This is a genomic window from Sphingobium sp. TCM1 (genome assembly GCF_001650725.1).
In the GTDB taxonomy this organism is placed as follows: Bacteria; Pseudomonadota; Alphaproteobacteria; order Sphingomonadales; family Sphingomonadaceae; genus Sphingobium.
The window spans coordinates 1-54,914 of sequence record NZ_LXVX01000003.1 but is presented as its reverse complement, the minus strand read 5'-3'; the positions used below and the strand labels follow the sequence as shown (position 1 = coordinate 54,914).

Annotated in this window: 59 protein-coding genes (1 of these 59 running past the window's edge); 39 read left to right on the top strand and 20 right to left on the bottom strand. The window is 61.9% G+C overall.

Annotated features, from left to right (window positions below):
- Positions 1 to 3,128: the 5' portion of a strawberry notch family protein gene (locus A7Q26_RS03060; RefSeq protein WP_066856453.1), read on the bottom strand. The gene continues 1,153 nt to the left of window position 1, outside the view; 3,128 of the gene's 4,281 nt are visible here — the first part of the coding sequence; its start codon is at positions 3,126 to 3,128; its stop codon lies off the left edge, out of view.
- A 219-nt stretch (positions 3,129 to 3,347) separates the two neighbouring features.
- On the opposite strand from A7Q26_RS03060, the gene A7Q26_RS03055 reads away from it, so the two are divergent.
- The 3 genes from A7Q26_RS03055 to A7Q26_RS03045 all read left to right on the top strand — a co-directional run bounded on the left by A7Q26_RS03055 (position 3,348) and on the right by A7Q26_RS03045 (position 4,583).
- Positions 3,348 to 3,716 carry a type II toxin-antitoxin system RelE/ParE family toxin gene (locus A7Q26_RS03055; RefSeq protein WP_066856450.1) on the top strand — a complete coding sequence of 123 codons (369 nt, stop codon included), beginning with the start codon at positions 3,348 to 3,350 and terminating at the stop codon, positions 3,714 to 3,716.
- Positions 3,713 to 4,093: an XRE family transcriptional regulator gene (locus A7Q26_RS03050; protein WP_066856446.1), complete on the top strand. Its 381-nt coding sequence runs from the start codon at positions 3,713 to 3,715 to the stop codon at positions 4,091 to 4,093. The genes A7Q26_RS03055 and A7Q26_RS03050 overlap by 4 nt, the downstream gene beginning before the upstream one ends.
- A gap of 154 nt (positions 4,094 to 4,247) precedes the next feature.
- A complete protein-coding gene (locus tag A7Q26_RS03045) occupies positions 4,248 to 4,583 on the top strand; it encodes a hypothetical protein (protein WP_066856443.1) in 336 nt (111 codons plus the stop codon).
- 197 nt (positions 4,584 to 4,780) lie between these two features.
- On the opposite strand, the gene A7Q26_RS03040 is transcribed toward A7Q26_RS03045, so the two are convergent.
- From A7Q26_RS03040 to A7Q26_RS26290, 3 genes are all read right to left on the bottom strand, one after another.
- Entirely contained in the window at positions 4,781 to 6,823 is a 2,043-nt protein-coding gene (locus A7Q26_RS03040; protein WP_066856722.1) for a ParB/RepB/Spo0J family partition protein, read from the bottom strand.
- Positions 6,824 to 6,994: 171 nt separating this feature from the next.
- Positions 6,995 to 7,924 (bottom strand): DUF7146 domain-containing protein, encoded by a 930-nt coding sequence (locus tag A7Q26_RS03035; protein ID WP_084438962.1) that lies wholly within the window; start codon positions 7,922 to 7,924, stop codon positions 6,995 to 6,997.
- 130 nt (positions 7,925 to 8,054) lie between these two features.
- Positions 8,055 to 8,279 (bottom strand): sigma factor-like helix-turn-helix DNA-binding protein, encoded by a 225-nt coding sequence (locus A7Q26_RS26290; RefSeq protein WP_443018150.1) that lies wholly within the window; start codon positions 8,277 to 8,279, stop codon positions 8,055 to 8,057.
- Positions 8,280 to 8,567: 288 nt separating this feature from the next.
- On the opposite strand from A7Q26_RS26290, the gene A7Q26_RS03030 reads away from it, so the two are divergent.
- The 5 genes from A7Q26_RS03030 to A7Q26_RS03010 all read left to right on the top strand — a co-directional run bounded on the left by A7Q26_RS03030 (position 8,568) and on the right by A7Q26_RS03010 (position 11,710).
- Positions 8,568 to 9,323, top strand: a complete 756-nt coding sequence (locus A7Q26_RS03030) for a helix-turn-helix transcriptional regulator (protein ID WP_066856440.1) — start codon at positions 8,568 to 8,570, stop codon at positions 9,321 to 9,323.
- Between the two features lie 78 nt (positions 9,324 to 9,401).
- The gene (locus A7Q26_RS03025) at positions 9,402 to 10,028 is read left to right on the top strand and encodes an acyl-homoserine-lactone synthase (protein ID WP_066856437.1); all 627 of its coding nucleotides are present in this window, start codon (positions 9,402 to 9,404) and stop codon (positions 10,026 to 10,028) included.
- 12 nt (positions 10,029 to 10,040) lie between these two features.
- Entirely contained in the window at positions 10,041 to 10,955 is a 915-nt protein-coding gene (locus A7Q26_RS03020) for a phytanoyl-CoA dioxygenase family protein (protein ID WP_066856434.1), read from the top strand.
- Between the two features lie 6 nt (positions 10,956 to 10,961).
- Complete coding sequence (locus A7Q26_RS03015) at positions 10,962 to 11,303, top strand: MarR family transcriptional regulator (RefSeq protein WP_066856432.1); 342 nt, start codon at positions 10,962 to 10,964, stop codon at positions 11,301 to 11,303.
- Between the two features lie 173 nt (positions 11,304 to 11,476).
- The gene (locus A7Q26_RS03010) at positions 11,477 to 11,710 is read left to right on the top strand and encodes a DUF6429 family protein (protein WP_066856430.1); all 234 of its coding nucleotides are present in this window, start codon (positions 11,477 to 11,479) and stop codon (positions 11,708 to 11,710) included.
- A gap of 214 nt (positions 11,711 to 11,924) precedes the next feature.
- Here the strand turns inward: A7Q26_RS03010 and A7Q26_RS03005 are convergent, their stop codons facing one another.
- Entirely contained in the window at positions 11,925 to 12,767 is an 843-nt protein-coding gene (locus A7Q26_RS03005) for an antitoxin (RefSeq protein ID WP_232313653.1), read from the bottom strand.
- Between the two features lie 65 nt (positions 12,768 to 12,832).
- Positions 12,833 to 13,921: a type IV toxin-antitoxin system AbiEi family antitoxin gene (locus tag A7Q26_RS03000; RefSeq protein ID WP_066856424.1), complete on the bottom strand. Its 1,089-nt coding sequence runs from the start codon at positions 13,919 to 13,921 to the stop codon at positions 12,833 to 12,835.
- Positions 13,922 to 14,483: 562 nt separating this feature from the next.
- Here A7Q26_RS03000 and A7Q26_RS02995 point away from each other — a divergent pair.
- The 4 genes from A7Q26_RS02995 to A7Q26_RS02980 all read left to right on the top strand — a co-directional run bounded on the left by A7Q26_RS02995 (position 14,484) and on the right by A7Q26_RS02980 (position 20,735).
- Complete coding sequence (locus A7Q26_RS02995; RefSeq protein WP_066856421.1) at positions 14,484 to 15,029, top strand: RNA polymerase sigma factor; 546 nt, start codon at positions 14,484 to 14,486, stop codon at positions 15,027 to 15,029.
- Positions 15,026 to 16,054 carry a FecR family protein gene (locus tag A7Q26_RS02990; protein ID WP_066856418.1) on the top strand — a complete coding sequence of 343 codons (1,029 nt, stop codon included), beginning with the start codon at positions 15,026 to 15,028 and terminating at the stop codon, positions 16,052 to 16,054. The genes A7Q26_RS02995 and A7Q26_RS02990 overlap by 4 nt, the downstream gene beginning before the upstream one ends.
- Before the next feature lie 89 nt (positions 16,055 to 16,143).
- Positions 16,144 to 18,660: a TonB-dependent receptor gene (locus A7Q26_RS02985; protein ID WP_066856415.1), complete on the top strand. Its 2,517-nt coding sequence runs from the start codon at positions 16,144 to 16,146 to the stop codon at positions 18,658 to 18,660.
- Positions 18,661 to 18,671: 11 nt separating this feature from the next.
- Positions 18,672 to 20,735 (top strand): Atxe2 family lasso peptide isopeptidase, encoded by a 2,064-nt coding sequence (locus A7Q26_RS02980; protein WP_084438959.1) that lies wholly within the window; start codon positions 18,672 to 18,674, stop codon positions 20,733 to 20,735.
- Positions 20,736 to 20,750: 15 nt separating this feature from the next.
- On the opposite strand, the gene A7Q26_RS02975 is transcribed toward A7Q26_RS02980, so the two are convergent.
- The 6 genes from A7Q26_RS02975 to A7Q26_RS02955 all read right to left on the bottom strand — a co-directional run bounded on the left by A7Q26_RS02975 (position 20,751) and on the right by A7Q26_RS02955 (position 25,079).
- A complete protein-coding gene (locus A7Q26_RS02975) occupies positions 20,751 to 22,436 on the bottom strand; it encodes an asparagine synthase-related protein (RefSeq protein ID WP_084438958.1) in 1,686 nt (561 codons plus the stop codon).
- Positions 22,433 to 23,104, bottom strand: coding sequence for a lasso peptide biosynthesis B2 protein (locus A7Q26_RS24425; protein ID WP_084438957.1), 672 nt, complete (start codon positions 23,102 to 23,104; stop codon positions 22,433 to 22,435). The genes A7Q26_RS02975 and A7Q26_RS24425 overlap by 4 nt, the downstream gene beginning before the upstream one ends.
- A gap of 60 nt (positions 23,105 to 23,164) precedes the next feature.
- Entirely contained in the window at positions 23,165 to 23,299 is a 135-nt protein-coding gene (locus tag A7Q26_RS25000; RefSeq protein ID WP_198162816.1) for a benenodin family lasso peptide, read from the bottom strand.
- A gap of 159 nt (positions 23,300 to 23,458) precedes the next feature.
- Positions 23,459 to 24,085, bottom strand: coding sequence for a GntR family transcriptional regulator (locus A7Q26_RS02965; RefSeq protein WP_066856406.1), 627 nt, complete (start codon positions 24,083 to 24,085; stop codon positions 23,459 to 23,461).
- A 6-nt stretch (positions 24,086 to 24,091) separates the two neighbouring features.
- Positions 24,092 to 24,514: a transcriptional regulator gene (locus A7Q26_RS02960; RefSeq protein WP_066856403.1), complete on the bottom strand. Its 423-nt coding sequence runs from the start codon at positions 24,512 to 24,514 to the stop codon at positions 24,092 to 24,094.
- Between the two features lie 157 nt (positions 24,515 to 24,671).
- A complete protein-coding gene (locus A7Q26_RS02955) occupies positions 24,672 to 25,079 on the bottom strand; it encodes a hypothetical protein (protein ID WP_066856400.1) in 408 nt (135 codons plus the stop codon).
- Between the two features lie 518 nt (positions 25,080 to 25,597).
- On the opposite strand from A7Q26_RS02955, the gene A7Q26_RS02950 reads away from it, so the two are divergent.
- The 12 genes from A7Q26_RS02950 to A7Q26_RS02895 all read left to right on the top strand — a co-directional run bounded on the left by A7Q26_RS02950 (position 25,598) and on the right by A7Q26_RS02895 (position 34,778).
- Positions 25,598 to 26,290, top strand: coding sequence for a DsbC family protein (locus tag A7Q26_RS02950; RefSeq protein WP_157102431.1), 693 nt, complete (start codon positions 25,598 to 25,600; stop codon positions 26,288 to 26,290).
- 196 nt (positions 26,291 to 26,486) lie between these two features.
- Complete coding sequence (locus tag A7Q26_RS02945) at positions 26,487 to 26,801, top strand: hypothetical protein (RefSeq protein ID WP_037511001.1); 315 nt, start codon at positions 26,487 to 26,489, stop codon at positions 26,799 to 26,801.
- Positions 26,802 to 26,932: 131 nt separating this feature from the next.
- Positions 26,933 to 27,199, top strand: a complete 267-nt coding sequence (locus A7Q26_RS02940; RefSeq protein ID WP_014076300.1) for a type IV conjugative transfer system protein TraL — start codon at positions 26,933 to 26,935, stop codon at positions 27,197 to 27,199.
- A 5-nt stretch (positions 27,200 to 27,204) separates the two neighbouring features.
- On the top strand, positions 27,205 to 27,840 hold the full coding sequence (locus A7Q26_RS02935) for a TraE/TraK family type IV conjugative transfer system protein (protein WP_066856397.1): 636 nt from the start codon (positions 27,205 to 27,207) through the stop codon (positions 27,838 to 27,840).
- 112 nt (positions 27,841 to 27,952) lie between these two features.
- On the top strand, positions 27,953 to 28,660 hold the full coding sequence (locus tag A7Q26_RS02930; protein ID WP_066856394.1) for a type-F conjugative transfer system secretin TraK: 708 nt from the start codon (positions 27,953 to 27,955) through the stop codon (positions 28,658 to 28,660).
- A complete protein-coding gene (locus A7Q26_RS02925; RefSeq protein ID WP_066856391.1) occupies positions 28,657 to 30,012 on the top strand; it encodes a TraB/VirB10 family protein in 1,356 nt (451 codons plus the stop codon). The genes A7Q26_RS02930 and A7Q26_RS02925 overlap by 4 nt, the downstream gene beginning before the upstream one ends.
- A gap of 23 nt (positions 30,013 to 30,035) precedes the next feature.
- The gene (locus A7Q26_RS02920) at positions 30,036 to 30,680 is read left to right on the top strand and encodes a TraV family lipoprotein (protein ID WP_066856709.1); all 645 of its coding nucleotides are present in this window, start codon (positions 30,036 to 30,038) and stop codon (positions 30,678 to 30,680) included.
- Positions 30,677 to 33,196 carry a TraC family protein gene (locus tag A7Q26_RS02915; RefSeq protein WP_066856388.1) on the top strand — a complete coding sequence of 840 codons (2,520 nt, stop codon included), beginning with the start codon at positions 30,677 to 30,679 and terminating at the stop codon, positions 33,194 to 33,196. The genes A7Q26_RS02920 and A7Q26_RS02915 overlap by 4 nt, the downstream gene beginning before the upstream one ends.
- Entirely contained in the window at positions 33,193 to 33,522 is a 330-nt protein-coding gene (locus A7Q26_RS02910; RefSeq protein WP_066856386.1) for a hypothetical protein, read from the top strand. The genes A7Q26_RS02915 and A7Q26_RS02910 overlap by 4 nt, the downstream gene beginning before the upstream one ends.
- The gene (locus tag A7Q26_RS02905; RefSeq protein ID WP_066856383.1) at positions 33,519 to 33,896 is read left to right on the top strand and encodes a hypothetical protein; all 378 of its coding nucleotides are present in this window, start codon (positions 33,519 to 33,521) and stop codon (positions 33,894 to 33,896) included. Before A7Q26_RS02910 ends, A7Q26_RS02905 begins: the two co-directional genes overlap by 4 nt.
- Positions 33,893 to 34,129, top strand: coding sequence for a hypothetical protein (locus A7Q26_RS02900; RefSeq protein ID WP_066856381.1), 237 nt, complete (start codon positions 33,893 to 33,895; stop codon positions 34,127 to 34,129). Before A7Q26_RS02905 ends, A7Q26_RS02900 begins: the two co-directional genes overlap by 4 nt.
- A gap of 58 nt (positions 34,130 to 34,187) precedes the next feature.
- Positions 34,188 to 34,778: a conjugal transfer protein TraW gene (locus A7Q26_RS02895; protein ID WP_066856378.1), complete on the top strand. Its 591-nt coding sequence runs from the start codon at positions 34,188 to 34,190 to the stop codon at positions 34,776 to 34,778.
- Between the two features lie 32 nt (positions 34,779 to 34,810).
- Here the strand turns inward: A7Q26_RS02895 and A7Q26_RS02890 are convergent, their stop codons facing one another.
- Positions 34,811 to 35,341 (bottom strand): GNAT family N-acetyltransferase, encoded by a 531-nt coding sequence (locus A7Q26_RS02890; protein WP_066856375.1) that lies wholly within the window; start codon positions 35,339 to 35,341, stop codon positions 34,811 to 34,813.
- A gap of 15 nt (positions 35,342 to 35,356) precedes the next feature.
- On the bottom strand, positions 35,357 to 35,665 hold the full coding sequence (locus tag A7Q26_RS02885; protein ID WP_066856373.1) for a type II toxin-antitoxin system TacA family antitoxin: 309 nt from the start codon (positions 35,663 to 35,665) through the stop codon (positions 35,357 to 35,359).
- Positions 35,666 to 35,725: 60 nt separating this feature from the next.
- On the opposite strand from A7Q26_RS02885, the gene A7Q26_RS02880 reads away from it, so the two are divergent.
- The 7 genes from A7Q26_RS02880 to A7Q26_RS02850 all read left to right on the top strand — a co-directional run bounded on the left by A7Q26_RS02880 (position 35,726) and on the right by A7Q26_RS02850 (position 42,440).
- Entirely contained in the window at positions 35,726 to 36,784 is a 1,059-nt protein-coding gene (locus A7Q26_RS02880; protein WP_066856701.1) for a TraU family protein, read from the top strand.
- A 137-nt stretch (positions 36,785 to 36,921) separates the two neighbouring features.
- A complete protein-coding gene (locus tag A7Q26_RS25795) occupies positions 36,922 to 37,110 on the top strand; it encodes a hypothetical protein (protein ID WP_232313652.1) in 189 nt (62 codons plus the stop codon).
- Positions 37,107 to 39,038 carry a hypothetical protein gene (locus A7Q26_RS02870; RefSeq protein WP_066856367.1) on the top strand — a complete coding sequence of 644 codons (1,932 nt, stop codon included), beginning with the start codon at positions 37,107 to 37,109 and terminating at the stop codon, positions 39,036 to 39,038. Before A7Q26_RS25795 ends, A7Q26_RS02870 begins: the two co-directional genes overlap by 4 nt.
- Entirely contained in the window at positions 39,035 to 40,129 is a 1,095-nt protein-coding gene (traN, locus tag A7Q26_RS02865; RefSeq protein ID WP_066856364.1) for a conjugal transfer protein TraN, read from the top strand. Before A7Q26_RS02870 ends, traN begins: the two co-directional genes overlap by 4 nt.
- A gap of 31 nt (positions 40,130 to 40,160) precedes the next feature.
- Positions 40,161 to 40,991 (top strand): type-F conjugative transfer system pilin assembly protein TrbC, encoded by an 831-nt coding sequence (locus tag A7Q26_RS02860; protein WP_232313651.1) that lies wholly within the window; start codon positions 40,161 to 40,163, stop codon positions 40,989 to 40,991.
- The gene (locus tag A7Q26_RS02855; RefSeq protein ID WP_066856361.1) at positions 40,963 to 41,559 is read left to right on the top strand and encodes a S26 family signal peptidase; all 597 of its coding nucleotides are present in this window, start codon (positions 40,963 to 40,965) and stop codon (positions 41,557 to 41,559) included. The genes A7Q26_RS02860 and A7Q26_RS02855 overlap by 29 nt, the downstream gene beginning before the upstream one ends.
- Positions 41,556 to 42,440 carry a conjugal transfer protein TraF gene (locus A7Q26_RS02850; RefSeq protein WP_066856358.1) on the top strand — a complete coding sequence of 295 codons (885 nt, stop codon included), beginning with the start codon at positions 41,556 to 41,558 and terminating at the stop codon, positions 42,438 to 42,440. The genes A7Q26_RS02855 and A7Q26_RS02850 overlap by 4 nt, the downstream gene beginning before the upstream one ends.
- A gap of 20 nt (positions 42,441 to 42,460) precedes the next feature.
- Here the strand turns inward: A7Q26_RS02850 and A7Q26_RS02845 are convergent, their stop codons facing one another.
- A complete protein-coding gene (locus tag A7Q26_RS02845) occupies positions 42,461 to 42,859 on the bottom strand; it encodes a type II toxin-antitoxin system VapC family toxin (RefSeq protein WP_066856355.1) in 399 nt (132 codons plus the stop codon).
- Positions 42,856 to 43,107, bottom strand: coding sequence for an AbrB/MazE/SpoVT family DNA-binding domain-containing protein (locus tag A7Q26_RS02840; RefSeq protein ID WP_066856352.1), 252 nt, complete (start codon positions 43,105 to 43,107; stop codon positions 42,856 to 42,858). The genes A7Q26_RS02845 and A7Q26_RS02840 overlap by 4 nt, the downstream gene beginning before the upstream one ends.
- 85 nt (positions 43,108 to 43,192) lie before the next feature.
- On the opposite strand from A7Q26_RS02840, the gene A7Q26_RS02835 reads away from it, so the two are divergent.
- Genes A7Q26_RS02835 through A7Q26_RS02825 form a run of 3 tightly spaced genes read left to right on the top strand, consistent with a single transcriptional unit; the run spans position 43,193 to position 48,979 of the window.
- Entirely contained in the window at positions 43,193 to 43,756 is a 564-nt protein-coding gene (locus A7Q26_RS02835) for a hypothetical protein (RefSeq protein ID WP_066856349.1), read from the top strand.
- Between the two features lie 46 nt (positions 43,757 to 43,802).
- A complete protein-coding gene (locus tag A7Q26_RS02830) occupies positions 43,803 to 45,227 on the top strand; it encodes a conjugal transfer protein TraH (protein WP_066856347.1) in 1,425 nt (474 codons plus the stop codon).
- A gap of 8 nt (positions 45,228 to 45,235) precedes the next feature.
- Positions 45,236 to 48,979 (top strand): conjugal transfer protein TraG N-terminal domain-containing protein, encoded by a 3,744-nt coding sequence (locus A7Q26_RS02825; protein ID WP_066856344.1) that lies wholly within the window; start codon positions 45,236 to 45,238, stop codon positions 48,977 to 48,979.
- Between the two features lie 2 nt (positions 48,980 to 48,981).
- Here the strand turns inward: A7Q26_RS02825 and A7Q26_RS02820 are convergent, their stop codons facing one another.
- Positions 48,982 to 49,380: a hypothetical protein gene (locus tag A7Q26_RS02820; RefSeq protein ID WP_066856340.1), complete on the bottom strand. Its 399-nt coding sequence runs from the start codon at positions 49,378 to 49,380 to the stop codon at positions 48,982 to 48,984.
- Positions 49,381 to 50,008: 628 nt separating this feature from the next.
- On the opposite strand from A7Q26_RS02820, the gene A7Q26_RS02815 reads away from it, so the two are divergent.
- The 4 genes from A7Q26_RS02815 to A7Q26_RS02800 all read left to right on the top strand — a co-directional run bounded on the left by A7Q26_RS02815 (position 50,009) and on the right by A7Q26_RS02800 (position 53,295).
- A complete protein-coding gene (locus A7Q26_RS02815; protein WP_066856337.1) occupies positions 50,009 to 50,314 on the top strand; it encodes a hypothetical protein in 306 nt (101 codons plus the stop codon).
- Between the two features lie 178 nt (positions 50,315 to 50,492).
- Positions 50,493 to 50,876 carry a DUF4168 domain-containing protein gene (locus tag A7Q26_RS02810; RefSeq protein ID WP_066856335.1) on the top strand — a complete coding sequence of 128 codons (384 nt, stop codon included), beginning with the start codon at positions 50,493 to 50,495 and terminating at the stop codon, positions 50,874 to 50,876.
- Between the two features lie 585 nt (positions 50,877 to 51,461).
- Positions 51,462 to 52,481, top strand: a complete 1,020-nt coding sequence (locus A7Q26_RS02805; protein ID WP_066856332.1) for a hypothetical protein — start codon at positions 51,462 to 51,464, stop codon at positions 52,479 to 52,481.
- 262 nt (positions 52,482 to 52,743) lie between these two features.
- Complete coding sequence (locus tag A7Q26_RS02800; RefSeq protein WP_157102430.1) at positions 52,744 to 53,295, top strand: hypothetical protein; 552 nt, start codon at positions 52,744 to 52,746, stop codon at positions 53,293 to 53,295.
- Between the two features lie 226 nt (positions 53,296 to 53,521).
- Here A7Q26_RS02800 and A7Q26_RS02795 read toward each other — a convergent pair whose 3' ends face one another.
- The 3 genes from A7Q26_RS02795 to A7Q26_RS02785 form a co-directional block, all read right to left on the bottom strand.
- On the bottom strand, positions 53,522 to 53,761 hold the full coding sequence (locus A7Q26_RS02795) for an acyl carrier protein (RefSeq protein WP_066856326.1): 240 nt from the start codon (positions 53,759 to 53,761) through the stop codon (positions 53,522 to 53,524).
- A gap of 81 nt (positions 53,762 to 53,842) precedes the next feature.
- On the bottom strand, positions 53,843 to 54,148 hold the full coding sequence (locus A7Q26_RS02790; RefSeq protein ID WP_066856699.1) for an alkylphosphonate utilization protein: 306 nt from the start codon (positions 54,146 to 54,148) through the stop codon (positions 53,843 to 53,845).
- A 26-nt stretch (positions 54,149 to 54,174) separates the two neighbouring features.
- Complete coding sequence (locus tag A7Q26_RS02785; RefSeq protein ID WP_066856324.1) at positions 54,175 to 54,438, bottom strand: helix-turn-helix domain-containing protein; 264 nt, start codon at positions 54,436 to 54,438, stop codon at positions 54,175 to 54,177.
- A 112-nt stretch (positions 54,439 to 54,550) separates the two neighbouring features.
- Between A7Q26_RS02785 and A7Q26_RS24420 the strand changes: the two genes are divergently transcribed.
- Positions 54,551 to 54,844: a hypothetical protein gene (locus A7Q26_RS24420; RefSeq protein WP_198162826.1), complete on the top strand. Its 294-nt coding sequence runs from the start codon at positions 54,551 to 54,553 to the stop codon at positions 54,842 to 54,844.
- Positions 54,845 to 54,914 lie beyond the last annotated feature (70 nt).

Sequence of the window (54,914 nt, the reverse complement as noted above, 5' to 3'; positions counted from 1 at the left end):
TGGCGCTGCCCCCTCGTCAAGGCGCCCAATGCTTCGAGACCGCGGATGATGGTGCTGAGGAAGCGGCGCTCGCCGCGGCAATCCGTGGTCAGCGGGCGATAGACAGGCGCCGTCATCTGATTGGTGCGATGACTGCGCCCGAAGCCCTGTACGGCCGAGAGGATGCGGAAGCCCAGCTCGAGAAGAAAATGCGCGCGCCGGCGGTGAGCGGTCGGGCAGTTCCGATCGGAATGCATGGACCGGCCGGTGCTGCCCGCAAGCGAAAAGGCGGCGATCGGCTTGTTTCCATTCTGGAATGCCTGGACTTCGAGGACGTTGGCGCGGGCGCCCCGCCTCTCGATCTTCTGCTTTCCGGTGACGTCGGTCACGATGCGCCGCGAGCGTCCGGTGATCTCGGCGACGCGGTCGGTTCCAAAATGCGCGATCAGGGCGTCCAGCGCGGTGGGAATCGCGGGGAGCGCGCACAGATCCTCGATCATTGCGTCGCGAGCAGCGATCGCCTGCCTGCACAGCACCGGATTACCCTCCGCATCGGTCATCGGTTCGGCACGCACGGCGCCATCGTCCGCACGAAAGACCCGCATCTGGCGGATGGGAAAGGCATTCTTCAAATAGTCGATAAGAGTCTCTTTGGGCGAAACCTGGACATCCATCATTGCCCGTTCTTGCGGGGAGAGTTCGGAGAGCCGGCGATCCATGATGGCCTCGCCCGTGCTTGCGAGTTGCACCAGCACGGCATTGTCCGACGCCAGTTCCTGTTCGATTGCCTTGATGAGCGAGGGAATTTTCAGGCTCACAAGAAGGCTGGAAAAGAATCTCAGCTTGGCCGATTCGAAGGCGCTTAGCGCCGATCCGCGCGCCCGCGCGTTCTGCGTCTTGCCCGATATCCGGTCGACGATACCGATCTCGGCCAGTACATCGCGAAGTCCGCGGTGGATGATCGCCCAGCTGTCCGCATAGGCGTCGTAGATCGCGACCTGTTCGGGTGTCAGCACATGTTCGAGCGGTTCATATTCGACGCCTGCGAAGCTCAGGGCCCGGGCGGTATAGAGGCCCATTGCCTTGAGATCCCGGCAAACGACCTCAAGCGCCGCAATGCCCCCCTCCTCCATCGCCTTCATGAACATGTCGCGCGTGGGAAAGGCCGTGCCGGGGCCCCACAGGCCAAGGCGAACGGCATAGGAGAGGTTCTCGGGCCTGGCCGCGCCGGTGGCGGACATGTAGAGAATGCGGGCTCGTGGCAGGGCATTTTGCAACCGAACGCCCGCCAGACCCTGTTCCGACCCATGCGCCTTCCCGAAATCCGTCTCCGTTCCGCCGGCATGGGCCATGGCATGGGATTCGTCGAAGACGATCACGCCGCCAAAGTCCTCGCCGGTCCAGTCCAGCAATTGCTGCAGGCGCGATGCGGCGTCATGGCGTGCGGAGCGCAGGGCGGCATAGGTCAGGAAGACGATCCCGCTTTCCATCGCGATCGGCTTGCCTAAAGGGAAATTGGCGATCGGCTGGATATCGATGGCGAGACCGCCCAATGCGGTCCAGTCGCGCCGTGCGTCCTCGATGAGGGCCGCCATGGAAATCCAGATCGCGCGGCGATTGCCGCGGTTCCACTGGTCGAGAATGATACCGGCCGCCTCGCGGCCCTTGCCGACCCCGGTGCCATCGGCGATGAAGAAGCCGGTGCGATAGAGTTGGCCATCGCTGTCCTCGATCAGTCGATCGCCCGCCAGATTGGCCGAGAAACGACCGGTCAGATCGCGCTCATGCGCTCCGCCCGCATAGATGATGGTTTCAAGTTGCGCCTCCGACAGGGCCCTGGTCGCCCGGTCCTGGAGTATTGGCTGGTAGCGCGGTACCGGCAGCGACACCGAAGCCATGGCGATGGATTCAACCAGGTCATCGGGATGCCGGGAAGCATTTTCGATGGCGATGCGCGCGAGGCGCCATGCGGAATAAATGCCCACGGTCTCGCCAGGCGCAAGCGGCGTCTGGTGTGCGGCATAGCTGATCGGTCGCGCCTCATCTGCCGTGGCGGCGATCCGCGAGGGTGGCGCAAGCCTTTGGCCGTTCATGCGCGCGAAGAGCATGGCGGGCGATGGGGCGGCGGGGATAAGTGAACGGGGTGCAGCGGCGGCCGGCGGCGGCGCAAGCGGCGGCGGCGGCACGGGATCGAGTCGATCGGGCATGGCAAGCACGAGGCGCAGCGCCGCGTCGATGTTACTGGCGAAGTGGCGCTCGGGCGTGCCGGTCCATCCCTTGTCGAAGACCAGCAACCTTACATCGATCCCCGTGCCATGTTTGGCATAGGGACTGCCCGAAACGGTAAGTTCGACGTGGGGCGGCACAAGCTCGGCGACGGCATTATAGCCAAGCGCTGCCGAGCCCTCGGGTGAGAAGCTGGTCGGCATGATGGCGACGCATCGCCCGCCCGGCGCGAGACAAGCCAGAGCCGCGCGCAGATGGCGCGCGCCGGCATGGCGGTCGATCCCTCGTCCGTTGCTGCGGCTGAAGGGCGGGTTGATCAGCGCCAGCGTCGGCTGCCGCTCGTTGATCAGCAGATCATGGATATGTTCGCCATCATGGCGGGTGACAATCTGGCCGAGATTGTGGGACAGGAGGTCGGCACGCGCCGGATCATGTTCGTTGAGAAGCAGATGCGCGCCCGCCCGCAGGCCGTGGACCGCCAGCATGCCGGTGCCGGCCGAGGGTTCAAGCAGCATATCGTCCGGTCCGCAGCGCGCCGCCATGGCCACGAGCCAGGCCAGGGTGATCGGCGTGCTGAACTGCTGGAGATCGACCTGCTTTTCCGAACGGTAGGTCTGGGTCGGCAAACCGCGCTCGAACTGCCGCAGGCGTTCGAAAATATCGGTCGGCGTGCCGCCCAGGAGCGGGTTTTGCGGATCGGCGAGAAGCAGGACCTGGGCGGTTTCCAATGCGTCATAGGCGTCGCGCATCGACCATAGGCCGCCGGCATCGTCGTCGCCGAAAGCCTCGGTCATCAATCGCTTGAGGCCCTGGCGACTGACGGGAGCGCCGTTGCGCAGGCGTTGGCAAACAGTCCGGGCGACGTCGGACAGGCATGCAGCGCTGTCTCGGGTCTGCGACAGGGCGAGCTGGGGCAAGTTCATGCGCACCTCTTGGGACAACAGGACAATCCTCCTGTTCCCTTCCCGCTCTCCTTCCTTGGGTTGGGGTGCATCGATTTGCGCGATCGGATTCCATCAATCCTCGTCCGACCGTCTCCCAGCACCAACATTTTTGTCGAAATGCCGACCAACGCATGGACATATATGTCATCAAGATCATATGCACTTGACAACATTATTGGGTGGGTTGTATCGGAAGACATGTGGAGCGTCGCGTTCGAGGACAGATTCTTTGCCGAAACGGCGGAGTTTGCCGACCAGGTGCGCACCGAGATCGCGGCGCTTGCGGCTTTGCTGGCGGAATTCGGCCCCAGCCTGAAACGTCCGCACTGCGATACGCTCAATGGTTCGAAGTACGCCAATATGAAGGAACTTCGATTCAAAGCAGCCGATGGCGTGTGGCGGCTGGCGTTTGCGTTCGATCCGGAACGGACCGCCATACTGCTCGTCGCGGGGGACAAGTCGGGTGTCAACGAGAAGCGCTTTTACAAGACGCTGATCGCCACGGCCGACGAGCGCTTCGATGATCATTTGAGTAGCCTGGCCGATCGGAAAGGAGGCCGACCATGACAAAGACGCTTGAAGAATTTCGTGCCACATTCACGCCCGCACAGCGCGAGACGATCGACGCACGTGCCGCCGAATTGATCGCGGAGGAAATGACGCTGCGTGATCTGCGGCAGGCAAGGAAGCTGACCCAGGACCGGATGGCGGAGATGCTCGGCATGGAGCAGGAGAATGTCTCACGGCTTGAGAGGCGAACGGATCTCCTGCTGTCGACGCTCAGAAGCTATGTTGCCGCGATGGGGGGCAATCTGAAGCTCGTTGCCGAGTTTCCCGACCGCCCTCCGGTGACCCTCGCCAATTATTCCGATCTAGCCGATGGTGACCTGCCGAAGCTGCGGCGCCGACGCGGCAAGGGAATAGGTGCGACGGCCGGGCACTGATCGCTCTCCCGCTCACTCCTCGCCCCAATATCCGGACCGCTCATGTGCCGGCGTCGGGATCAGAGCCATCGACGCGAAGCATTTGATTTCGGTCGGCATCAGGATTGAGATACTCTCCCTGGGAAATTGGCAGGAGGCGATGAGAGGGATCATAATGCGCGACTATGGCCCCATTCTCATCAAGGCCATCAGCGATGCAGGCGTGGAAGTCGGCGATCGAAGTGCGAGCTGGTTCGAGAAATGGGCCAATATATCGACTATCGTCGCTGTGCGCTCTCCGGACGATGAGCCGGGCCGGGTAACCGTCGGCATAGGCTTTCGACAGGACCGGATGTTCATCGAGATCGATGACGAGGGTCAATGGACCGAATTCTGTGCGGTCGCGCACGATCATTTTCCTTTGGTAGCTCCGTTGGCCGAATTGCGCGAAGCATTGGCGGAGCCGGGCATGCTGTTCCTGCATTGGGAAACAGGAGAGCCGCAGCAGTAGCCGAGACAGCGCATGTCCGCTCCCCTCGAGAACCAATTGTCGCCGCAACCATGCTGAAATTCGCATGGACGCGGGGACAAAATTCAGCCTGTTCGCGCTGGAGTTGGTGCCCGAATGGCGCCATTTCGGCATCTGGCAGGCCAAGTTTAACCTCGAAGCCAGGGGGACAGGCTTGTAGCCCAGCCCCCCGGTCACGATCAGGCAGCCTGGGAGATCTGATCATCGTTGTCGGCATCGACGATCCCAGCGAGCGACTTATCGTGATCGTCGCGCGACTCGTCGTGTTCAGCAGCGGTTTCAAGCTGGCCAAAGCGCATGGCTTCTGGAAGCCATGCAAGCGCCCGTTCCTTGATCTCGGGTTCGATGATAACGTCGCCTCCAAAAAGCCGTTCGGCGGAAGCCGAAAGATCGTGCTTCTTTGAACCGGCGTAGCGCGATTGAAGCTCTAGTCCACCGATCTCCTGGAACAGGCTGAGAATGGCCGGCTTGGTCAGCTTGTCGAAGTAGGTGAGCGCGGTCGGGCGCCACCAGGCCGCGACATCGATGCCGAGCTTCGTTCCCAGATGATCGAGGAAGCTTGCTTCGCGGCGACCGATCGGGACGGCCTGCAGCGTGCGCGCGATCGCCCAGCCGAGCCAGGCTGCGCGCGCTTCATCGGGGAGTGCGCAGAAGGCATCGTAGCGGTCCGCGATGGCCTGGTGGTTGACCCAGCTTCGGTCGAGCGCCTCATCGAGCTTCGTCCATTCCCCCGCAGCGGCCGTCTCGGGCTTGAAGTCCGGGAGGAGTCGGGCGGGGGCCGAAGCGCGCAGATCGCTCGGAATGTCGAAGGACGAAAAGCGGCATTCGCGGTCGACCATGATGAAGGTGCCCAGATCCAGCGCGAACGCGGGATTGCTGGCGACATGGACGGCCAGCAGTTCGGTCTTCATCATCGCCAGCATTTCGCGCAGGCGCTGGCTCATCACCGGGCTGCTGTTTCGCGCTTCGTCCTCGCCGGCCTCGTCTGCAGTGACTTCGCCGTCGGTTTCGCCATCCTCGAGGTTTGCCTCCTCGTCGTCTTCACCCTCTTCGTCGGTGGCGACGGGCGCAACGAACAGTTCCTGGTGAATATGCGGCTGACCATCCGGCCCGATCACGAGATAGGCCAGTGCGCTCGCCTTCTGCTCGGCATCGACGATCGGCTCGCGTTCGACGATGGCCGACAGTTCGGTCTGGAGGACGCTGTAGCGATTCTGGTCCTCTTCGTCCGGCTCATAGCCTTCATCCTCGAGTTCGGCTTCCAGTTCGGCGAGTTCATCCTCGATCTCGAGCTTGCGCTGTTCCTGCTGCTCGCTGAGCGCCGGCGCCTCGACCGGCAACGGCGTCAGGGCGTAGGTATCCATATAGGGGACGCGCGTATTGGCGACGGGACGGACCTCGGCAAAGCCTTCGCGCTCGCGCAGCAGGTCGGCCTCGGCAGCGAGTTTCACCATGGCGAGTTCGTCGACGATATGGGTGTCGATCCAGCGCTCGTCGTCCGCGTTCGAATAGAGGTCGGCGTCCTCGATCCGCCCGCCGGCGGCGGCGTAAGCATCCCGGCCGACCAGTAGGACGCGGGGATCATTGCCCCGATAGCTGTAATCCTTGATGCGACGGCGGATTTCACTGACGGAATGACCGCAGTAGCTGTCCGAGAGCGTATCCCAAATCGCCTTCTGGCGCGCGCTGTCAGCCGTGGTGCAATAGGCCTTGGCGACGTCGAGCGTGATCTCGCCATTCTCGAGCGCCTCGAAGATCGGCTCGGCAAGGTTGGCGAGACGCAGACGCCCCATTACAAAGCGTTCGGTGAGCCCGAACCGCTTGGCGACGTCGGCCGCCGTCTTGCCTTCGACCTCGATGATATCCCTGAAGGCGCGGCATTCTTCGCCCGGTCCCATCGGTAGCCGTTCGAAATTTTCAACGAGGCTGACTTCGCGGCCATCCTTCGCGTTGTCGAGAACCAGAACCGGGATTGCGTGATCGGCCGGCAGGCTTCCCTTTTCGATCAGGCGATGCACGGCATCGAGGCGGCGGCCGCCGGCGGTGATCCGGTAGTGCCCCTTCTTGCGCGAAACCGGCACACCGACCAGATTCTGGATGAGACCATGGGCAAGGATGCTGGCTTCCAGTTCCGCGTCGGCGTCCGCGTCGCTGCGGGTCCGGACATTGACGGGTGACTTGGTGAGATTGGCAGCGGGTACGGGAATGGGCGTCTGGGACATGGGTTTCTCCATTGGTGCGGCTCGCTCATCGAACCGCCCATTCCCTCTCCCTTCCCTCTTGCGGCGCCGCGCCGGGACGGCGCGAGACAGGAGGCCGGCGCTGTGAATCGTCAGCGATGGAACCGCCCTTGCGCTCGGGGCTGCGAACAGGTTTGCGCATTGGCTTGGTCGTCACGCCGCGCGCGGCATTTCCTCAAGCACATCCGCCCAGTCATTATGAGGAACAGGGGGCCATGGGCTGAACACCTCCAGACCGGTATGCTGGTGGGCCAGCCGGATCTGGCGGTTCGCTTTCCATCCTGCTGCATCCCGGTCGAAGAGCAGAACGAGGCGTTCCAGTCGGCTAGGCAGCAGGACATGCGCAGCGCGTTCGGCGCCAAGTGTCGCCCATACGGGAATTCGATGAAGACGCATGGCAGCAAGCGCCGTTTCGATGCCTTCGGCAAGTCCAAGAACGGTGGTCGCAGCGGCCAGCTGTACCGCGCCGCGGCCTGGACGTCCCAGCATCATCCGCGGTTCCGTCAGATCGCTGGCTTTCAAGCCAGCCAACGGATCGAGAAAGGTTCGATGGATTGCAACGAGCCGATGTCCCTCGCGGACTGCGGCGATGAGCGCCGGTCGAAAGACGGCAGCCCTTCCCCGCCCCAGGGGCGTGCGCGGATTGTAGCGAAGGTCGCGCCAGGGCGGCACGAGGAAACGGTTGGCGAGATAGGTCTCAGCGAGTGTGCCGGCCATCGGATTGGAGGCATCCCAGACGCGCAGCGCCGGCCCCGATCCGGTTTGAAAGGACCTCTGCTTGATCGATGAGATCGAAGGGGTTGGTTCGGGCAGGTCGAGGTGAAGGCGGCGGATAGCCCGCAGAACGGCGATCGTGTCGCAGCCGGCGAAGCATTTGAACAGCAGGGCGGAGTCGCCGACGCGGACGGAGAGGCTCGGGTCATAGTCGTCATGGGCGGGGCAGAGACAAAGTCCCTGTCCACCGCTCCACCTGCCGCCCAGACGTTTGACGAGATTTGCGCCCGCTGCTTCGATTGCCTGCACCCGCAGCGAGTCATTATATGGGGCGCCACGACGATGCCGATCAGGTTGGGAATTGCTCATGCCATCAAATTCCTGAATGACCGGCAAGGTAGTTCGAGAGAGCATTGGACTACAGTGTCGCCGGGATCAGGCCTGGTCATGATTTCGCGATAGCGCCGGAGACGCCGGCCAGCTTCCGAGCCGAAACCGTTCAAGACCCGCGTTCCTCTCCAAAGCGGTGTATCGCGCGCAACAGATGTCGGCGCACCATTGCAGGAGATAGGCCAAGCCGGGTCGCGATATCATCGACCGGACATTTCTCGATGAAATAGAGTTCGAGTATCCGTCGACCAGGTTCCTGTTCTGAGCGGATGATGCGCTGCAGGCATCGGGCGTCTTCGCGCAACTGCCTTGCGGATATTAGCCTGGTTCGCATGCGCGACATAATTGTGGAAACAGTTTGGGCCATTCTGGCGGAGATCCGGGAAGGCATGGCGAAGCTCAATATGTTGTTGAAATCCGGACGTAAGCCCGCTTCTCGCCTCACTCTCCCCCTCCCCACTGACGGCCGATTTGCGTCCTTGAAATGAAGGTTGTTACCCTGTTGAAGGAACAACTAAATTTTTGCTTTGCAGCATTTTTGATAGGATTTCGGGGCCCACGGCTCTGGAGCGGCGGCCGGCGGACAAGGCTATTTCGCAGCCCGCTCCCGAAAGGGCCAGTCATGCTACACTCCCAGGAATATCAGTCGATCATTGCGGCATTTTACGACGCACAAGATAGCCAGGACATCCAGGGCGTTCTTGAACATCTCACCTATTTCCTGGGCTTCCGGCATTTCGCGATCGGACATCATGTCGATCTGCTCAATCCCCCATCCACATCCTTCGGTGTCTCGAACTACACGCCTGATTGGCTCAGCGAAGTCTTCCATGAGGGTTATTATATGGATGATCCCATCCATTTCTTGTGCAACGGTCGAAATACGGGCTTCATCTGGCCCGACCCCCATCTATTGAACCGCCTGAATGAGCGGCACCGATATATCCTCGAGCGGGGAGCGCTGCGCAATTTCCGGGCCGGCTATACGATCCCCGTCCATCTTCCCGGTGAATATTCGGGAAGCTGCACCTTCGCCGCGCCCTTGTCAGGGAATATCTCGCGTGAGGTTCTTCCTGCCGCATTCTACGCTGCTTCGCATGCGTTCGAGGCCATGCGGCGACAGGCACGCAAGGCCGCAGGACTAAGCGTTGAACCGCCTCCCCAGGTCACTCCCCGACAACGCGAAGTCGTGTTGCTGCTGGGGCAAGGCAAGAGCTACGCCGAAATGGGAGATATCCTTGGAATTTCCGGGGCAACAGCCCATCAGCATTGCAAGGCCGTGTTCCGCTCGTACGGCAACATCCAGCGGTGCAATCTGATCGCCCGGGTGCTGTTCGATGGTCTCGCGAGCTTCCCGGAGATGCTCCGCAAGCACTAGCAATACCCAGTTCCGGTTATCGACGCTCGTTGTTCATCGCACCGATGATGCCTGCTCTATCAACGAGGGAGCATCATCATGATCCAGATTTTCGAAGGCGCGGAATGGGGCGAAGGTTCGCCGGTGCTGAACGACATGTATCGCGACCGCAAAAGGATATTCGTCGATATGCTGGGCTGGGACGTGCCGGTCATCGACGGCGCCTATGAAATTGACCAGTTCGACGATGAGCATGCGATCTACGTTGTCGCGACCAATGAACGCGGCGAGCATGACGGCTCGATCCGTCTGCTGCCGAGCATTCGCCCGCACGTTCTGGGTAATATCTTCCCCGAACTGTGCGATGGGCCTGTCCCATCTGGCGAACATATCTTCGAACTCAGCCGCGCCTGCCTTTCGCCGCGTAACCGTGCGGCGCGCAGACTGGAGGTCCGCAATACGGTCACGACAGCGGTCGTCGAGTTCGCGCTGCTTCGGGGCATTCGCCGTTTCACATGCATCGCGGATTCAGGATGGCTGAGCCAGATCCTGTCGCTCGGATGGGATTGTCGACCGCTGGGCCTGCCCAGGGAGATTGCGGGCCTGAGCACCGGCGCTCTCGTGATCGAGATCGACGGCGATACGCCCGACAAGCTGCGGACTGCAGGCACCTATGTGCCGATGCGCATCGTCCACGCCCACACTCACGGCCGCGCCGCTGCCTGACGGAGACGTCCCATGACCATCATTGCACTTGACCGGCTGGTACCGGATACGAAATCCTGTTGCGAGCGCCTCGAAGCTGAAGGCTATTGCATCATCCGCAACGCGGTACCGTCCAGCCTGGTCGACAGGCTGGCAGGCGATCTCGAACAGGATTTCGTCGCGACGCCGCATTCGGTGGGGCCATTCTATGGCGAGACCACCCGGCGTTTCCACGGGCTCCTGAGACGGTCGCGGCACATGGGCCGCTTTGCGCTCGACCCGCTGATTGTCGCCGTCGTCGAGCGTTTCCTCCAGCCCTGGTGCGACACGATCCAGCTCAATCTCACGCAGGCGATCGAGATCGAGCCAGGCGGCGTGGCACAGCCTCCGCACCGCGATCAGGACATGTGGCCCGTACACACTGCCGGCGTCGAGTATATGATCAACGTGATGTGGCCCTTCTCCTCGTACCGGGCGGAGAATGGCGCCACGTTGATCTGGCCGGGCAGTCACCGGCGGCAGGATGAGATCGTCTTGCCCGCCGATGATGCGATCGCAGCCGAGATGGAGCCTGGCGATGCGTTGATATTTCTTGGGTCCACTTTGCATGCGGGCGGCGCCAACAATTCGGCCAGTTCCCGCCGGGGCATGATCATCAGCTACAGTCTCGGCTGGCTCAAACCCTATGAACTGCCATGGCTGGCCTATCCGCCCGAGATTGCGCGGTCCCTGCCCCGGTCTCTCATGACGCTCGCCGGATATCAGGCGCATCGCCCGAACCTGGGAACCTATGAGGGGCGTTGCCCATCGCTGTTGCTGGGCGAGATGGGTGATGGCGCGAAAGGCGCGATCGATGTCCTTCGCCCCGAACAGGAACGGCTGATCGCGGACTATCGTGCGGGCCGGATTCTACCGGATTTGCCCGGTTCGCCGGCCGAAGACGGATGAGCCGCGATGGTTCGCCGTCGCATATGGAACGCACTGGTCGAACAACCCGGTTTCATCGAAAGTGAATTGGGACTTCGTCGACGCCAGTGGCCGGTATGGATGATGTTTCTCGATCTCTACATGATCGAGCAGAAGGACATGGAGGAGGTATTCAGACAGTTTGCGCGTCTTTCGGGTCTGTCTTTGACGACGGGGTTTCGCAGGACGGTCGAAATGGTCGAGGCCGGAATGCTCGACCGGATTCCGCACCCTGACGATCATCGGCGCAGCTTCATCCGCCTGTCGGCGCGGACAAGAGCAGGGGTAGACAAGGTCATGGATGATCTCGCGAAATTGCTGTTCGCGTGATAAGCTTCATCACCTTGATGGGAGCGAGGTACCATTGGGGGCTGTGTACCAGAATATCAATTGCTAGCAGCCTCACGATTCCCGTCCGTCGTCGGGGTGCGCATTGAAGTGTTTCTGACCCTGAGCAATCGAGAGCGACTGGACCTGCGGGATAGATACAAGGTCGATTTGGGATGAGCGATAATATCGATACGGGCCGGATCGACGAGGCGGTGCTCGCGCTGCTGTGGAATAATTTGCGCGGCACGGGGATTGCCTGGAAAGGCTTTGACTGGGACGCGATGGAGCGGCTCTATCAGTCTGGGTTCATCACCAATCCGGTCGGTAAGGCGCGCTCCGTCGAACTGACGCCCGAGGGGCGGGAAGAAGCCGAACGTCTTTTCGATGCACTGTTCGCCCGCCGCTAGAGCTGCGTCGACTGCCAGCGGAAGTTCGGGGAGTGAAATGTCCCGGCACCGCCTATTTGATGCGCTTCTCGTAGCAGTACCACATCGCTGAGGATCCGCGCGGATCTCGGCACATGTTGTGGCGGCACAGCGTCGCAGACGGCGCCGAAGCAGGCGGCGCCGAAGCAGGCGGGAGAAACATCGAGGCGTGGGTCGTGCAGACGCTGGCGGCTCGTCAGTTCAGCCAGGGACCGAGAAATGCGGCCATGACATCCGCAGCGCGCCTTTGGCGGAGAAGCCGGGCGTTGCGCAATTCGTCTTCGACCTCGACATCGACCTCGTCGTCCTCGAACCGGGCAACGGCAACGGGCCCATCGCGCAGATAGCTCTCGTCGGGATTGGGGTCGCGAAAACGGGCTGTGAGACGAGCGATCGCCTCGCGGATGACGTCGGCATGCTTGCCTTCGAGCGCCTGGTGGAATGCGTTGTGGACGGCCTCGAGGCCACCGTCATGATGTTCGATGCAATAGACAAGATCATGCGCGTCCTTGCGCTCATGGCGCTGGTCGTAAGCGAACGCCTTCAGGCAGGTGAAGCTGACGATGTCGGCATAGCGGATGATCTCGGTGGCCCGGCCGCCGCCATTCAGCAGATCCGCCGTGATCTCGATGCGTCCATGCAGGTCGAACACCATCGATGCATGCGGAATGTTGATCGCGGTGACATTGCCTTCTGTCGGCAGTTCCTGGACCTTCCCTCCACCCAGTTCCGGCGAATCCGCGAGGAATTCGAGAATCATCCTGGCGCCGCCGTCGATCTCCGTCTGCCAACGCCAGGACTGCTTGGCGCCTTTGTCATTCTCGGCGCGCTCGAATTTCATTGCCTTGAGATTCTCTTCGAGCGTGCTGTAGGCCTCGGTGTTCGTGAGGATGCCGACATCGACGACGACATCGACATCGCCGGTACCGGCGTGAGCCGGCACCTTGGGCGGACGCGCGGTGACCAGGTATCGAGGCGCCAGTCCACCTACCAGGAAGACCGAATCCTTCCATGGACCAAGACCGCGCAGCAGGGTCACCAGCACGCGTTCGCATGCCTCTGTTACGGCGGTGCCGTAGGCGCCGATCGTCTGGGGCTTGGTCATTACGCCTCGAGCCTTTCCGACCGTAGGTGCGCGGCCATCTCACGAGAGCGACCGGAGCCTTGCAGCAAGTCGAGATAGACTTGCAACGGCGAAGCGAGTCGCACGTTCCCGATGCTTTCCGCCACGGTGACATCGCCTCGTGCGCGGGTCTCGAGAAGCCCGAGGTTCCAGCCTTCGCTGACCGGGCGCGCATTCAATCGTTCCAGCGCCTCCTCCTGTCGGCGGCCCGGTTCGATCCGGCACTTCACCTGTGAGATACTCGACAGGTAAGGCGCATAAAGCTGGGCGGCAGCTTCGGCCGTCACGGCATAGGCCGCGTCGGCATCCCGGCATGCCAGGTCCAGTTGCTGGGCGAGTTCAAGCGCGTTGCTGCCAGGAACATAATAGCGCGTGAGTTTCGGGGGCTTCTGATCGGCGACGTAGCTGGACCATGCGTCGACCAACGCCTTGGCTGAGCGCAGACGCCGCAATTTGGAGGGGCCGGCGCCTTCGACGTCGACCCATTCACGCCGCTCCAGTTCGCCGAGGGTCGCTGAAACGGTAGCCGGTGACACTTCGGTCGATTCTGCCAGTTCCTTGACACTGAGCCAGTTGGATCGGCGATCAAACACGGCCTGAACGACACGTGCCTTCTGCCCCTGGAACAGGGAAGCGAAGATCTTGGCATTTTTCTTCGGTACGGGGCGGTCGATATAGACGAAGGCATGGCGGGCGGGAATATAGAGTGATCCGCCAAGGTCGTAGAAACCAACCCGCTCTTCACGCAGAATGTTGCGCGCGCCAGGAGAGATGGCGCGCGCGATAAAGAAAGGCAGGATTTCGCGATCTGCCGACGGCATGTGCGCGAGGTGGTTGCGCAATTGCCAGACGGTTTCGCGAACATCGCGTGGAAACCCTTCGCGTTTGGCTTCAACAAGGAGCTGGAGCTCGTGCGCGCCGATCCTGGCGTCGATCAGCGCATCGACCCGCCCATGCGGCCCGATTGCAACCTCTCGCCCATCGATTTCGGCATGGCCGTCTGGTAGGGTACCGATCGCGTCGATCAGGCCGTCCAGCAGCTCGCGTTCTTCAGCCTCATATTTCAACATTATTTTATGTCCAGTGAATATGAACAATTTATCGAATATTCGACGACATGTCCATATCCACTGGTCAGGAAATTTGGACCTTAGCCGAGAAGCACTCCCGTGCTTATCCCGGCGCCACAACCGCTGATGCTGTCATTGACAGTTGGCAGGGCGAGCGGCCTGGTGATATTGCCGCTCAAACTTCAGCCAGATCAAACCGCGTGGTGTTCGATGCACCGGCTGTCAATTAGCTCTTGCCTCCGCGCAGTTCCCATGCACAAATGCTGACGCTCCCATGAAATCTGGGAGTGGGGCGTGGAAACCCCTTTCACCATGGCTCGGTCACATTTTTGGGGCCGGGTGGCATGTGCGTATGTCCAGCCGGCAACGGTAAAGGCGCATGCGCCTGTGGTGAACAGGTTTCCAACATCCGGCTTCGGCCGTCGCTCCGAGTGGACATAGGTGCGGCGAATGGGGCGAAGAGATCAATCGGAAAATCAGGGCAATGCGGCCGCGGTGATCGAGGCGGTCGATGGCAATATGACGTCGGGATTGTCGGCTTGGCCGGCGGCGAGCATATGCCATGGCCAATGACGTCCGCCCGGGTAGCGATGCTGCACAAGCGGCCAGCGACGACGACCTGATCGTCCGCCTCTATCGCGAAGAGAACCCCCGACTGGTGCGCTACTTTTACCGGAACTCGGTCACGCGCGCCGAAGCCGATGAACTCGCGCAGGAAACCTTTCTGCGGTTTGTTCGGAGCGGCGCCGCAAAAATGCTGACCTCGCCGCAGCACTATCTCCGGCGTATCGCGACCAACCTGCTACGTGATTGGGTAGACCGTTCTTCGACCCGCGTCGCCAGATCCAAAAGCCCCTTGTCCGATGCTGAGGAAATTCCAGGCGATTCAGACCAGCACCGCGCATTGGCTGCGCGTGAGGACCTCGCCTTCTGTGAAAAGCTGCTGCTGGATCTTGAGCCACTTGATCGAGAGATATTCCTCCTCAACCGCGTTGACGGCTATAGTTTTCGAGATATCGGAAAGCGCATGGGGTTGAGCGAGTGGGCGGTGAAGAGGAACATGCTCAAAACATTGGGCCATCTGATGACACGGATGGAAAACCGATGACGGAAGGGCACGAACCCGAACTTTCCATCGACGATCAGGCGATGCTTTGGGTGCTGGAGGGGCAAAAGGATCCCGAATCGCTGGCTCAGGCTATGCGCTGGTGCGCTGAGTCTCCCGAACATCGGGCTGCATACGACAGGGTCGAAGCTGCCTTGATCCGTCTCGATCCCGCCGGCAAGAGCCTCCGTTCTAACGAAATGGCCGGCCAGACTGGACGTTCGGATCAACGGCTTTGGAAACTGGCAGTGGCCGCCTCGGTGATAGGCCTGCTGGTCATCAGCCTATTGGGCTTCAAGAAGGAAGCAGGCCAGCCCCAGGGACAGCGAGAGGTCGCGGTAGGAGGCGGTCGCGTGCAGGACGACCCGCTCGTGCTCAGTACGAAAAGGGGAGAGGTTCGCAAGGTCACACTTGCCGATGGATCCATGGTAACGCTCGATAGCGACAGCCGCCTGCTGGTATGGATGCGATCAGACCGACGGAATCTCGAACTGGACCATGGGCGAGTACATTTTGAAGTGGCGCACGACCGTTCCCGGCCGTTCACCGTAATGGCTGACGGCGGTTCCACGACAGCGCTTGGAACCGTATTCGATGTGGAACGGCGCGCCCAATGCAAGGTGAATGTCGTGCTTTTCGAAGGAAAGGTCGCCGTCACACCGCCTTGTCAGCCCCAACGGGGCGATGGTCCGGTTGTGAAACGATATCTCGAACCCGGAGAGAGATTGCGCTATTCTCCGCCTGCCGCGCAGGAGATACCTGCCGTTCCCGAACCTGCGCCGGCGAATGAAGGACAGTGGGTGACCGGCGTGAAGAGTTATAATGACGAAACCGTAGGTTCGATATTAGCTGAAGTGAACCTCTATTCGCAGGCACAACTTGTTGCGGATACGCCCGGGATCGCCAACATGCGCGTGAGCGCTGATCTGCATATCCGCAATCCACAGAATGTGGCCAAACATCTTGCCCGTTCTCTCGGTCTGACCGTGGAGTTTCAAGGTAACGACAAGATCATTCTCAAGAAGTAGCGTCCCCGCCGCTCATTTCGGAGTTTCTCCCGTCTGACCCACTGAACGCATCCAGCGATGCGCTTTTCATCAGGTCTTGGGGGATAGACATGCGAGCGGTTCGTAGCGGTTTTCTTGTAAGCATTGCGGTCAGTGCGTTGATCGCAACTTCTCCTGCTTCCGCACAGGCGGACAAGTCTGTGGATTTCGATCTCTCGGCCCAATCGCTTACCGAAGCCCTTCGCCAAGTTGCGCGGGAGGGTGGCCTCGAGTTTTCGGCTCCCGCAGAGCCGTTGCGAGGCAAGAAGTCAAAGCGCCTCAAGGGAATCTACACGATCGAGGAAGCTGCAAAGCGTTTACTCGCCGGAACTTCCTTGACTGCAGACGTAATCGACGGCGCACTCATCGTGCGGGACAGAGTGGGAAACGACAATGATATTGTTGTTACCGGATCGCGTATTGCTACTGCAGAGACAGCATCACCCACTATTCGCTTTGGCGCTGACGAGATGGTGCTCGCTGGCCAATTGGACTTGGGCCAAGCAATTCGGTCCGTCTCGCAAAATTTTGGTGGCGGTCAGAACCCAGGCGTGGGCTGGGGCGCTAGCGGCGTCACAAATCAAAACATGGACTCGAGTTCGACTGCCAATCTTCGTGGGTTGGGCGGCGACGCCACACTGACATTGCTCAACGGTCACCGCTTGTCCTATGGATCCTTCGTGCAAGCCGTCGATCTCGGGGCGATACCTTTAGCCGCCGTGGATCGAATGGAAATCGTCGCCGATGGAGCATCCGCTGTTTACGGGTCCGATGCGGTTGGTGGCGTGGTCAATATCATCCTGAAACAGGATTATGACGGCGCCTCGCTGGCGGCGACTCTCGGCGGCGCCACTGATGGAGGCGATTTTCTTCAGCAATATAGTGCAGCGATGGGGAAGCGCTGGACAACCGGTAGTTTAACCGCCGCGTATGAGCGTAAAACCAACAGCGGAATTTACGCCCGTGATCGCTCTTACGCGTCCGAAATGCCCAGCGAGAGCTCGCTCTATCCGCAGACTCATCAGGACAGCGTGGTCGTCGGCTTACGTCAGGCCCTTGGAGCCAGCGTCGAGTTCCATCTTGATGGGACCTATAGCCGGCGCACATCCTTCATAAACCAGCTAACCGATTATGGTTTAAAGTATGAACAACGCCCGGATGTCACATCCTACTCCATTACCCCGTCACTTCGTGTCAGCATCGCGTCCGGTTGGGACTTCAATCTCTCCGGAACCTACGGACAGAGTAATTCTAAATATGACGAACGTGAATTTGAGGATGATGACCTAACTTACAACGCTATTGGAAGTTACTTTAATAGGCTGGTGACAGCAGAATCTTACCTTTCAGGCAGCCTGAAGGGCTTCACCGTCCGACCGATCGAACTCGTGCTTGGCGGCGGCTACCGCTATAATATGTATGAGGAAAAATCGACGCACGGGTCTGTTAAAAGCTATTACGGCTTTGGCGAGGCAGCGCTGCCCTTAGTCGAACCGCAGGATCATCAGCCATGGGCACATAGGCTCAAAGCCAGCGCGGCGATGCGTTACGAATATTATCCAGGCACGGCGTCGGTTGCCGTTCCGAAACTCGGCCTCATCTACGCGCCAAGCGCAGATATCGACATCAAGGTGAGCTGGGGACAATCGTTCAAAGTGCCAATACTATCCCAACAGTTTCAGCAGCACCAGACATATCAATATCCCGCAACTTGGGTGGGCGCTTCCGGTTACCCGGCTGGCTCGACTGTCTTGATCGATTACGGGGGCAATGTCGATCTCAAGCCGGAGCGAGCGGAGAACTGGTCCGCGACGCTCGACATTCACCCGTCGTGGCTGAGCGACTTCAGGGCATCGGTCAGCTATTTCGAAGTTGCCTACAAAGACCGTATCGTCCAGCCGGTGTCAGGAGCGCAGCTTTTTAGTGCCCTCTCCAATCCCATCTACGCTGGGTTTGTCAGCTACGACCCAACGGCGGAGCAAGTGCAGCAGCTCATCGCCTCTGCGGCGAGATATTATGACTACAGCGGCGGCAGCGGCACCAGCCAGACAATTGCCATCTTGTCCGATCGCTATGTCAATGCCGCTCGGCAAAACATCCATGGCGTGGATTTGTCCGCCGAGTATCAATTGGATTTGAGGGACACATCATCGCTGACGATCAGCGGCAATGCGTCATGGCTTTGGTCTCGGCAGGTGATCAATGCCGATATGGGCGAACTCCAGCTTGCCGGGACGATTTTCAACCCGGCGCGTCTACGAGCGCGCGGAAGCATGATCTGGTCTGACCAGAAATGGACTCTTGGCGCCTATTTGAACCATGTCGCGGGTCTCGAAGACACCCGCTCGTCACCGTCCGTGGCGATCGGCTCGATGACGACTTTTGATCTTTCGGCGAGAGTCGCGTTCCCGAAAGGTACATCCGTGCTCGGCGGCTTGTCGTTGCAGCTTAGCGCGCAGAATGTCTTTAACCAGCGCCCGCCCTATGCGGCCCCAAGTGGCGGCTACAGCTATTATGTGAACTATGATTCGACCAACTTCTCGCCAATTGGCCGCTTCATCAGCTTCACGATCTCAAAGGATTGGTAAGGACCGCGGACATGCGCGCTTATTTGAAAGCCGCATTTCAGATTCGCACGGCATCCAGCCATGCCGTGCGGATTTGTATTGCTGCTACCTTGTTGTTGCTTGCGCCAAGCGTCTGGGCGGAAAGCAGGCAATGCTCTCTCTCCGCATCGGCTGCAAAGCGAACCCCAGGTCCAATCAGCACGGAAGACTTGATACGGATACGGGATTTTGGTGGCGTCGGCCTTGGGGCTCCCTCCGAACCCTTCGTCCTATCCCCCGATGGACGCACAGTCGTCCTTCAACTGCGTCAGGCTGATCCGTCCAGCGACTCTTACTGCACCGCGCTGCTAATCGTGCCGATCGCCGGTACGGGAAATCCGACCGTGCTAGACGATGGTGGAGATGTCGTCGCGGCGACGTCCAGCCGCTACGGGATCAGCGGACTGCCCTTGGGCACTCCAAAACAAGTGACCATAAGATGGAGCCCCGACGGCCGGTTCCTCGCCTACACGAAGTTCTTTTCGGACCGATCCGAGATCTGGATTCATGATTTCGTTCGTCATGTCTCCAGCCGAAAACTGGTCAGCAATGTCGATATCGAGAGACTGGCATGGTCTATAGACGGCGCACGGCTTCTTTATGAAAGTCGCCCGGGCTTAACGGAGGCGCGCAAGGCAATCGCAACCGAGGGATTGAGCGGCTTTCGGTTCGATGGGCGCTTCTGGCCGCTTTCGAGCGACATCCCCATGCCGCCAGCTGATATTCCGCTTGTCGCACGAGCGATCGACCCATCGAGCGGGGCGCCGGAAGCAGTGCAAGAGGCGGATAAGGGGGCGTTGCATCCGGATGCCGACCGGCCTGCCGGCAGCACTGCCTTCGCGAGGCTTGGCGACACTATGGCCTGGAGCGCACCATCCGACGATGGCCTCTTCTCCCCGGCGATGTTGCACGTGCGAGCCGGGCCGAAGGTGCTACCCTGCAGCTATGACGCCTGCAACGGCATCGCCAATCTCTGGTGGCTACCGCGTGAGGTGCTCGTCTTTCAGAGGCGCGCCGGCGTCGACGGCAGTCTGACCCAGTTTTACGCGTGGAGGCCAGGGCGTGGCCGCCCTCGCCTGCTGTTGGCCACGACGGACGCGCTTTTCGGCTGTCGAGAAGGTGGTGAGGGGATCATCTGCGCTCAGGAGACGTCCGCCTCTCCGCGACATCTCGTCGCTGTTTCGGTGCGCAATGGATCGAGGCGCGTCATCTTCGATCCCAACCCGGAATATCCAGCCGCCGAGGCAGGTATCGTCCGCCGGCTCGAATGGGCGAATACGGCGGGCGTCAAGACCTATGGCGATCTCGTGCTGCCGCGGCAGTATAAGGGCGATCGCCGCCTGCCGTTGGTGATCGTTCAATATGAATCCCGGGGTTTTCTCCGGGGCGGCACCGGCGACGAATATCCGATCCAGACGCTGGCGGCGCACGGGTTCGCCGTATTGAGCTTCAATCGCACGCCTTGGTTGCCTGAGGTCGATCATCCAGTCGGCGAGGACGAATATCTTCGACTAAGCATGGAGGATTTCGCCGACAGGAGGAACATCCTTTCATCTCTGACCACGATCATCGGTCAACTGGACCGTGATGGCGTGATCGATCCTGCGCGGGTTGCGATCACGGGGCAGAGCGACGGTGCCGTGACGGCGACCTTTGCGCTTGCCAATACAGGGCTTTTCTCAGCCGCTATCCTGAGCACATGCTGTGAAGACGAGGCCATGCTGCAACAGTCGGGAGAGAGCTACGAGGATTTCTATGTCCGCATGGGATACCCACAAAATCATGCGGCGGGTAAGGAATTCTGGCGTATCGGATCGCTCTCGGATGCTGACGAGGCGAAACCCGTCCCCATGTTGATACAGGCGGCATCCAGTGAATTTCGCATGGGCCTCGCGACCTATCGCGAGCTCAAACGTCGTGGATGGCCGATCGAACTCTACGTCTATCCCGACGAAGGTCATGTGAAGCTCCACCCGGCGCATCGTATGGCGATCTACAATCGGAACATCGAATGGCTTGCGCACCATTTCGACCTATCGGGTTCGGCAAAACGGTGAGTTCCGAGCATGGGATCATGCCCATGCTCTGCACCACATCTCAACTTCGTGCAGGTGGAGGATTCGTGTTGGCTTGGCGAGCGAATTGTTCGATGCATCTTCGAGACTGGCGATTGCTCTTGGGTCAACGAGGCCGTGGCTGGCAAGGCAGCCGCACTGCAAATCGGCGATGATCTCTCCACGAGAGCGGGTCCATATCTGATGAAGGAAGCCGTCAAAAGCGCCTTTTCCGACTCGGTTCGTCACCATTCCGGGAAGAAACGGCCGCATCGCCGCGCGCGCCAAAGCTCGGTCATGGCCACCCGAGAACCAGAACCAGATCGGGAAGGAGAGGCAAAGCTCTACAAGCGGGCGAGACAAGAGAGGGTAGATCGTGGGCCGATCGTCTGCGATATTGATGTGGTCGGTCGAGGCCGTCGCCCTGGTGACGCTCCTGACATGCTGCTTTTGGCCCGGCGTACATGCCCCGGTCGCGACAAGCCACGGATGGGGCTCCTGATCGAGCAATGAGCGTGCGTATGGCGTCAGCAGGTCCCCATTTGACGGCCAGGTGACCAGCAGGTCTCGTTTCCATGCCGCTCTGACGGCCTGTCGCAAAACCATCGGGAGCGATGTACCGGTTACAACGCAAATGTTCCTTGCTGTTGCCCATAAGGCTGGCGTCAATCCGTTTTGCTTAAATTCGTCCACCAGCGGATAGGCGGAGTGGAGCATGCCGAATATGTTGTCGCCCCCTCCTCCGTTAAAATGTGCGTCGGCGGCGTGGACATCCGCTTCTGCGGCGCAGATCCGGTCGAACACTTGGGTAAAGGATCGCGCCGAAGGCCTTGGCCGATGACGGGAAAGATTGGCGCGGAGATCGACTTCAGCGGCCGATGCCAGGTGGCACGCTATCGGTTGAAAGATGTGGTCCGCTAACGCCATGGCGTAGCTCCGCTCATCTGCGAGCGGAGACGTCGTATAGAAATGCGCGAGGCCGATATGCCCCGCCTGCGAAGCCAGCGCCGCGATCGCGGAGGAGTCGAACCCGCCTGAGATCGATATAACTGCCCGGGGATATCGGGCACTCCACGTCTTTATCACATTGACGAAGGTATCCCGGAGACGTTCGACCGCGTCTTCGAATTTGCATTCGATGTTCGCTCCGCAGAAATGCGAGGGGTTCCAGAGAAGTTGATGATGGATGCCATGATCATCGATAATCGCCATCTCTCCTGGCAATACCTCATTAATCCCTTCCAGACAGCTTTCCCGGCGGCGGCGATCCGGCATCAGCAACACATTGGCCACGCTGGTCCAATCAATCGAGGCAGGAGACCGCGTCTTCTGCAGGATATCGGCGGCGCTCGTGCCAATCGCGACTTGTCCCTCGCTACAGCGATAATAGCACGGGATCATGCCCGAAGGGTCCCGGTATATCACCGTCCTGCGAGGCTCGGAACCAGATGCGACGACGACGTGTCTTCCCCAATATCGCCGCTCGAAGTTTCGCATGAACTCGACCGGATCCGCCATGCGGAGTGTATCCAGCCCGTCCCGTTCCTCGTGTTCGGAAAAGCAATCACCAACGACAATGCCGCCGTCAGCTAAATGCCAAACGCTGAGGTCAGCGCTCGCCGTAATACGAGCCGCACCTTTCTCGGCGGCACCGGTATCGGCGGTCTCGCCAATCTCCAGGATGATCGAGTAATCGCAGTTCATGGCAGCGCAAGGATCGGGCTGAAACCCATGACGGTTTCGAGGTCCTGGACCAGGACGGTGTTGTCGGACTGAACCCAGCAATGCGCCTGGAAGGGTTCGGACTGAACGCCGAACACGATCCTGGACGGATATGCCTGCCAGGCAAGAAATGCGCGCAGGGCGAGCGCATCCGGAAGACAGCGGTCCTTGCGGGGAAAAAGCAGAGCTGCATCGCTAAAGGAGTCGAGGAAAGAAATCAGAGCCTCTGGATCAGGTGGCTTCCTGTTTTGCTTCCGTGGCGCACCCGACAAGGTCAACAGTATCCTCAGGGAAAGCCGGTCCCTGAGGGCATTGAAGAATACGAGGCACGAACAGGCCCACAGAAAGCGAAGCCAATATCCGGGACTTCGATCTGTTGTTGAATGTGAACCGCATAGAGCACGCGTGCAGCGCGGAACCGAACTCAATTCGGAGGCCGTTCGGCTGTTCGGTGCGCGCTCGAACAGGCCCGTCGCGACCAATTCCGCGATCACAGCCGGTTCGGGAATATCGCCCGTCGCCCAATCTCTGACGTGCGCCTCAAGGCGGCCCGCCAGCATGCAGTAGCGGTCACGCTCGGCATCGAGGAAGATCAGATGCGGCCCGGCAACGCAATATCCGACATGGGGTTTGAGAACGACGTTGCGCATCGCTAATACCCGGCTGTAGCTTGGCCCGGCCTTGCAAAGGTCGGGCCAGGCCAGTTGCTGTCAGTCCTCGAGGATGCCGGGCTGCTGGCGGCCTTGCGGATTGTCGGTCAGAAAGGCTCCGCCGCCATTGGTCACCTTGCTGGCAACACCCAGTTCGATCACGCCATCGTCGGCGGCTTCATGTTCGCGTTCCATATTTGCCTCCTTCTGTCGCCACATGGTTCGTGGCGAGTCAAAGGCTAAGCGTGGCAGCAAATATATTCAGCAATATATGCTTTCATTTTGAAAGCATTGTTGGCGTTGACCGTGAAAAGGCGTCGCGATGCTGGTCGAAGGAGAGTTATCCTTTCCATATCAAACCCTTGCCCATGACTCGCACAACATGGACGCAGCCCTGATCCGCCGCCGATGATAGTTCCAAAGTATTTGCAAAAGGGCTTTTCCTGTCCCTGAAACTGCCAATATATTGGCAGAGTTGAGCTCGTCGGCACAGTCCGACCAGCGCTCGATTTCCCGGAGTCGCACGGCGCGCAGGCGCTCGCCGGCATTGGCAATCGCCGCGACAATCTCCTCTGAACGGGACATGCTCGCCAGCGTGATAAACATGCGTTCGGTGGTCGCGATGATCGCCTCCGGCGTCGTGTAGTCGATAAGCCAACCATCCGGCGCTATGGGAAGCCGTGCATCTGCCCGCACGCCGGCTTTGAGCGCCAGGCGAATGAGTTGACCATGCCATGTATAGCAGCTGCGCAATTTTTCCGGCGTCCAGCCGATGACGCGGAAGCCATGATGATGACCCACTTCCAGCAGGCGTTCGCCGTACATGCGGTGTAGCGTGTCGCGGATCGGCGAGGAACTGATCCCGAATTCGGACGCAAGGTCCGTGACCGACAGATCTGAAGACCCCGTATAGCGCCCCGAGAGCAACGCGCGCTTGAGGTCCTGGTAGACCTGTTCGGCATGACGTGTTCCAGGCGACATGAGCAATCACTCCTCCGCCTTGTCATCGGCATCGTCATCTGCGGCGGGCGTCAGGAGCTGGCGTGAGAGCGTGTCGAGATTATGTTGCGCGATGGCGTCAATGCAGACGGTTTCGAGTTTCGAGAGATCACCATCGAGAAGCCCGCGCGGGAAAACACGGCCGTGTTCGATGAACAGGAGAGGAATGACGAGGTGCCCGGTCGAGAGACCCAGCGCATGCGCACAGCGGAAATGATCGTCGAGTCGAGATTTGGGGTTGCCGGCTTCGATTTCGCGCAGCCAGCGCGTGCCGATCCCGACGGTTGCCGCAAAGTCTTCCTGCGTAATTCGCCCGACTCGCCTCATCATTTCTATGCGCCTCCCCGACATCAGTTTGATCGTCGCAAGAACCGAAGGATCATGTGCATTGGGCAAAGCCTGAAGCGGCATGACAAGGTCTCCCTGCCAATGGCTCAAAGCTCCCGTGCACAGCCCAGAGAGGCAAGATGTTGTCAGTCGCACCAATGGTCAAATTTTTTCGCTTTCAAATTGAAAGCGTTGATCTGGCGCTTAAACATCAGGTGAAACAGGTGCCTTTAATATTCCGTTATCTGGCCAATGCCGTGGCCATCTTATAAGCTGTCTTCAATTCCCGATCCTCAGACGTCAGAAACATGATGAGAGCGACATTATAGAGGCGCCATGTCGCCACGCCAGCTCCGCATTCCCCACTTTCAATGAGGCGTCTCCCGACCCGGTCCACGATGTCGGCTAGTCGGGATGAAGTACCGACAAAGCGATAGGACGGACCGCCCAGCAATCCACATAAGGGTGATTCGAGTTCCGCGGCGATCTCGGAAGGGGCACAACGATCGAGAATGCTGATGGCGACATGGAGCGTCGTTCCGTAAGGGATAAATTCGCGAGTCATGCGCGCGAGCCGGCAATGGCAGGCAAGAAATTGATCGACACCCTCGTCCGATAGCTGAAGCTTGTAAGTTCTTGAGGTCCTCATGCACGTTCTCCCTGCATGATTCGCGGGCTGGTCATGGTAGTCGCGGCAGCGCGCTCATGAACAGAGACGGGCCAATGACCGCGAAAAAGCGGAAAAATCGGCATTGAAGTGCCGAAATCGGTATTGAGGTGCCGAATCGGCATCTCAGTACCCTGCCCATTGTGTGGCCTGGTTTGACGCTTCATCCTTCATCCATCCGAACAACACGGTGACGGCGAGCACAGCCCTCAAACGATGCTCCCAGCCCGAACCGCATGACAAAACCGGCGCACAGGATGCTGTGCACCGGATGAAGGAGGCTTATGTCAGTTTCGCACAGACAACCGCCATTGGCGATCCCTCCAGTTGTGGCTGAGCGCCCGTTTTCCTGGCCATCCAACCCGGGTTGTGGCAAGTCGACCGGACGGGTGGCCAAATGGGGAAACGGTATTTGCCAGGCGGCATTGCTCGCCTTCCTGCTGCCTGGCACCGGGTTCGCGAAAGAGAATCCGGACAATACAGCGGATAGAGCGCTTACCATGGCCGCGGAGGACGCTGAACGGTTACTTCAGCAGACCTTCACCAACCTGCGCTTCGAGGATTTCGGCCCCGTGCCGGTCGAAGGTCCGATCTATCAGGCAACAGCGGGCGGCAAGATCATCTATTTTGCCCCGCAGAGCGAACATCTGCTGTTCGCCACGGTCTACGATCGCAATGGCGTCAATCTGACCGCATTGGCCCAGGAACAGGGCGCGGCCCGGCGCCTCAAGGCCATCGATCCCACCAAGGCGCTGGCGATCGGTCCCGCAGACGCGCCGACCGTCATCGAGTTCACCGACCCGGACTGCCCTTATTGCCAGGCGCTCGATCGCTTCTGGAAGGCGAAGGCGGCGGAAGGCAAGCCGGTCAGGCGCCTCATCTTCTTCGTAAGCGGCATCCACCCGACGGCGGCGGCCAAGGCGGAGCATATCCTGTGCTCGCCCGATCGCGAGGCAGCGTTCCAGGCAGCCTATTCGGGCCAGACCCCGCCGCTGCTGCGCCAATGCGCTGCGGGGCGGGACAAGGTCGCGGACGACGCGGAACTGGTCGCGAAGGTCGGGGTGTCGGGCACGCCGACCCTGATCGCCGACGGCAAGCTCATCTCTGGCTTTCAGCAGGCGGAGCTTGAAGCGTTCCTCGACCGGCATGCGAAGCCGGCGCTCACGAAGGCCGCGTCCGAAGCGCAGCGCTGAAACAGGTGCTCGCCCTCAAGGGGGCAGAGTGATTTCAATTCGGAGGGCATCCGGCTCCGCCTGATCGCAGGCGGGCGGATGAACCAGGATGCCGGCGGCGGCGGGCTCAGGGAGCCGTCCACCGACGCCCCGGCCGACAGCGAATTTTCGATGCCGGCAGGCTTGGGTTGGACGGTTCCATTTTCGGAGCAATGCCATGATGCGTACATTGAGTAACAAGGCCCTGGCGGTGGCCAATCTCGGTCTCCCTTTGGGCGTGATGGCCCTGGTGGGCGGCCCTGCCCATGCCTTCTCGGCGCCCGCCCAGGGCGACCTCGGCTACGATATCTACGATATCGTCGTGAACCAGGGCGTGAAGGGACCGCTGGGCTTCGTGGGCGGCGTCGCCGCCTTCCTGTTCGGCGTGTCGCGCCTCTTCTCGAACATCATGATCGGCATCCCGACGATCGTGGCGGCGGTCTGCCTGATCAAGGCGGACTCCATTCTCCAGACCTTCGGGATGGTCGTGTGAGACGCCGCGTGCGGCTGCGCGCCGGCTGACCGGCCAGACGCACTCGCACCGGCAAAGTGCTGGGAGCCGAATGGTCGGCTCCCGGAAACCGGCACCTTTCCAGGTGTCATGAAGCAGGAGGAGAAGGGCAAGTGGACGAACGCCTTCCGCAATATCTGCATCGGCCGGTCCAGATCCTGTGGTTCGGATCGGACGAGTTCCTTCTCGCGACCTCGAGCGTGTTCGTGGCCGCGATCGTGGGCGGACTTGTCGGCTGGGCGCTCATCGCCGCCCTTCTCCTTTTCATCCCGTGGAAGCGGACCAAGCCCAGAGGCTATCTCGCCCATCTCGCATGGCGCTGGGGTCTGGTTTCCTTCCCCCATTATCCGGGTCCGACACAGACCCGCTTCTTCGAGTAGGCGTCATGGGCATCTTCACGCGCAAGCCACCGGGCGAGGACGTACTGCTGGGCAAACCGGCAAGCTTCGGCATCCATCGCTACCTGCAGGGCTCGGCAAACCTGTTCGAGGAGAACCGGCTGCTCAAGGTCGCCATCGCGGGCATGTTCGGTGTGACGGCAGTCCTGGGCGCAGTGATCTACACGACCAACCAGAATGCCCGAACCATCATCGTGCCGTTCGGCGCGACCGGCGATCTGCATGTCTCGGGGAACAAGCCGTCCGAGGCCTATATCGTCGCGATGACGCGTAACATCGTCGCGCTCTCGGGGACGTGGTCAGCCTATTCGGCGGACCGCCAGTTCCAGGAACTGCTCGGTCTCGTCCACCCCTCCGCCTATGGCGCGATGCGCGACAGCCTGAACACGATACTCGACGAACTGGCGAACAATCCGACCCTGTCGATCGCCACCTACATCCGCAACGATCAGCCGGTCCGCTGGACAGCCCATGAGATCGTCGTGCCGGTCGAGAAGGTGCGCGTGATCGGCGGCGTCATCCGCAAGTTCCGCGGCATTTTGCGCATCGGTTACGCCATCGAGAATGGCCGGTTCTGGCTGACCCGTCTTTCCGAGGAGCAGTTCGATGCCGAAACACGCTGATACGATTTCGAGGCAGGAATCCATGCCTGCATGCCTGGCAATCCGGGCAAACTGTCCTTCCCCCCGCGCCGTCGCGTGCACCGCGATATCGGGTTTCGCCTTGCTGCTGGCTATGCCGGCCGCGGCGCAGACGGTGCAAGCGCTGCCCGACCAGACGAGCCGGATCCGCCTGTCCAATCGCGACATCAACCATGTCGTGTGCGAGGGCGGCGAGATCGAGGATATCAAATTCTCCGCTGAAAAGGGCCTCGCCGTCGAGAAAGGCGGCGCGGACGCCTGGATCAAGTTCCTTGCCCACGAGATCGACGATGCGGGCCAGATCACGCGCAGCTATGTGACCCAGCCTTCCGAATTCTTCGTGAGCTGCAACGGCGCCACTTATCCGCTCTATGCGGAACCGGCGGAGATCCCCGCACAGACAGTGGTGCTGATGCCGGGCGCCCGGCAACGAGCTCAGGCCAACAATGAGCTCATGGCCGCGCTCGCCGACGAAGACCGCGCGGTCTCGATCACCATGGCGCTGCTGGACGATCGCATCCCCGCCTCGTTCAGCGAGGTCGCGCCCGCCGGCGGAACGTTTCCGATGCCGACGATGCCCGGTGTTTCGATCACGGAAAACCGCCGCGTGGTCATAGAGGGCGCTGCGCTCTCGGCTTCGGAGTACCGCGTCCGCGCCGCAGCAGCCGTAACGCTCGACGAACGGTCATTGATCGACCCGGCGCTCGGGTCCCGAATTTTCGCCGTAACCCTTGACCGGGTGCGGCTCAGCGCCGGGGAAAGCGCCCGGCTGGTTGTCGTGCGGCGGGGGACCGGGCAATGAGCGGCGCGCAGGACAATGGGCCTGTCGAGACCCCCGAGCCGCTGTCGCCTTATCAGGCGCATCTCGCCGGGCAGAGCGCCCGGGCGGATGGCGAGGCCGTACACCGGCACTCTGTAGCGCAGTTAGACTGGCAGGGGCTGTGGGCCAGACTGTCCGCGAAGCAGAAGCTGCGTGCACGCCAGCTCGCCGTCGGCGTAGCGGTCGGCGCGCTGGGCATCGGCCTCTATGTGGCCTCGGGCAGCAAGGAAGAGGTCAAGCAAGCCAATCCGGCATCCTCGCTCAACATGGGTGCGGGGCTACGTGGTGACAGCCTCGAGGTGAAGCTGCGCGGCGATCTGAAGAAGGTCCTCGATGGCCAGCAACTGCTCGGCGATCGCGTCAGCGCGATCGAGGAAGGCAAGGTCGTTCCCGGGTCGCGTGGCCCGGGAACACCGGGCAGCAAGTCATCTGGAGGCGTCGATGGCGATCTGCCGCCGGCATTGCCCGGTGACGCGCCCGCGCTGCCCTATCCGCCCGATGTTGCCGACATCGGCGCGGATGCGGACAAGCTCCCGGCGCCACCGTCGGCGCCGAGCGCCCCGCCCGCACCTCCCGCACCGCCTGTCGAGAAGACGATCGGCGCGATCGGGTCGGCGACAAGCCAGATCGTGGGCACAAGTGGGCCTCAGGGCGCGGTCGATGGTCCAGCCTCGTCCAAAAAAAAGAATCGGACGATCTATTTACCGCCTGGTTTCATGAAGGCGCGGCTCCTGACGGGGATCGACGCGCTGGCGAGCCGGGACGCAACCAGTAACCCCGAGCCGATCATCGCCCGGGTGCAGGCGCCTGCGGTCCTGCCCAATGAGGTGAAGGCGAACCTGGCCGGTTGCTTCGTCGTCGGCAACGCCACCGGCAGTCTCGCCAAGGAGCGGGTCGAGGTCCAGCTCGTGTCCCTTTCCTGCGTCGATTTCGACGAGCATTCCGTGGTCGATCAGCCGGTCAAGGGCTTCTTCGTCGACACTGACGGCAAGAAGGGATTGTCGGGCAAGGTGGTGACGCGGGCCGGCGCCACGCTGGCGCGCGCTTTCATTGCCGGGACCATCAGCGGCATATCGCAATCGGTCGAAAGCACCTTCGGCAACACCTCGACCTCGGCGCTGGGCACGGTGCGGACGCTCGATGCCGGCGACGCGGCGAAGACCGGCATTGCCGGCGGCCTCTCCAAATCCTCGGACAAGCTCACCGATTTCTATCTCGATCTCGCCCGGCAGGCCGGTCCCATCGTCGAGGTGGGCGCGGCCAAGGACGTGGTCGTGGTGATCCAGGAAGGCGCAACCCTCGAGATCAAACCCGGCGCGGGAGTGAAGTTCTGATGCGCGCCACCACAGGAGGCACCATGCCACACCAGCTACACACCCATTTCGGTACTTGCCGCAGCGCACTGCGCGCTCTGCCACTGTTCGCCTTGCCGCTGCTCGGGCTTTCTGGCTGCGCCACCGTTGGATCGGTGATGTCGCCCTATAGCAAGAAATTCTCCTGCAAGAACAGCGACCATGGCCAGTGCATTCATCCCGACCAGGCCTATGCTGACGCCGTTGCCGGCCGCACATCCAAATCCGATCCTGCCGTAACCAATGATCGCGGGATGCTCGCTGAGCAGAGGAAGGGTAAGGCGCCCGCGCGCATCAGCGGCGCCAGTAGATCCGCGACGGCAGATGTTGCCGCCCCGCAGAGCGGACAAGGCAATGTCGGCGCACTGATCGAGGATCCCGGCTCGCCCATGCTGCGCCCTTCGCGCACGATCCGCACATTGATCCTGCCCTATGCGGACAAGCAGCGCCCCGACCGGCTCTACATGGCGCGCTATGTCTATTCGATCATCGATCGGCCGGCATGGGTAGTCGGCGACTATCTGGTGGAGCCGAGCGGCCGGACGCCGGCTCCGCCGGTGCTGCGGACGGCGCGTGAACCCGCCGGAGGAATCGTCGAGGTTCCGGCCCCGGAAATGCCGCTCAGCCTCGATCCGGAGAACCGGCCATGACCCGGCAGTCGGCTCGTGGCCTCAGCTATCAGCGCCTGCGCGCCGCCGTGACCCGCGATGCCTATTCGGACTTCCTGCCGATGGTCGCCTGGGTCGAGGAGGAAGACGCCTTCCTGTGCATCGACGACGGCTGGGGCCAGGCCTGGGAGCTTGTCCCTTCGGCCTATATGTTCGCCCATGTCCAGCAGGCTTTGCTCGGTCTTTTAAACATCCATTTTCCCGAAGGCACGGTTCTCCAGCTCATCACCTTTGCCGATCCGCTGATCGACCCAGCGCTCGACGCCTATCTCGATCTCAAGGTGCGTCCCGATCCGTTGGTCCAGGCATCGGCGCGGCGAACGGCGGACTATCTGCGCAACGGTACGAGGGGACTGGACGCGCTGCACGCCATCCCGGTGCGCGATTTTCGGTTGTTCCTTGTCATCAAGACGCGGGTGAAGCTCGGCGCCGACCTGCGCCGCCAGGTCGAGGAGCAGCTGGCGAAGATGGGCATCCGGCGCCTGCCGCCCGATGAACTGGTGAGCTTCTACCGTCGGATCTTCAACGGTGTCTTCGCCCCAGCCCCGGGCGTGTTCCTGAGCGAAAGCGTGGGCGGAATGCCGGCGCCGTCGATCGCGCGGCAGATCATCGAGGCAGGCCCTGATCTTTGTTTCGAGGGATCCGAGGTCTATCTCGGCAACCAGGTCGCGCGCTGCCTGACGCCCAAGGCCCCTGCGCGGCGCATCACCGCCGAGCGGGCGAACCGGCTGCTTGGGGGCATGCGCGGGAGCGCCGAGGACAGCGACCAGATCGGCGGGCCGTTCCTCTACTGCCTCTCGGTCCTCTTCGATCATTCGCAGTTCGAGATCCACAAGCGCGCCCAGATCCTCTCGGCTCAGAAGGCGGCGGGCAGCTTCGCGGTCGAGGTCGGCAAGCAGATCGAGGAGATCGGATGGATCCTCGACGAGGCGTCGAACAGCCGGTTCGTCTCGGTGATCCCGACGATGTGGGTGTTCGGCCGCGATAGCGCGCAAGCGCGCGAAATGGCCGCGCGGGCCAAGCGGCTGTGGGAATCCGAGCCCCTGCCCTTCATGGTGCAGGAGGAGAGCTACCTGCTGCCGGTGCTGCTCGCCGCCAGCCTGCCCTTCGGTCTTTATCCCGAAAAGCGCACCTTGAAGCTGCTCGAACGCGATTTCCGCATGCCGGTGAAAGCCGCAACGCTGATGGCGCCAGTGCAGACCGATTTTCGCGGCGGCGGCCGCCCGGCCCTGCTCTATGTCGGGCGCAAGGGCCAACTGATCACCCTCGATCTCTTCGACCCCCGGATCAACAATTACAATTTCATTGTCTCGGCGGAGAGCGGCGCGGGCAAGAGTTTCCTGCTCAATAATCTTTGCCAGCAATATTATGCGCAAGGCGCGCTCATCCGCATCATCGATATCGGCGGCAGCTACCGCAAGCTCTGCACGCTGTGTTCCGGTCGCTATATCGACATCGGCGAGGAACGTCTCGTCCTCAATCCCTTCGACATGGGGCTCGCGCTCGACGGCGAGGACAAGCAGTCGGCGATCGCCATGGCCGTCGCCATCGTTGCCGAGATGGCCAATGCCTCCACCCGCAAGCCGGTCAGCACGTCGGAATGGAACCTGCTGAAGTCCGCCGTGCAGTGGACCGTCGATAGCGGGCGCGGCGAGGACGGCATCGATGCCGTGCGCGACTGGCTCGGCCGCTATCCCGACAATGCGGTCTCCGATCTCGACCGCGTCGATCATCTCGTGCCGGTCGCACGCGAACTGGCGTTCAACCTGCGCGATTTCGGGTCGCAAGGCGCTTACGGACATTTCTTCAATGGCCCCTCGACCTTCGACATCTCCCGCGACGAATTCGTGGTGCTCGAACTCGAACGACTGAAGGCGCTCCCCGACCTCTTCAACGTGATCGTGATGGTGGTGGTGAACGCCGTCACCCAGGAACTCTACCTCTCGGCGCGTGACAAGCCCCGCTTCGTCCTTTGTGACGAAGCCGCGCAGTTCATGACGCGGAGCGACGGGCAGGATCTCTCGCGTCTCGCCGAGGCGTTCGGCCAGGGCTATCGCCGCGCGCGCAAATATCAGGGCAGCTTCGGCATTGTCCTTCAGAGCATGAACGACCTGCTGCTCTTCGGCGGCACCGGACAGGTGATCCTCGAAAATGCCGCGACCCGGTTCCTGCTGCAGGGTTCCACCTACGACAAGGCGGTCGACAACAAGATCCTCGATTATTCGGGCTTCGTGCTCGACCTGTTGAAATCGGTCCGGAACGCCAAGCCCAATTATTCCGAGGTGTTCATCGATAGCCCCCTGGGGCTCGGCATTGCCCGCCTGGTGGTCGACCCGTTCAGCTACTGGATCAATACCTCAGCGCCCAATGAGGTCGCCGCCTTCGAGGCGCTCGTGCGGGCGGGCCGCAATCCATTGGAAGCCGTTTGCGAACTGGCCGGCGTCGATCCGGTCGAGGTGCTGGGCGGCCGTGCCTATCAGGCCGGGAGGGCGGCATGATGCCCAAGTCCGAACCTCATCCCGACCAGCTGGCGATAGACTGGGAAAATGACCCCGCCATCGAGGCGATCATCGAGGCCCGCGTCGCAAAGCGCGCCGAGGCAGCGGCGTTCCAGTGGCGGCTGCGCCTGGTGGCAATCGAAACCTGCATGATGGGCGGTCTCGTGATCGCGGCAGGTCTCGCGCTGGACCAGCCCCCGCTACAGACGGTGCGCACAGGGCTCATCGTGGCGGCTGCCTGCTTTGCAAGCGGCATGCTGCTGATCGGCCTGTCGGGCGCATGCGGGATGCTCTTCTCGCGCTTGTCGCAGTGGAGGGCGCAATGAACCCGGACCATGATGACGGCTTCGAAGCTGTCTTCGAAGCGAGCACCGAGATTGACGCGCTCCTCGCCTATGCGCGCGGCCTGAACAACCAGGCGCTCGGCATCGCTGAGGTGGCGCATGCGATTGTCACCGTGATCGAAGCGGAACGGCGGTTCGCAAGGGTCAGCTACACGATCCTGGTCACCACCAGCATGGTAGTCGCGGCGCTCTTCGCGTTCATGGCCGCGTCGAGCCTGCGGGCGCCGCTGCAGGGCGCGATCGTTGTCGGCATCTGTGCCGGCATGGGCGCGGGCTCGACAGGCCTCATCCTTGTTCCCTGGGATGCGTTGGCCCGGCATGTTCGCAGCGTCGCCAGGCGCTGGAGGCGGCCATGAACGGCATCTTCTCCTCGACGCCGGCACCAGGGCCGATCCGCCTGATCGTCGGAAGCCAGGGGCTGCTGCTGGTTCAGTCCTTTATCGCCTGGCGACTGCCGGCGGTGCCCGGACTGTTCCGCCTTCTCGTCGCGATTACCGCAGTCATCGCCACCGCCGTCCTGATCAGCGCCGCGCTTGGCGAGGATCGCGAGAGCTCCCAGCCATATTGGAGGCGGCGCCATGGCCGCTAGATCAACGTGCAGGCCTTCCCCGCCTCCCGCATTCCTTCGCGTTTTCACGGCGCTGACGATGACGGCCGGAATGCTCATGGCGTCATCGCTCCATGCGGAGACGAGCACGATAGGCCGTACCTGGCCGATCGCCGAGCCCGATGCGCTGAGCGAGATCGAAGGTCGGGCAGCGCAGGTTCCCGACATGAAAGCCGCCTTCGGGCCGCGTGAACGCTGGTCTGCGATGAAGGCGGCGACGCTTGGGATCGCGCGCGCCGACCGGAATCGCACGGTGGTTCCCTTCTATACGCTCGACCAGGATATACGGCTGCAGGACGGCAGGCTGCTTTACGCCAAAGGCTACAGCTTCAATCCGCTCAGCTATGTGTCGCTGCCGCAGCGGCTCATAGTCGTGCATCCCGCCGAGCTCGACTGGGCGCTGCGGACCGCGAGGCCGGCCGACTTTATCCTGCTCGCTGCCGGTGGTCCGCGTGACGCCGACGCAATCACCCTTGGCGAACGTCATGGGCGGGCGCTGTTCCTGCTCGAGGAGCGCGTCAAGGCGCGGCTTGGGCTGACGGTCGCGCCGGTGATCGTCAGCCAGGCGGGGCAGAAGCTGGTTCTTACTGAAGTGGACGTGGCGAAGGCCTCGCGAAAGGCGGCGCGATGATAATTCTGATCGCCCAGGGGATCGGCGGCAAGTTAATGGCCGATCAGTTCGCGCAGCGTCGCGATCGGCAGGAACAGACGAAGCGGCTGCCCCGGAAGCTCCGCAAATCCATGGGCCAGGTAGAAGTTCTTTCGACGGTTGACCTGCACGGGATCTCCACAATCGAGAACGTCGATCAGGACCAGAGCTATGCCCACCGAGCGTTCGGCCTCGACGATGCGCCAGAGGCTGTCGACGAGCAGGTCCCGGCCAAGGCCCTTACCCTGCACGCGCCGATCCACGCCGATCATCGAGATGAAGACGGCCGGTATTTCTCCATGGCCGGGTCGTGTCTTCGCGTAACGCGCCGGCAGCTCCTGGTACTCGATGGCCGAAGCGTTCTGCGCATAGAAGCCCAGTACCCTACCTTGCCCACCGTCCAGAACGAAGGTTCGCAGATTTGCCGCGCGGGTCAGCTTGGCAGCGGTCTGGCGAAAGAAATTATCGACTTGCGGCACACCGCTTTCAAATGTCGAGCGATCATGCCGCGTGACATCGAGCGGTTCGGTAATGGGACGGTACATGAAGCGACGCGTCGTTCAGTTGGACAGGTAGCGATCGCGATACTGGGCAAATGCAGCACGCATTGCCTCGGTCGGCTGAGGGGGATTCTCGAGGGCGTCGAGCAGGGCGGCCGCATCTTCTCCGCGAAGACCGGTCCGCTCCTGCGCTTCGATAACCTCGAGCGCGGCCTTGTAGGCCGCATTCATGGCGAACGTGGAATCGTCGACGCCGGAAACCGCCGCCGCGTACTGGATGACCTCCTTGATACGCGGCTTCGTCCGGAAGCTCATACGCTCGGTAGCGCGCTCGTCGACCTTCGAAGCAATATCCACGAACTTGTTCATCACTCTCGCCTTCGGTGCTTTGCCGGCAGAATGTACGTCAATCTGGCGCACATTTCAATCATGCCATTCGAGCGGTTGGTGACGCGCCGGGGCGTAAAGAGGCTCCCTCTCCTGTCGCGACGCCATCTCATCGCAATAGGTGTAGGCTTTGTTCTGGCGACGCTATCGAGTTCGCCTGCCCATGCCTCCAAATGCGAGGCGGGCACGGTGTTCAACCCGATCACCAAGGTACGCTGGAACTGCATCTTCCCGATCACCATCGGCGGCGTGAAGGTCGGTCCCAGCGATCCGCTCGGCAAGGCGCTCGACGCGCAGTCAGCATCCAAGCCTCTATGCGCCTGTCGCAAGGGCGTCACCTTCTGGTTTGGCGTCAAGGTCAGCTTCTGGTCGCCCAACCGGATGGTCGACGTCGTGACCGAGCCGGGCTGCATGATGGCGCTTGGCGCAGATATCATGCCGACCGGCGGCAAGCTGCAGGGAAGCCAGAGCAGCCTCGCCGACGGCACCAACACCCGCAAGATGTTCGCGCAGATGCACTATTATATCGCGCCGGTCTGGAAGATGCTCGACATGTTCACCGACCTGCCCTGCATCGAGGACAATGGCTTCGATGTGGCGCTCATCACCGAGGTCCTGCCGACCTGGCAGTCGGCGACACTGGGCGCAATCATCCAGCCCGAGGCGATCCTGTTCGGCAATCCGGCGACAGGCCTCGCCTGCATGGCCGACAGCGCCGCGGCGGCCGCGGGCAAGGTCGTCGATCCGCTGTTCTGGTGCATGGGCAGCTGGGGCGCGACCTATCCGATCGCGGGCGATATCCATTTCGGGGACAGTGTCGAGGCCTGGGCCGGCCTTGCTGCGCGCGGCGTGTTCATGATGGGCCGGCTCGGTGCGCTCACGGTCAGTTCGGCGGACGGCTGCTCCTTCATTCCCCAGCCCGTCTGGACCAAGAGCCGCTACAAGTTCCAGTTGATGGAACCGGTCAAGGGCGGCAGTTGCGTCAATGTCGGTCGTCCCGGCGCGCTCTGGACCAGCGCAAAGCATGCGCCCGGCAAGGACAATGCCCAGTTCATGCTGTTCGAGAAGACGATCTGCTGCGCCGGGGTCTCGACGCCATGACCGGTCCGTCATTCCCTGACCGCGTGGAATCGCCCGGGAACAGCCGATGGCTTGCCCGTCATTCCATTGCGCCGGGTGTTCCCCATGCGGTTAGACCGGCGTCGCATCCCCCCTGCGGCGCTGGTCGGGCGGTCGGCGTGGCCGTGAATACAGACGATGGACAGGCGGTGCGCCCCTCCTCGCCGTCTGTCGTCGTGGCCACGCTGACCGTTTTTGAAGGACAGGCCGTGTTCCGCGCGGAATTTACCGCGCCCGCTGGCGGGGTGCTTCTGTTCCGGCTGCGCCGCGGTTCCCGGCTGATCATACCGAGCGAGATCCGGCCATGAGGCGTCCTGCCCTCGCTCTTGTCGCGGCGCTGTGCCTGCCCGCTCCTGCACATGCGCAGACAGCGGAAGACCGGGCTCGTGGCGCCGCGGTCGCCGCGCGCGCAAAAAGCGCGGACAGCGATGCCATTCTTAAGAATTACGTGAGCCCGGGTCTTGCCGGGCAGACGATCAGCACGATCGATTCCTCTAAGACGTTCACGCCCAACCTGGCCTGCGAGAAGACCGCGACAATGCTGGAACTGCTCGCCCAGCCCAATGCGACCGGCGACATCGGCACGCTCAGCATCTCGCGCGACAAGGATCTCGATGGCAGTTTCGACGAAGCGCTGACCATGCCCGTTCCTGCCTCGGGCATCTGCGCCAACGGGATCATCTCCTGTACACCCGGCAGCTGGGACGCCTGCCGCTTCTTCCGTTGGGATACGTCTGCCACCGGATCGCTCAAACTCAGCGAAGTCGAGCTGACCGATCTCGCCGGCTGTTACTGCGTCAACAACAGCTGCGGCAGCAATCTGGTCTGGGGCAACATGGCCTCCGTGCTCAAGGACCTTGGCGGCGGCGTCGTCGGCGCGCTCACCAGCGCCGATGCGCGGATCGGCATCGCGCAGGCATCCATCGACGGTCCGGTCATCCGCTACACCGGCGCGCAGACAACCGCCTGCGCGGCGCAGCCCCAGATCGGCGCCACAGCCTACAAGGCCAATCCCAACGCCATTGCCGGCGACGCCTATGCCGCCGCCCAGGCGAGCAGCGTGTTCCAGGCGCTCTCGGCCTCCTCGACCGGCACCGGCACCTCCGAAGTGAGCCGAAGCTGCACGATCACCCGTCAGATCACGCAGGAGGAAATCACCGCGGACAAGATCATCGATCGGGTCTCGGGCGGCTATGCAACCTATGCCTCGAGCGCCGACAATCTCACCTTCGTCATGGGCTCGCCCACGGACAACAGCCTTTCCGGCGGTTCCTGCTCGATCTTCGATTTCAACATGACGCTGCGCGTCAAGGACGTCGATCGGCTTCAGCAGGTGCTGCTGACCCGCTTCGGTGCTGACGACTGGGCCCAGATCCGGGTCGATGGCGAACTGGTCGGTTCGGGTCCGCAAAGCTGGACCGGGACAGGCTTGCCGCCCGGCAAATGCGAGAAGAAGGGCGCCTTCACCGTCTATCCCGGCCTGGATCTCACATCGCGGATGACACAGGGCGACCATGACATCTGGCTCCGGGTCGCGGTCGCCGATGGCGGCGAAGCCTATGCGTCGATCGAGGCCAATGTGGACGCCGGCTGCAAGACGAGCGAGCAACTCATCGACACCTGCGGCGCCTTTGCCTCGAACGATAAATGCCGGCTGCAGGACGAAGTGGTGGACGGCGTCACCACCTTCCGCAGCGGCGTCAATACCGGCCTTTCGCCCTTGCCGCAGACCCGGCTGTTCGGAACGGGCGCCTGTTCCTCCCAGATCACCCGCGACTTCTTCCTGCGCGAGCGAGGCTACCGGTGCACGGTGGACCTGGGACAGGCGGCACAACCGGATCTGTCGCGCGGCGCCTATATCATCGATCATTCGACCGAGACGTTGCTCGCCGACCGGGTGAGAAGCGCCGACGGGAGCTATAACCTGACGACGCGCAATTTTGCCCTGCCCGACCGCGGCAGCGTCAATGCCTGCGAGCCGATCTGCAAGACCCGCAAGGCAATGGTGAACACAGCCGCAGCCCCCGATGGCGTGACCGGCGCGAAGCAGACCAGTCCGACGGGCTGGGACTATGTCTATCACGCGTGCCAGGACAGCAATGTCTGCCCGGCCGGTGAAGGCGAGGAGATGGTCCAGGGATGTGGCTGTATCGACGATTTCCCCGAGGCGGCGGTGATGATGCAGACCGTGCGGCTGGGCGGCGCTGACCTCGTCTGCACGAGTAGCGTGCGATGAGCGCCGCGCGGTTCCTCTTCGCAGCCGCCATGCTGCTAATGACCAGCGCGCTGTTGTTTCCGGCGGCCGCGTCCGCGCAGCAGTTGTGCGCGGTCGACCTCAACGGCAATGGCGATGCAGCCGATGATGGCGAAACAGCGAGCTGCCATCTGACAGCGTCGGGCGGCTGGATGTGCCCGATCGGCCAGACGATGTGCGAGGCCGACGTCTCGGGCGCCCTGCACTGCCCGCTGGGCGATCAATATGGCTGCGAGGTGCCTGCCAGTGGCGGCGCAGCGGCCTGCTCGGCCAATGCCTGCATCGACACCAGCGCCAACCCGATCGTCGACGATCCGGCGGTCGATGATCCGGGTGTCGAAGCCGATGGCGCCGTCGATGCCGAGGGCAATTGCCTGGGCACGATCGAGATATTTTCCGGCCGCGCCGCGCGTTGCCGTCCTGCCGGTCTCAAGACGACCTTCTCCAATTGCTGCAAGGACAAGGGCAAGATCGTCAAGGACGGTATGGGCGGCTCGATCTCGTCCATCTCGACCAAGATCGCGGTCGCCAAAGGCGTCTTCACCGGCATGAAAGCCGCCTACACCGCTTTCAAGGCGGGCGCGACCGCGAGCCAGGCAGCCAGCGCCGGCGCCAATGCGATCATCGTCGGGATCGACCCCACCTCGATCGCGATCAGCCTCGCGGTCAATTTCATGATCGAGGTGCTGCTGCAGGGCTGCGACCAGCAGGATATGGAAGTGGGCATGCTGCGTGGCTCGGGCATGTGCCATGAGATCGGCAGCTACTGCTCCTCGAAGATCCTCGGCATCTGCGTGCAGAAGGCCCGGGGCCATTGCTGCTTCAACACCAAGCTTGGCCGGATCATCCAGGAGCAGGGCCGTCCGCAGCTGAAGGCCTTCAGCGCCATCGGTTGGGGCACCGCAAAAGAGCCCTATTGCCGGGGCTTCACGCCCGAGGAATTCCAGGCGCTCGATTTCTCGCGGATGGACCTCTCCGAATATTATGCGGACGTCGAAGCCCGCGCCCAATCCGAAATCCAGATCGACATGAAGGACAAGATCGATGCCTATATGCAGACGATCAGCAACTAGGCGCGCCCTGGTTCTGGCAGGGCTCGCCTGCGTGGCCAGGGCGGCAGGCGCGAACGAGCCGCCGGCCGCAACCGAACAACCCCAGCGCAAGGACGCCCGCGAGCGAATTCAGGAACAGGGCGAGGCGGCGATGGAGCGCGTGAAACGCGCCGCCGGCAAGGCGAAGGCCACGGCCGTCCCCTCGCCCGCTCTGCCCGCCAGGCCCGACGCCGCGGCGCAGCGCCGGGCTTTCGAGGGGCTCAAGGCCCGCAGGAACGACCCGGATATGGAAAAACGCGCGCAGGCCGATATCGCCGCCGCGCGCGAGCGTCTGGCAGCCGAGCGCGACGCTGCCAGTCGCCGGGTCGCGCAGGCGCTCGGACTGGAGCAGCCGGAAGCGGCGGCGCTGGCCGGAGTGGTATCGCCCGGTACAGGCAAAAACTGGGTACCGGTCCTGTTCGTGTCCACGTCGATGCCGATCGAGACACTGCGCACCTATGCCGGGCAGCTCGAGCGTGCCGGAGGGGTCATGGCGTTTCGCGGGATGCCGGGCGGGATGCGGCAAGTGGCGCCGATGGCGAAGCTGTCCGCCGCCATCCTGCGCCGCGATCCGGGCTGCGAAGGGCCGGCCTGCGCCATGCGGGACGTGCAGCTGATCGTCGATCCGCTGGTCTTTCGGCAACATGGCGTCGCCCGGGTTCCCGCGCTCGCGATGATCCCCGGCGATCCGACGCTCCCCTATTGCGAGCGCAACGAGGCCAGTCCTCGCTCGGCGCATCTGGTTCAGGGCGATGCCGCCTTGCCCGGGCTTCTCGAGGAATATGGCCGCCTCGGCGGCAGGGAGGAGGTCCGGGATGCTCTCGCTCATCTGGCACGGCGGTAAGCGCGCCTGGCGTGACCTCAAGGAGCTGCCGCTGCGGGCGGCCGTAGCGCTCGGCGCGAGCGGCCTTGGTCAACCGGCGCGGCCCGCCCAGCTCTTCAAGGCCTATGGAATCGTGCTGCCGATCGGCCTTTTCGCTTGGGTAACGATGCCGCAGATCACCCTGGTCATGACGCCTTCGATCGACGCCTGGGTGGTGCACCGCTCTCCCGGGCCCGTGCATCGCGGCGATCTCGTCTCCTTCACGCTCGTCGATGCGATCGCCGGACCCAGGCCTGTCGCCGTCACCAAATATGCGCTGTGCATGCCCGGTGATCGGATCGTCATGGTTGAGAAGCCCGCAAGTCTCGGCCCGCGCCGCAATGGCTGGTATTATTGCAACGGCCGGCTGGTGGGTGTCAGCAAGCCTGCGACGCGCAGCGGCAAAGCGCTGAGGCACTGGCAGCCGGCCAGCCCGCATATTCCGGCCGACATGATCTTCGTCGGGTCGAGCCATCCCGACGGATATGACAGCCGCTACTATGGCCCGGTCGCCATCGTTCGCCTCACCCGGATGGAGAAGCTGCTGTGAAGCGGCTCGCTGTGATAGGAGGGGCGGCCCTCTTCTTGGCAGGATCGGCGGCCGCGCAATCCACGGGCGCCGCGGGTCGCGAAGCGCGCGGCTACTGGTGGTATCAGGCACCGCCAAAGGCAGAGCAGGAGAAGCCCGACGCGCAAGCTCTGGTGAAGCCGGTGATCCCGCCTATGGCCGAACTGGCGACCTGGACGCCGCCGAAGATCCGCACACTGATCGAGCAGCAGCGCGATTATGCCGCGACCGTGCTCACGATCGACGCCGTCGCCGATTTCTGGCGCCTGCAGGATTTTGCGCGGCGCAAGGCCCGCGCCTTCGCCGGCGTCACCCAGCTTGCCATGCTGACCCATCCCGAGCTCAATGCGAGAGCCGCCAATCCTCTGGTCGGCGAGGCCCGCGATGCGCTCGGCGCGCAGAAGGACCAGGTGCGCCGCCAGTATCTGCGCGCGCACGCCGGGGAGTTCGCGCTTGTGATGTTCGCCCGCACCTCCTGCGGTTACTGCAAGGTGCAGTGGCCCATCGTGCAGCGCTTCCAGGACGAGATGGGTTGGCAGGTGAGCCTTATGGACCTCGACCGCAAACCCGAGCTTGGCCAGCGCTTCGGGGTCGAAGTGACGCCCACCACCATGGTCATTCGCAGGAACAGTGCCCAGCGCATGGTGATCGCCGCCGGGGTCGAGACTTATCCCAACATCGCGCAGATGGCCTATCAGGCGGTCAGGTTGCTGAGCGGTGATATCCGGCCCGAGCAATGGCTGACCGGTGCCGGCGAAGAGAACGGGTTCTTCGACGCGCTGGCCAATGGTCCGGTTTCCTCGACCGATCCGCGCGTGCTTGGCGGCGATCTTGTCGATGCCGGATCAGGACGCGACCGATGACCGGCCGGCCTCATCCACAATCACTTCGGCACGATCGCCTTGTGTCCCGTGGCCGCGAGCAGCTTAACGGCCGTCTTGTCGAAACTGACGAAGGTCTCGCCCTCGAGCCATTGGCCGTCATAAGCGATAATGCCGTCCGCGAAGTCGCCGCCTGTATCCAGCAGCGCGAGGCCTGCTTCGACCGCGGGTCGATCCATCGCGACATTCTCTGCCTCGACAAGAAACCGGACCGATGCAGCTATTCTCGCGGGTTCGAATTTGTAGACGCTTTTCAGCACCCAGCAGAATTCGCACAAGGCCGGGATCGCTACGGCGACAACCCTGGCGTCCTTCATGAGCTTCTTGGCGAGAGGCCCTTGCACGGCGTCGTCCTGGGTCGCCGCTCGAACGAGAATATTGGTATCGGCCGTGATCTTCACAGCTGGCCGGCCCAGCCCTTCGCAATAGCGTCGTTCATCTCCTCGATCGAAATGGGCCGTTGGCCTTCACGCTTCAAGGAACCGAAGAAATCGGAGATATTGCCCTTCGGTTTGACCGCCCGGATCCGGATTTCGCCGCCCGGCATCTTGTCGAAGCTGATCTTGTCACCGGGATGGACGCCAAGATGCTGCAACAACTCCTTGCGGAGCGTGATCTGCCCCTTGGTCGTGATCGTGATCGCATTCATCAGACTCGTCCTTCCAACGGTAGATTGTAAGCAAAAATCCTCTTACCATCAAGGTCGCATCGCCAAGGTCCCTCTGCTCGCCCTGATGGTGGGCGTGGCAGTTTACTTCCCTTCTCCGTCAGCAGCGCAACCCGTAACAGGCGAGCAGGCGATGCGCGCTGCGATCCACCCGGTCGCGACCGACGCTGAGATGCGCCTGTGGCTTTCCCGCGTACCGGTCACCCGTGACTTTCCCCCCGACTTCCAGACCATGCTGCGCAGCCAGGCTTCGCTCTATGTAATCGAGATCAGCACCGCGCCGGGCTGCCTGCCCTGCGGCGATCTCTGGGCGAAGCTCCAGGCATTCCGCACGCACTATGGCTGGCAGGTGCGGACCCTCGGCGCGCAGGAGGCAATGCTGCGGTCGGGGCGTCTGGGTCTCCCGTGGGTCGGCAATCCGGTCGCCTGGGTGCGACCGGTCACCGACCCGAACCGCATGGTGCCCATCGCGATCGGCACCGATCATGAAGTCAATATCGCGCGCAATGCCTGGCTCGCCGCCCGGATGCTGACCGGCGCCCGGGCGGTCGTCGGCGTGCGCGCCATGTCGAAATTCACCGGGATCGTCGGCGTGAGGGCGCCGGCCTCCTCCAGCCCGAAGGGACGCTGATCATGGCGGGGCGGCGTCACCCTTCCTCCTCACCAGGAAGCCTGCCATGGGACATCATGCTCGTCGTTCGACCCTTGCCTTTTGCCTGATCGCCGCCTCATGCGGCCAGGCCGTTCCGGCCCATGCGCAAAGCTGGGCCGAGAGCTGGTTCGATAATGTCACCTATACCTCGCCGGGCAGCTTCGAGGACCAGACCCGCGGCTATGTGACCGCGGGCGGCATGTCGGGCCGGGTCGACGTTCATGACGATTATCTGATGAGCCTCACCCTCCCCAAGGTGAAGGCGGGCTGTGGCGGCATCGACATGTTCTTAGGGGGCATGTCGTTTCTCGATCCCGACTATCTTGTCCAGAAGCTGGAGACGATCCTGCAGGCCGCGCCGGCGGTTGCCTTCCAGTATCTTCTCGAAACGCTGGACGAGAAGATGGGGAACATTCTCTCGAAGATGGAGGCGGCGACCAATTTCCTGAACTCGATCCAGGTGAACGACTGCCGGCTCGCCAATCGGATGGTGCAGATCGCCAAGGGTGACGATAACATGTCCGGCATCGTCGAGGAGATGACCGGCTACAAGTCGATCCGCGAAGGCTATGCCAATAGCTGGCAGCAGAGCCGCGAGAAGATCCAGGCCAACAAGGGCAATCCGACCGAGGATCTGAAAGACGCGCTCGCCAATTGCCCGGCGGAGGTCACGGACATCTTCAAGACCGGTTCGCTCCTCGCGCATGCTGCCGCCCGGGTCGGCGCATCCGACTGGGCCGGCGTCATGCGGGCCAGGGTCGGCGATGTCTACATGCGCTGGGATGCGGGCGACAAGGTGCCGATCTTCTCGGCCATTCCCGCCTGCCCGCGCCAGGATACCGAAAGCGCCGATGATTTCCTGACCGGGCGCGTCCCGACCCGTGCGCTCAACATTCCCGCGACCGCCGCGGATTGCTCGGTGAACGGCGCCGGACGCGGCGCGTTGGTGCTGGCGCGGGAAAGGATGGAGACGGTCGCCGCCAAGATCCGTACCCGGTCGGCGCTCACCACTGAAGAAAAGCAGTTCGTCGCCAATGTGCGAACCTTACCCGTTTACCGCCTGCTCGAATGGGGCGTGCGGCAGGGCCTGACCGAGAGCGTCATCGCCGATACCGATGAACTGGTCGCGCTCACCCTCGCCTATCAGATGCTCAACGACCTCACCCGGTCGATCGACTTCGCGCTGCAGAATGCCGAACGCGGGGCAACCACTGCGGGCGCCGCCGATGCCGAGAACAGCAATATCTGCCAGACGCGGATCCTCACCAAGGGCATCGAGCAATTGCGTGAGTTGCGCGACGAAGTGCTGCGCCAGCGCGCGCAGATGCGCCAGTCCTACATGGCGGCGATGAGCCAGGCGAACCTGTCGGCGAGCTATGCCGGCGTCGTGCGCCAGCGCGACCGTGATGCCCGCGACGCCGCGGGCGCCAATGCCAATCGCAACCGGTGAGGATCGTCATGCGCCGCCTCATCCGCCTTCTTCTCATGCTCGTCGGCTTTCTGGGCGCCACGCCCGCACTGGCGATCGATGCCAGCTATCATACCTGGGACGGTTTTTCCGAAACGGTGGATGCCTTCCACCTCGTCGCGATGATCTTCAGCGATCCGCGCTATGAGACGCTGGTCGTGATCATCGCGGTGGCCGGTATCGCGCTGGGCGCGGTGCTGGCGAGCATCAAGGGTTCCGGCATGGGGCTCGTCGCCTTCGGTTTCCAGATGCTGATCGGCATTGGCCTGTTCGTGGGAATGATCGCCACGACGGGCACGGTCCACATCTATGACCGGGTGCGCAACGCCTACCAGCCGGTCGGCGATGTGCCCAATCTCATCGTGCTGGTCGCGGGCGTCACCAACCTCATGGAACGAGCGCTTGCCGAGACCATTGACGACAATACCACGGATCCCAATGCGAAGCTGGAATTTGGCGCCGGGGGCCATGCCTTCGACCTGTTCCTGAACGCGGTGTCCCCACGCAGTCCGATCGTCGACACCTTCCTCGATGCGACGGTGAAGGACTATGTGCGGCAATGCTATCCGGTAGCGCGCGTCTCGCCCGCCTATGGCGTCGATGATGATCAGCTCTTTCGGACCTCAACCGACCTTCCCGCCTCGTTCGCGGCGATGGCAGGCCCAGCGACGTTCTCGACGGTCTATACGGCCAGCGACAAGGCCGGCACGACGATGAGCTGCGATGCGGCCTGGGGTCATATAGCCGACCGCCTCGCCGACAATACGATCTTCGACGCTTACAGCGACCAGGTCTGCGCGCGTACCGGTTTCGACGTGACACAGGCGACCCAGCGTGATCGCTGCCGTCAGCAGATCGACGCGCTCGGCGACATGATGCTGGGGCAATCGATGAGCCGGCAGAAGTTCCTGACCAACATACTGCTGGGGCAGACCGTCGGCGACGTCCTGTTCGAGGATTCCCCGGCGGCGACCGCGCGGGTGATGGCGAACCGGGCGATCGAGTCCAACGGCCTGGCGACGCTCTCGACCGCCAACGAGTGGATGCCGACCATCCGCGCCTCGGTCTTCGCAATCATGCTCATGATGATGCCGATCGCGTTGCTCTTCATCCTGACACCGATCAACCTCAGGGTCGCGAGCTTTGCACTGGGACTGTTCGTGTTCGTCGCGCTCTGGGGCGTCATCGACGCGGGTATCTATCAACTGACCCTGGGGCGGGCGATGGACGTGCTGGCGGAACTGCGCGCGACCAATGTCGCCGCCGATAGCTGGATTCTCGCGCCATCGGCCGCGATGAAGGCACTTGCCATCTTCGGCTCGTTCCGGACTGCGGCGGCGGGCCTTGCCGGCGCGTTCGTCTTCACTGTGTTCCGCTTCTCGGGCAATATGTTCACTGCCTTCACGTCCGGCATGCTCGGCGTGCAGGGCCAGGGCAGCATGGCGGCGGCGACGGTGGGTACCAGCGAGGGTTATGCCTCGGCGCTGGAAGCGCAGGCTTCGGCCAGCGGCACCCAGGCACGGCGTTCGACATCTTCCGGGTTTGGCGATTTTGGCGAGCGCAGCAGCTTTGGCCTTGACCGGGCATTCGGGGCCGCCGGCACGGTGATGGGCGAGCATGGCGGCGGCGCGGCGGGGACGGCAGCGTTCGGGCTGGGGCGGACCGATGCCGCGCGGGAACTGGGCGGCCTGTCCCCTGCCCTTGTCGGACGTGATCTGAGTGATCCCGCCACCGCACGCGCGATACGCAGCAACGCCGCGACGTCGGCGATCCATGGTTTTGCCCAGGGCGACGCGCTGCGCAAACTCGGCACAAGCTATTTTGGGGAAGGGCAATCCGGAGAGCGGGCCTTTGCCGCCTTCGCGCAGAACATGGTGCAGTGGAAGGCGTTCGGCGACCAACGTGCCTATGAAATGATGCAATCGGGCGCCCAGCGGCATTTCGAGCGCAACGGCTATGACGCAAAGGATGCCGCGCTCAAGGCCTCCACGGTGATCGGGCAGGCAAGCGCCGATCCGACCTTCGCCAAGCTGACAGCCAATGCCTTCGATCAGGAGCAGATGCTGCGCAACGACCTCACTGCGGCGCAAACGCAGGTCGGCGCAATGGAAGGACGGCGCGACTATGCGGGGGACAGGGTGGCGGCCGTCGAGCGCGGCAATGTGGCTACCGAGCAGGCGCATCGGACCGGTGGGAATCAGGGGCAGCGGCAGGCGGCCGCGATGCTCGGACTTTCCGTTACCGAGACCAGCCGGCGCATCGGGTTCATCAATGCGCTGTCCGGCGAGGCGCGATCGACGGCGATCAGCCAGCTGTCGCGTTCGACCGGGCGCAACGAGGCACAGGTGCTGCGCGCGCTGGAAAGCTACAATGCTGCGGTCCAGGTCGGCACGGCCGATGGAGCGACCGCTGAGGCGGCGCGCGAGGGCACCAGCGTCTATGGACGCACGCGCGAGGCGGCAGGATATGATTTTGCCGAACGCTCGGGCAAGCTTGATGCCCAGCGGGAGATCGGTCCCGACGGCGTGCGCAGCAATGCACAGATCGGCGAACAGCGGCGGCAGGCTGACAATGCCGGATTTGCCGAAGGCGCAGCGGCGGCGGGCGTATCGGTTCGTGAGGCTGCGCGACTCGATTCCTTTATCCGCGCGCTGGCCGGCACGGCCGGCAATCAGGTCGACATGGCCGAAGGCGGCGCGGAAGGGATCGCCGACCGCGCCCGCAACGAGCGGCTGACCGGGATCGTCGACAAGGACCGTCTCACCCGTACGCAAGCACTCCTGCGCGCGCATGGCGTCGAGATGTCGAAGCGACAGATCGCGATGAGCCAGAATGGCGATGTCAGCCTCAACCTGACGCCCGAGCTTGCGGCGCAGATGTGGCGCGGCGGCCTCATCAACGAGAGCCAGCTCGGCGCGATCGCCAACGGCGGGCATGCACGGCTCAGCTTCGCGCACAATGATCTGCTGGTCTCGAGCAGCACCGGGTTCAGCCAGTCGGCGCGGAGCGACACCAGCACGCGGTTCGAAGCGGGCAAGCAGGCGGGTCCCGATACCATCGAGCACTTCCTGGGCAACGGACCCGAGGGTCAGGCTACCATGGCCAATTGGCTTCGCGGCGGGTTCGAAATGGATCGGCGCGGCAACTGGCGACTCAAGCCGCAGGTCGCCGATACGCTGGAGCGCGATGTGACGGCGATCATGGTTCAGACCGGATGGCAGCGGTCTCTGTCGCGGTCCGCGGAGCACTCTACTGCGGATAGCCAGAGCATCTCCGGTGATCTGACCGCTTCGGCATCCCGGGGCGTTGGCTCTGGCGGCAAGAACAGCGAAGAAAAGGGTGGCGGCAAAAGCAGCGTTACGGGTTCGTTGACTGGCAAGTTGAATGCCGACATTTCCGATCGCGGTATAGCAGCTGTTTCCGCCCGCTCATCAATCGACATCATGAACTACGATGTTCGTGAGGCTATTGCGTCCGCAGAGAAAGCGGCAGCTCGTTCCGGCCGGCCTGAGGAGACTTTCGTCCAGGAACTAAGCGAGCGGGTGCTTGGAAACGACGGTCTGCGAAACCGATATTTGAAGCAGGCCGATGCTGGCCGCGGCACAGTCGATGTCACGGGCCCGGTCATGTCAATAGAACAGTCGTCGATCCTGAGTTCCGGACGGTTGTTTCTTGATCGCGACAATGGAATGGCAGACGGCGATCCGAGCTTCAAAGAGCGGCGGGATCCATGATATCAGTCCTGGATCACGCCGATGTGGCGAAAATGGATATCGCCCGAGCGCGGATCCGTTGGATCGGTATAGGGATCGATCCCCGACCTTTGCGAAGGCGGTCCTGGCGTTATGATCCACTCCCCGCATGCGACCTTGGCCTTGAGGAAGCCATATCCGAGCACGGAAACCACGGTGATCGGGTTGAAGACGAAGATCAGCAGCACCATCACGTTGGCCAGAGAGATGTTCAGGCGATCATATGGAATGGTAATCATCAGCTCCAGACCGATCCAGTAGAGCAGCGCCAGGGCCAGGTAGAGTTTGGCATACCATGGGTGCCAAAACCAGTCGCGAGCGCGCGGCGATGGCTCTTTGGGGATTTCACTCTCAGTTTGGTGGGCTTGATCAACCTGCGACATGCACACAGCCTTTCCGAAAAGAAGAATAACACGGATTGCGGGAGCAAAAAACAGCCAGTTCCTCGCAAGGGTTGCGACCTGGCTGTACCGCCATTCCGCCGCCCTCTCTCTCCTTCCCTCCACTCCCATCGTGCACCGTTTCGTCATTTCCGATTCTCCCGCCCGATGCTCGTCAGCGTCTCGCGCCAGGCGGATTCAAAGCCGTGAAAAACAAGAGGCGCTCACCCATCGAGAAGCCTGCGCTGTCCCCGGAGGCAGATGCCGCCATCATTCGCCTGGCACGCCTTCTTGGCCGTCAGATGGCTCGTGAACTCCACGAGGAGCGGATCGCGAAGCAGACGAAGGATTCCGAGGAAGCGCCTTGAACTCGATCAGCAGGGGAACGGCTATGGCCTGAACGACGATCGATTGGCGGGACGGAAATGCGCGATGGCGAGCCATGGCAACGACGAGATGAGAAGGTGACGGCGGAAATCCGCGTGCGCTGCGGTATATGGGCAGCTCAGATTTCACCATATGTTCAGCGCTTGCAGAGCATATAGCAAATCATGAAGGCGTGAAGGGTTCGTGGAGGATTTCGTCGTTTCGCGGCGTATCGTGCAGCACAGAACCGCGAGGAGATACGGATGTGAAGGCAGTCCACGAAAATCTGGATGGTCCCTTTAAAATCGAAGAGGACATCGCCCTTTATGGGACTGTGACAGGCGGCGCTACCTTATGCGGTGGCGCCAGACTCATCCTTCATGGCACCATCGCGGGTGATCTGACGGTCGAGAAAGGCGCACACGCGATCCTGCGCGGGACAGTGGCTGGCCGCATTTACAATGACGGAGGCAAAGTCGAGCTTTTTGGCATGGCCCATGCCATCGCCAATAGTTCGGGAGACGCCGAGACGATCATCGATCCGGCGGCACGTGTCATGGGCAAAGGGTGAGCCTCGTGAGGAAAGCCACGGCTCACGGGGGAACGCAATGATCGCGCCGGGCGGTTCCTGTCGTTTCGGCAACTGAATGTCATCTTGCCCCATTCACGGCACCGCAGGTCCATGAAGGGGTTGGAATGCAGCCCCTCCTGTATGACGTTTCGCGCTGAGCTTCGACGGAGAAAACGAGATGATGTTCATCAAATCGATCGGGCCGGTTGCGGGGTTTTGTGCACTGTCCCTCCTTGCCGGCACTGGCGCGGCCCAAGCCCAGGACGCAGCCAGTCCGACCGTCCCGCCAGCGATGCCTTCAGCTCCGGGACAGGCAGGTAGCTTTACCGACGTGGAACTCGGGCAATATGTGAAAGCCGCGCGTGCGGTGCAAGGAATCCAGCAGGATACCGCAACGCCCGACGTCGATAAGCAGGCCAGGATGGCCGCTGCCGTGCAGGACGCCGGGCTGACACCAGAAAAGTTCAATGAGATCTCGGCGGCGTCCCAATCGGACCCCGCCCTTCAGCAACGCATTCAGACGGTCGCCAGTAAGCTTCAGGCGGGCTCGACACCGCAGTAGCCTCCTCTTCGCGCCAGATGGTGCAAGACGCAGCTTGCGTGCCATGAGGGTTGCACAACGGATTGGCTGACGTCGCATGGGAGATGATGTTAACAGGCGACTGTCACCATCGCGCGGACCGTTCAATGCGATTTGCTTTCCCATTTTCCCGGATCGACCCGCATGCTCCCGTTCGCTCCGGCCTACGCTGGAACTGCCTGAATTATGTCGGCATCTCTCGTCATTGCAGCGCGCAAATCCGCCGAAGGGCTCGTCGGTCATGACGTCTCGACTGGTTGGTCGATGAGAGGTGAAATCCATGCGGGTTGCAAGCCAATTGACCTGGTGGGTCCCGCGAACTTTTCTGGTGAGTTTGCGCGCATCGACCAGCCTGTTAGCCGTTCCGATGATAACGGCGAATTGAACCACCAAGCTCCAACCCATTCCCCATTCCGTTTTTCAAGCATATGGCAATCGTAATATGGCGGCTGGATACAGTAATCAGGACCAGATTCTGGTAGACACCGATAGTTCGTGACTCCCTGCAACCAAACCACAATAAATATGGCTTGACCTGTTCGACAAGGGGAATGGCTCGTGGTTCGGATGCGCTATTGGCTTGGGGCGGCGGTGGTGTTGGTTGCGGTTCCGGCAGCAGCGGAAGGCCCGTCCATCCCCGATGAGATTCATGGCAGCTACACCCCCGGCGGCAATTGCGCGGCACTGCCGCGCGTGACGGTAAACGCGGGCGGTATATTCCTCGACACGGCAGCGGGCAAGAGTGGGCCACTGCCGGTGAGCGTCTGTTACAGTTGCGCGGGCGGTGCGCGCTATGAAGGCATTCAGCGCTGGGCATATGTCAAATACGGCAAGGACAAATGGGGCGGCGACAACTCGCCCGTCATCTTCATGTTCAACGCTGACGAGCACAAAGGCATGATGGAAGTCGCGCATGACGACACGCTGAAAACCCCGCTGGGCGCGCCAATGAATATGGTGGTGCGGGCCAGATCGTTCAAGGTCTGCGCACCGGGAACGGCCAGTTCCGCAATAGCGAAGCCCGCTACGGCCAGCGCCCCGTCTGCAGGCGCGCTAACCCCCGCCAAGGGATTTGCCGCGGCGCTCGGCGCTCTGCTGCGGCCTGCCTCGTTACCTGCCGACAGTTTCTATGATTGGCGCAGGCTGGAAGCCGTTCCGTCCGTCACCTGGGCGGCATTGCCGCCGGAAATGCTGGACAAGCCCATGTCCAACGGGGAGTATTTCCGGCGTAGCGGCACGATTTCGCTGTCAGGTCAGACCGTTAAGGTGCTGGCGGGCGGCGCGCGCACGATCGTGACGAACCTGTATTTCCGCAACGATGGCCCACCGATTGGTGAGGTGACGTTGCTCTCGACCTTACGTGATGCCGGTTTCCAGGTCGCTCCAGCGCGATGCACCAAAGTAAAGATGGCGGGTGCGCCGACCTGGTATCGGCTTTCCGGACCAGCCAGGCAAACAGCCATGCTTTGGATCGCGCCGGCGCGTGGGGCTCAGCAACCATGGGAAGGGTACAGCCTCCGCCTGGATGGTAGATTGCCAGCGCTGACGCCGAAAGAGTCTATCGCTTACACCGATACCTGTTCGTAAGCGGTCTGCTGCGTCATGGCAGAAGACGCTGCATCTGATGTTCGTAAAGGACAAGTCGTCCCGTTTTCGTGATCGTCGGTGATGGACGGCTCGAACGGCCCGTACCCTCGCTGGTCAGGAGTTAATGAGGGTAGAGATCTCAACGGGTTGCATGATATTCTTTCTTCGCACGGCGCAGAAATGACATGCTCATTTCGGCGATGGAATGTCGAGGACGGCTATAATGCCAAGAAACCAGACGGGAGCAATCTTGCGGAGGGATATGGAAATGATTCGATCGCAAGTCGATGCTTTCGTCCTCGCGCTTGAAGCATGGCACGTCATTTCTTCCCGAGCCCGCAATTGCCTTGGGCATCTGGACCGGGCGACGGATGCCTCATCGACTGTGGCAGGTGTTTTGATCGAACAGATGCAGCTGAGCGACTTATCCCGTTGTGCACAGGCGAACATCCTTCGCCTGCCCAACCTTGGCCGTGTCAGCTATTGTGAGATAGCGGCAGCCATGGATCGTTATGGCTGGCGTTTTCATGATCAGTGGACCGGCAAGCCCGAACGCCCGGCTCTTGAGGCCTTGGGGTCGTCACTGCCTCGCTACCTGCAAAGGGTTACACGGGCCGCTGAGGTGCGGGCGGAGACATTTGCCCTTGGGGAGAAAATGCTCAGGTTTCACGAGCAGGATGGCTTGAGTGGAGCGGAGATTGGGAAGCTTTTCGGAGTGACCGGCGCAGCGGCGCATGCGAGCATTCAGAAAGTCCGCCACATTGTCGAATTGCGCAGGCGCCATCCGCTGCCACCACCTCCGGCGATGTGCTAGACATCTTCGAACCTGTTGACGTCCTTCGCAGGTCAGGGAAGTATCGTAAACTAAGGGGATTGGAGCGCGGCCCCTCCAGCCTGATCGGATCACGCTTCAGTGGCTTCCACAAGTCACATTCAGGCGTCGGACGGATTTCGGGCTGAGCCGTTGAAGGGCTGCCTCAGCGGACAATCACTTCCTTGAAGGACACCGTTGACGTTGCTGGCAATAGTGCTGTCGGAATTCAGTTCGGCCTAGCGCTTTCGACATAGAGAATTGCGTCTTGTACAGTAGTGATCTGCGCCACATCCTCGTCAGATATGGTAATACCGAACTCATCCTCGAGAGCCATTACCAGTTCCACGACGTCGAGGCTATCGCCACCAAGGTCTTTGAGAAAGCTGGCTTCGGGCGTCACCTGATCAGGATAAACTCCCATATTGTCGACTACGACTTTTATGACCCGTTCGGTGATATCACTCATATGACCTCCCGCGTTTGATTTCGGATGTGCAAGCGGACGATCATCGGTCGTCGGCTCCGGGTTTTACCGTAACCATATACGTCAGCGCTTACGGACAAATTCCGCACGCAGCACGAGACCCTTGATGCCCTCGTGCCGACAATCGATTTCCTGCGCGTCCCCGGTCAGACGGATCGATTTAATGACGGTCCCACGCTTGAGGGTCTGGTTCGCCCCCTTCACCACCAGATCCTTGATGAGCGTCACGCTGTCACCATCTGCCAGCAGATTGCCGACGGCATCGCGAACCTCAACACGCTCAGCTTCCGCGCCACGATGCGCCAGTTCAGCCGCGCTCATCCATTCGCCGCTCGCTTCATCATAAACATAATTGTCGCTCTGCTGCATCATCTAATCCTTGCTCTTGCTTGTTTTCAGCGTTGTTCGGGGGGCGCGTCCCGCAACCGTACACCGCGCCCCTTGCCCTGGCTGGGCGCATTGTCGCCAATGAGTTCGATGCCAGCTCGCTCCAGCGCCGAAATCACCCTGACAAGCGAATCCACCACGCCCCGCACCTGCCCGCCGGAGGTTTCCATACGCTGGATCGTCGGCAGCGATACGCCGGCGAGCGCCGCCAATTCCTTCTGGTCGATGCCGAGCAGGGCGCGCGCCGCCCGTACCTGCTGTGATGTAATCATCCCCCTTTGTGATGGCTCAAACATCAGAGTTCAATCTTACAAATTGATGATGCATATGTTAGGTGGGCGTTCGTATCCGTGCGCCTTCATTCGTGAACCAGCGAGTTAAACTGTGAACTGGCTCCTGAGTGAAGGCACTGCGGCCGTTCGAATGTCAGAGGCTGCGTTGAGTATCAGTAACGATTCAGATGGATTCGCCTCCCTGGAGAGCGCGGGCGTTCCCGATGCGGCCTTTGGAGAAGCTATCCGAAAGCTGGTGAAGCGCTTGCCGCAATGGCTGCGCGCTGACCTTGCCTCACCGGATTCACTACAACGCGAACGGGCGGAAGAAGCCTTGTTTGCGATGGCCATGGCCTGCCTTGTTGGGGTGGACGGCTCCCAACGGCATCGCAATGTGCCAGAGTGAGTGCGTTGCAAGACTCAATCAAGGGAGCCGCCCGTGGAGCAAATTACCCGCATAGGCATGGATACGTCAA

Coding starts and splice junctions, on each gene's coding strand:
- A7Q26_RS02800 (WP_157102430.1), top strand. CDS start 52,744: ATGGAAATGATTCGATCGCAAGTCGATGCTTTCGTCCTCGCGCTTGAA.
- A7Q26_RS02955 (WP_066856400.1), bottom strand. CDS start 25,079: ATGAGGACCTCAAGAACTTACAAGCTTCAGCTATCGGACGAGGGTGTC.
- A7Q26_RS02930 (WP_066856394.1), top strand. CDS start 27,953: ATGCCGGCCGCGGCGCAGACGGTGCAAGCGCTGCCCGACCAGACGAGC.
- A7Q26_RS02810 (WP_066856335.1), top strand. CDS start 50,493: ATGATGTTCATCAAATCGATCGGGCCGGTTGCGGGGTTTTGTGCACTG.
- A7Q26_RS02870 (WP_066856367.1), top strand. CDS start 37,107: ATGAGGCGTCCTGCCCTCGCTCTTGTCGCGGCGCTGTGCCTGCCCGCT.
- A7Q26_RS02965 (WP_066856406.1), bottom strand. CDS start 24,085: ATGTCGCCTGGAACACGTCATGCCGAACAGGTCTACCAGGACCTCAAG.
- A7Q26_RS03045 (WP_066856443.1), top strand. CDS start 4,248: ATGCGCGACTATGGCCCCATTCTCATCAAGGCCATCAGCGATGCAGGC.
- A7Q26_RS02975 (WP_084438958.1), bottom strand. CDS start 22,436: ATGAACTGCGATTACTCGATCATCCTGGAGATTGGCGAGACCGCCGAT.
- A7Q26_RS02880 (WP_066856701.1), top strand. CDS start 35,726: ATGCCATTCGAGCGGTTGGTGACGCGCCGGGGCGTAAAGAGGCTCCCT.
- A7Q26_RS02900 (WP_066856381.1), top strand. CDS start 33,893: ATGAACGGCATCTTCTCCTCGACGCCGGCACCAGGGCCGATCCGCCTG.
- A7Q26_RS02895 (WP_066856378.1), top strand. CDS start 34,188: ATGACGGCCGGAATGCTCATGGCGTCATCGCTCCATGCGGAGACGAGC.
- A7Q26_RS03010 (WP_066856430.1), top strand. CDS start 11,477: ATGAGCGATAATATCGATACGGGCCGGATCGACGAGGCGGTGCTCGCG.
- A7Q26_RS02820 (WP_066856340.1), bottom strand. CDS start 49,380: ATGTCGCAGGTTGATCAAGCCCACCAAACTGAGAGTGAAATCCCCAAA.
- A7Q26_RS02925 (WP_066856391.1), top strand. CDS start 28,657: ATGAGCGGCGCGCAGGACAATGGGCCTGTCGAGACCCCCGAGCCGCTG.
- A7Q26_RS03020 (WP_066856434.1), top strand. CDS start 10,041: ATGACCATCATTGCACTTGACCGGCTGGTACCGGATACGAAATCCTGT.
- A7Q26_RS02785 (WP_066856324.1), bottom strand. CDS start 54,438: ATGATTACATCACAGCAGGTACGGGCGGCGCGCGCCCTGCTCGGCATC.
- A7Q26_RS02830 (WP_066856347.1), top strand. CDS start 43,803: ATGGGACATCATGCTCGTCGTTCGACCCTTGCCTTTTGCCTGATCGCC.
- A7Q26_RS02995 (WP_066856421.1), top strand. CDS start 14,484: ATGGCCAATGACGTCCGCCCGGGTAGCGATGCTGCACAAGCGGCCAGC.
- A7Q26_RS03040 (WP_066856722.1), bottom strand. CDS start 6,823: ATGTCCCAGACGCCCATTCCCGTACCCGCTGCCAATCTCACCAAGTCA.
- A7Q26_RS02855 (WP_066856361.1), top strand. CDS start 40,963: ATGCTCTCGCTCATCTGGCACGGCGGTAAGCGCGCCTGGCGTGACCTC.
- A7Q26_RS03050 (WP_066856446.1), top strand. CDS start 3,713: ATGACAAAGACGCTTGAAGAATTTCGTGCCACATTCACGCCCGCACAG.
- A7Q26_RS02935 (WP_066856397.1), top strand. CDS start 27,205: ATGGGCATCTTCACGCGCAAGCCACCGGGCGAGGACGTACTGCTGGGC.
- A7Q26_RS03030 (WP_066856440.1), top strand. CDS start 8,568: ATGCTACACTCCCAGGAATATCAGTCGATCATTGCGGCATTTTACGAC.
- A7Q26_RS03035 (WP_084438962.1), bottom strand. CDS start 7,924: ATGAGCAATTCCCAACCTGATCGGCATCGTCGTGGCGCCCCATATAAT.
- A7Q26_RS02915 (WP_066856388.1), top strand. CDS start 30,677: ATGACCCGGCAGTCGGCTCGTGGCCTCAGCTATCAGCGCCTGCGCGCC.
- A7Q26_RS02825 (WP_066856344.1), top strand. CDS start 45,236: ATGCGCCGCCTCATCCGCCTTCTTCTCATGCTCGTCGGCTTTCTGGGC.
- A7Q26_RS02885 (WP_066856373.1), bottom strand. CDS start 35,665: ATGAACAAGTTCGTGGATATTGCTTCGAAGGTCGACGAGCGCGCTACC.
- A7Q26_RS02920 (WP_066856709.1), top strand. CDS start 30,036: ATGCCACACCAGCTACACACCCATTTCGGTACTTGCCGCAGCGCACTG.
- A7Q26_RS26290 (WP_443018150.1), bottom strand. CDS start 8,279: ATGCGAACCAGGCTAATATCCGCAAGGCAGTTGCGCGAAGACGCCCGA.
- A7Q26_RS02840 (WP_066856352.1), bottom strand. CDS start 43,107: ATGAATGCGATCACGATCACGACCAAGGGGCAGATCACGCTCCGCAAG.
- A7Q26_RS02990 (WP_066856418.1), top strand. CDS start 15,026: ATGACGGAAGGGCACGAACCCGAACTTTCCATCGACGATCAGGCGATG.
- A7Q26_RS02910 (WP_066856386.1), top strand. CDS start 33,193: ATGATGCCCAAGTCCGAACCTCATCCCGACCAGCTGGCGATAGACTGG.
- A7Q26_RS02985 (WP_066856415.1), top strand. CDS start 16,144: ATGCGAGCGGTTCGTAGCGGTTTTCTTGTAAGCATTGCGGTCAGTGCG.
- A7Q26_RS25000 (WP_198162816.1), bottom strand. CDS start 23,299: ATGGAACGCGAACATGAAGCCGCCGACGATGGCGTGATCGAACTGGGT.
- A7Q26_RS02805 (WP_066856332.1), top strand. CDS start 51,462: ATGCGCTATTGGCTTGGGGCGGCGGTGGTGTTGGTTGCGGTTCCGGCA.
- A7Q26_RS02790 (WP_066856699.1), bottom strand. CDS start 54,148: ATGCAGCAGAGCGACAATTATGTTTATGATGAAGCGAGCGGCGAATGG.
- A7Q26_RS02905 (WP_066856383.1), top strand. CDS start 33,519: ATGAACCCGGACCATGATGACGGCTTCGAAGCTGTCTTCGAAGCGAGC.
- A7Q26_RS02835 (WP_066856349.1), top strand. CDS start 43,193: ATGGTGGGCGTGGCAGTTTACTTCCCTTCTCCGTCAGCAGCGCAACCC.
- A7Q26_RS24425 (WP_084438957.1), bottom strand. CDS start 23,104: ATGCGCAACGTCGTTCTCAAACCCCATGTCGGATATTGCGTTGCCGGG.
- A7Q26_RS03025 (WP_066856437.1), top strand. CDS start 9,402: ATGATCCAGATTTTCGAAGGCGCGGAATGGGGCGAAGGTTCGCCGGTG.
- A7Q26_RS02795 (WP_066856326.1), bottom strand. CDS start 53,761: ATGAGTGATATCACCGAACGGGTCATAAAAGTCGTAGTCGACAATATG.
- A7Q26_RS02890 (WP_066856375.1), bottom strand. CDS start 35,341: ATGTACCGTCCCATTACCGAACCGCTCGATGTCACGCGGCATGATCGC.
- A7Q26_RS02960 (WP_066856403.1), bottom strand. CDS start 24,514: ATGCCGCTTCAGGCTTTGCCCAATGCACATGATCCTTCGGTTCTTGCG.
- A7Q26_RS03000 (WP_066856424.1), bottom strand. CDS start 13,921: ATGTTGAAATATGAGGCTGAAGAACGCGAGCTGCTGGACGGCCTGATC.
- A7Q26_RS02950 (WP_157102431.1), top strand. CDS start 25,598: ATGGCCGCGGAGGACGCTGAACGGTTACTTCAGCAGACCTTCACCAAC.
- A7Q26_RS03015 (WP_066856432.1), top strand. CDS start 10,962: ATGGTTCGCCGTCGCATATGGAACGCACTGGTCGAACAACCCGGTTTC.
- A7Q26_RS03055 (WP_066856450.1), top strand. CDS start 3,348: ATGTGGAGCGTCGCGTTCGAGGACAGATTCTTTGCCGAAACGGCGGAG.
- A7Q26_RS02945 (WP_037511001.1), top strand. CDS start 26,487: ATGATGCGTACATTGAGTAACAAGGCCCTGGCGGTGGCCAATCTCGGT.
- A7Q26_RS02980 (WP_084438959.1), top strand. CDS start 18,672: ATGCGCGCTTATTTGAAAGCCGCATTTCAGATTCGCACGGCATCCAGC.
- traN (WP_066856364.1), top strand. CDS start 39,035: ATGAGCGCCGCGCGGTTCCTCTTCGCAGCCGCCATGCTGCTAATGACC.